Here is a 57,122-nt window from a genome sequence, read left to right as displayed (position 1 = left end):
TGACGGGCCACCAGCGCTTCGAAGGCGCCCTTCAGCGCGTTGGCATCCAGCCCCGCGCGCACGCGCACCGCGACGGGCACGTGGTAGGCGGCGCTCTCCGGCGCGAGCTGGTGCATGAACCACAGCGCCTGCTGTCCGCCGGACAGGGGCGCGTCACCCGTGGCGGACGAGGCGGCCACCGCGCTCGAGGCCTGCTGGGATGGGGGCGCCGACATCAGCGTCACCACGACCTCCGCCAGCTTCGACAGCGACACGCCCTGGAGCACGTCCGACAGCGGCAGGTCGATGCCCAGCCCCGCGTCCACCGCGCTCTTGAAGTCCACCGCCATCAGCGAGTCCACGCCGTAGGCGTGCAGCGGCTTCTGCACGTCCACCTGCGCGGTGGGCAGCCGCAGCACCTGCGCGGCCTGCTCCTGGAGGAACACCGCCACCATGGCCCGGCGCGCGGTGGGGTCTGTCACCACCGCCAGCATCTTCTGCAGCATGCTGGTGTCCGGGCCCACGGGCGCGGGCGCGGCGGCGGCTTCCGGGGCGGCGGTCTTCACGGCCTCGGGCGCGGTGGCGGGCGCGGCGGCGAGGACGCTCTTGTGCAGCGCCTCCAGCGTGTCCGCGACGTACTCCGCGCGGGTGGCGAAGCGCTGGATCTTGCCGCTGGACGTCTTCGGGATGGCGCCCGGACCCAGCAGCACCACGCCCTGGGCCTGCAGGTCGTGTCCGGCCGCGACGGCCTGCCGGATGCCCTGCGCCAGCGCGTCCAGGTCCACGCCGTCGCGCTCCACCGCGCGGCGGTCGACCTCCGTCACGACGATCAGGCGCTCCTCGTCGTCCTGCTCGATGGAGAACGCCGCCGTGCAGCCGGGACGGATGGCGGGGTGGGCGGACTCCACCGTGCGCTCGATGTCCTGCGGGTAGTGGTTGCGCCCGCGGATGATGATCAGGTCCTTCAGTCGGCCAGTGACGAACAGCTCGCCGTCCGAGAGGAAGCCCAGGTCGCCCGTGCGCAGGAACGGCGTCGGGTCCCCCGTGCCGGCCAGCGGCTGCTGGAAGGTGGTCCGCGTCTGCTCCTCGCGGCCCCAGTAGCCCTGCGCGATGCTGGGCCCGGCGACGCGAATCTCACCCACCTGGCCCGCCGGCAGCGGCGCGCCCGTCTCCGGATGCGCGATGACCAGGCGCTGATCCGTGAGGTTGCGGCCGGAGCCCACCAGCGTCTGGGCACCGGGGCTCGCCGCCTCCTTCGCCACCACGCGGTTGTCCTTCATCGCGCCCGCGTCCACGGTGCGCTGCACGGGCAGCTCGCGCTTGTCACCGCCGGAGGCGATGAGCGTGCCCTCCGCGAGCCCGTAGCAGGGATAGATGGCCTCCGAGCGGAACCCCTGCGGACCGAACGCCTCCGCGAAGCGCCGGAGCGTGTCCGGCATGATGGGTTCCGCGCCGTTGAAGGCCAGGTCCCAGTGGCTCAGGTCCAGCTTCGCGCGCTCCTCCGGCGTGGACTTGCGCACGCACAGGTCGAACGCGAAGTTGGGCCCGCCGCTCGTGGTGGCCTTGTAGCGGGAGATGGCCTCCAGCCAGCGCATGGGGCGCTTGAGGAAGTCCACCGGCGAGAACAGCGTCACCGGGAAGCCGCCGTACAGGGGCTGCAGGATGCCGCCGATGAGGCCCATGTCGTGGTACGGCGGCAGCCAGATGACGCCCTGGCTCTGCGTGGAGTGACCGAAGCACGAGTGGATCAGCTTCGAGTTGTGCAGCAGGTTGCCGTGCGTCAGCACAACGCCCTTGGGCGACGACGTGGAGCCGGACGTGTACTGGAGGAACACCCGCGTGTCCGTCGCCACGCCGGGGTCCTTCCACCCTTCGGCGACCTCCGCGTCCAGCGTGTCCGTGGCGATCCAGTGCAGCTCCCGCAGCTCCGGCGCCTGCTCGAAGAGCATCTCCCCCATGCCGTAGATGAAGTCGGTGGTGAGGGCGATGGTGGCCTGCGCGTCCTGGCTGATGGCCAGGAGGCGCGGCAGCGTGCGCGCCAGGCGCATGGGGTCCGGCGGATAGATGGGGACCGCGATCACGCCCGCGTACAGACAGCCGAAGAACCCGGCGATGTAGTCCAGCCCGGGCGGATACAGCAGCAGCGCCCGCTGGCCCTGGGCGCCGCGCGCCTGGAGCGCCGCCGCGATGGCGCGAGCCTTCTGATCCAGCTCCGCGTACGTCAGGTGCGCTTCATCCGTTTCCCCGTCCAGCAGGAACGTAAAGCCCCGACGGTCTCCCTGGGCGCTCGCGCGGACGCGAAGCAATTCAACCAGGGTGGAAAACGCAAGGTCAGAGACCGGGGAAGAACCGGGCGTGGTTCCAGTAGGCATGACGCGACTCCTGGGAGGCGGGGGTGTTCCGTGCACGGGGAGCACGGAGACGCGGATTCAGGGGCCGGGGCGCTGCTGTCTCCCGGCTAGACAGGAATTCAAAGGGTCAGTCGCAATCAGCACCCGCCGTGAAGGGGCGTTGTTTCGCGCATGTATCGCCTGACGCGCGTGCGAGCAATCCCCCCCACCCACATTGGCGCCATTCCGGCCCCCGGGCCCGGCGGGGAGTGCGTGAATCAGGGGCGGGGTGGGGTGCGAGTTTCATGAGAACGGAATTCGGAGGGCGTCTGGGCCGTGAGCCACTTCATCGCGCGAACGGAGGGACATTCAAATGACCCCCAAGGTCGGAAACCCGGGGACCTCCCTTGTTCACGGGATACTGCGCGGGGTGTCCGTGTAAACGTGACACATCGGATCATGCGACGGGAACACGCGGAGTGTATGGGTCCGCCTCCCCGCGAGCGTCTTGCCACGGCGGAATTGCCCCGGACCTGTCTGTGTCTTTGAATTGTCAGTGAAAATAGGATTCCTTGGATTCGTCTGTTGAGTGTTTGAGGAGGATACGGGGTGGGTCCGACACGTCCCTGCGCGTTCTTGCCGCACGGGGGGACACATGGCGTGCGTGGTAGACGCCGCTCGGGAGCATGAGCGCCATGCCGGGATGGAGTCGCGACGTGACGCGGTGGACGTGGAAGGCGCTGTTCTTGTGCGGAGCGCTGGGGTGTTCCGCGGAGCCGGGAATGGCGGTGGTGCTGGATCTGGACGCGGGTGCGGGCGTGGAGCCGGGGCCCGAGCCGACGACGTGCGCGAGCGGAAGCCTTTGGACCGAGGCGAGCGGCACCGGGGCCACCATGGCGCCTGGCTACGCCTGCCGGAACTGCCACCTGCGGCAGGCGCCCTCCGTGGCGTACTTCTTCATGGGCACGGTGTTCCCGGCGCTCCACGAGGCGGACGGGTGTGATGCCCGGCTGGTGGAGCCGTCGAACGTGAGGGTGGAGATTTTGGACCTGGAGGATCAGGTGCGGCTCACGCTGGTGCCGAACTCCGCGGGCAACTTCATGTCCACGACGCTCCAGCCGCCCTTCCCGATGCCGTACCGGGCGCGGCTGGTGGGGCCGGATGGCACGTCGCGGAGGATGGCCACGCCGCAGAGCAACGGGGACTGCAACAGCTGCCACACCGAGCAGGGCACCCAGAACGCTCCGGGACGCATCGCGCTGCCGTGAGGATGTCCGGTGCGGACGCTGCGACAAATGACCGCAGCGTTCACACCCCGGGGGGCTGCTATCCGGGATGCTCCTTTCTTCCCGGAGTCACCCGATGAAGTCTGCCCTGGGGCCGCTGTGTGTCGTCGCGGGTTCGCTGCTGTCCTCGTCCGCCTTCGCGCACGCCGCGGTGGCGGGGGCCACGCCTCCGTATGCCGGGGCGACCTTCGAAGCGGACATCACGGTGAGCCACGGCTGTGACGGCGCGGACACGTACAAGATGCGGGTCCAGATTCCGGAGGGCGTGACGAACGTGCGCCCGTTGGACTCCGTGTTCGGCACGGCCGAGGTGGAGAAGGACGCCTCCGGCAACGTGACGGCGGTGACGTGGACCCGGCCTCCGGGCAGCGTGAAGGCGGCGGACACGCACTTCTTCCACCTGGGGCTGCGCATGAAGCTGCCCTCGAAGCCGTTCACCCCGCTGTTCTTCCCCACGACGCAGACGTGCAGCACGCAGGGCGGCGCGCTGACGGTGGTGGAGTGGAGGAGCACGGCGGGCGGCGAGCACAGCCATGACGGGGATGCGGGCACGGGGGCTTCGGAGAACCCGGCGCCGTCGCTCTACCTGCTGCCATCGCGGTTGCCGGGCTGGAACCAGTACACGGTTGCGGAGCACGTGCACGACCTGACCGTGTTCAAGGACGCGCTCATCGTGTGGTCCGGGACGCAGGCGTACAGCTTCAACCCCGTCACGCAAGCGCTCATCGAGAGGGAGCCCGGCGTCACCGCGCTCACGCAGATCCATCCGGGCACGGTCATCTGGGTGAAGTACTAGGAGCGACCATGCGCCACTGGCTCTTCGTGTTGTGTATCGGTGTTCTTGCTGGTTGTTCGGACAAGCCCTCGCCGTCGCCCACGGGGCAGAGTGATGCGGGCACGGCCTCCGGTGTGGAGCGGCCGGGAGCGTTGGAGCGTCCGCCGCTGGAGCGGTTGCCGGACGACCTCAAGCCGCCGGTTCAGTAGCGGGCGTGGCGTTCCGCGACGCGGTAGAGCTGGGTGAGGGAGTGGTCCAGCAGCGCCTGGGTGGACCGCATGTAGCGGTGGGCGCGGGCGAAGGGCAGCCAGACGCGGTCACCGACGCGGACCTGGGCTTCCATCCATTGCTTGCGTGGAAGCCATTGTCCGCCCAGGTGTTTGACCAGCACTTCGCCCAGGTAGGCCCCGACAGCGGGGACCGCGATGGCATCGATGTTGTGCCGCTCGAAGATGTCCGGGAAGGTCTCCTTCCAGAAGTGGACGTCGATGTCCGTCAGGGATTCGGGGGACCCCTTGAAGACGGAGGGCACCGGCGTGTGGAGCAGCGCCACGAGGCGTTCCGCGAAGTACGCGTACTGATCGAGGGCTGCTTTCGGGTCGGCCACGTCTGAAGGCAGGGCTGCGTTCAGCGGGAGCCACTCGTCCGGCTCTGGTGGGACGTAGGCGTTGAGCTCCGCGATGCGCCGCTGGCGTTGGGCCAGGGATGCGTATTCGGGGAGACGTGAGAGCAGCGCGGCGATGTCCGGAGCGAAGCGGGGTTCGACGGGGGCGAGGGTCGCACTCCGTTCGCGGAGGGTGGCCATCACCGTGTCGAAGTCGAGGTCCGGCCGGAGGTGGACCCACGCGCGGGCCTGGGCGACGCGGGCGGCTTCTGTGGCGAAGTCCGCGGCGGTGGGCCAGGTGACGAGGAGGATGGAGCCGTCGGGAAGCTCTTCGACGCGGTGGGCGGGCGTGGTGCGCATGCGCTCGCGGCCGACGGTCTCCACGAGCTTCGCGCCGAAGACGTTGAGCCAGCAGACTTCGTAGATCTTGTCGAAGCCGTCCTGATAGGCCGTTTCCCGGTCGCGGCCGAAGAGAGGGAAGCCTGCCAGGTCCTTGTCCGCGAGGCTGTGGGCCGTTGCGTGAGTGACGGGGTAGTGGAGGGCCCAGATTCGGACCATCTCCACGAGTTCCTTGCAACTCGACTCCCGCGCGAAGAGGTCGAGCAGCCTCATGGTGAGAGATAGTCGCAGGCTGGGGCGTAGTGGTGGAAGCCTAAGATGGAGCGACATTTCCAGATCGGGGTTCGTCGTGCGGTAGAGCGCCACGGATGTCGTTCTTTCCTGGCGTGATTCAGTCAACCCCTTGGTGACGGCCTGGCGTGTGTACTTTCGGCGCCGCACGCCCTTGACGATGTCTGGCATCCACTCGCCAGCGCCTGATTCAAGTGCTTCAAGCAACGGCGCGAGTTCCATTTCGAGGACGCCCGGGGTGTTGCAGGCTCCATCAAACGAGAGGTACAGGTAGTCGTTCGCCATGAACCCGGCGGTCTCTTGCGCGGTCATTGAATTTGGATCTCCACACCTGGGACCGCGTCTTGGAGGTCCGCCAGGATTTCCTCCAGCATGGTCGTGTTCCAGTACTTGAGGGCGTCTCCCTCGTAGATGAGGCGCACCCGGCGGATTCGTGCCGGTCCTTCGAGCCCTGGTCTGCGGACGTTCGCGGTTTCGCCGTAATACCGAAGAGCCGCACGCGCGTCCGTTCTCATTTGGGACTTCAATGCATCTCCGTCGCGGTGACGCAGGTCGCGGCTCTTGAAGCTGATGGTCTCCATGCGCGGCGGTTGGCCTGACGGTGGCTTCGTTTCGATGACCAGCACGTCAGCGAAGCGCAGGTCCGATTTCGTCATGCCCACGTGCGTTTCGATGCGGGGCTGATCAAAATCCTTGAGCCACCGACGCTGCGCTCGGGGCAGGGCCGCATCCGCCCGGAGCCGGGCGACCATGTCTCGTTCGAACAGCAGCCCGCGGATGAACTGTCCGCGCAGGTCCAGGTAGCCCTCCCAGCGCAGGGGCCCCTTCGCGGGTATGCCTTGTTCCAGTTCCGCGAGCCGGTTCTCCCGGTACCTCACGTACTCAGTCCAGAGGGGGGGCCCTTCGGCTCCCGGCGGTGCATCCCGCTCGGGTGGATGTTCCTTCAGGAAGGACACATCGCGGGACAGGCGGGGACCCGTGGACTCCCACTCCACCTGCGCGAGCCGGGCTTCCAGGACCTCTGGTGGTACCCCCGCGAAGTCCTTCGACTGCATGCCACTGCCGGTACTCTTCTGTGCGGTACCCGGGCGTTCGCGGCTTGCCTCCGCCAGCAGTGCCTGGGCCTTCGCCGGGTTTCCTCGGGCCTCGTACAGCGCCAGCGCTCCGGCTTCTCCCCACTCGGCGGCGAGGAGTGCTCCTTCCCGGCTCGCTCGGAGCTGACGCAGCAGCTCCCGGGTGGCGTTCACTCCGAGCCGGTCCTCCAGCCGCTCCACCGCCGCCTTGAGCGCCTCCACGTCGAAGGCGGGCCGTTCTCCTCTCAAGGCCCGTGCGCCTTTGCCTCCCGCGTACAGCGCCACCATGAGCGCGGCGGGCGCCAGCTCTCGCGTGGCCTGTTCGTACCGGCCCTTCGCCAGGGACGACGCTCCCTGCGCCGTGCCCGCGAGCAGGTGGAAGAAGCCCATCGGGACACCGAACGTCAGGTGATCGAAGCCGCCTCGCACCACGTTGCCCGGTGAGAAGTGCCCCGCCATCAGGTCCCGCTCCACGGCGTCGAGCGCTTCCTGGTACGGCGGCGGCAATTGCGCACGCTTCGCGGAGAACTCCACGTAGCGGGCCCCCGCGCTCACGTCGGTGCTGGACAGCGCGTCCCGCCCCGCGCGGCCCAGGCCCCGCAGGACGTCACCGGCTCGCTCTTCCCGCTCCGGATACGCCGCGACCTTCAAGCCCCGGCGCAGCAACTCCTCGCGCACGGCGGGCATGCCGCCCAGGGTCTCCCCGAGCTGCTTGTCGCGGGCCAGGTGCTGGACCAGCTCGCGCAGTTCATCATCAAAGCTGGTGTGCAGGATGAAGAGGGCGAACACCTCCGCGCGTGGCAGGCCGTACTTCTCGACCGCGGTGACCAGGAAGGCCGCACGCTTGTGCTGAAGAACGCCGGAGGCCTTCGCATCCAACGGCCCCAACGCCCCCAGCCGGACGGCGTCCCAGTCATCGAGGGACTCCACCAGCCGGGGCATGTCCACGCCCCGCTGCATGGCAACGAAGGCCGCTGGCGAGGCACAGGCCAGGAAGGGCGCGAGGCGCTGCTCACCGCGCTCCAGGTCGGGCCAGCCTCGCGGCAGGGGGCGGCCGCCACATGCCCATCCCTTGTCCTCCGGGGACTCAGCCGCGGCCTTCCGGGACCCTCCAGCCCATGGCCGCCATGAGGACCGTGCCGCTGGCGTGCCGTAGCCCCAGGTGCCTCCATGGGGCGGTGACGAAGCACAGCCCGCGATGAGCAGGGCCATGCAGGCCAGCACCGCCCACCGTCGCATGAGGAATCGCCATGGCTGAATCACAGCCGATGACGATACCGGCTCACGGCACGGTGGCGGGATCCGCGAAGCGCGGGTCGGTCAGGAACGCCGTGTCCGTGAGCGACTCCAGGAACGCGATGACGTCCGCTTTCTCCTCGGGCGTCAGCTCGAAGCCTCGCACGAAGGCGCTCTGCAGGGGGCTCGGCTGTCCGCCATTCGCCGCCCTGGTCCGGCCTCCCGCCGCGTAGTGGTCCAACACGTCGGAGAGCGTCTCCACGCTGCCGTCGTGCATGTACGGTCCGGTGACGGCCACGTTGCGCAGCGACGGCGCTTTGAAGCGCCCCATGTCCTCTGGACGGAACGTGATTTCGAAGAGGCCTGTGTCCCCGGCGGGATACGCGCCCTGGCCGTCCTCGTTGTAGAGCCCCGTGTTGTGGTACGGCAGCACCGGCTCCGCCGTCGCCTCGTGCACGGTCGCGTCCTGGAAGTTGAAGCCGGAGTGGCAGTGGTCGCACTCCAGGCGCTCGGACAGGAACAGCTGCAAGCCCCGCTTCGCCGCGGGACTCAGCGCGTCCACCTGCTTGCCGTACAGATAGCGGTCATACGCCGACGTGCCGGAGATGATCGACCGCTCGAACGCGGACAGCGCCCGCGTGAGCGTGGCCAGCGACACCGGCGTGGACTCGTTCGGGAATGCCTCCGCGAAACGGGCCGGCAGGTCCGGATCCGCGCGCAGCCGCTCCAGCAGCACATCCTGTTGATCCGCGAAGCCCAGTTCCACCGGCTCCCGCCCGAACAGCGGCACCAGCGCCTGGGCCTCCAGCGTGGTGAGCGCGGAGTTGGCCCAGGTGAGGCTGGTCGCGTACGCCACGTTCGCCAGCCCCTGCCCGTTGCGGCGGTGCGCCTGTCCCGTGCTGCCCACCGCGTGCACGCGCCCGTCCGTGAAGGCCCGGGCCTGTTCGTGGCAGGAGCCGCAGGACTGCGTGCCGTTCAACGACAGGCGCTTGTCGTAGAAGAGGCGCCGGCCCAGTTGGACCTTCGCCTCCGACATGGGGTTGTCCGCCGGCACGCGCGGCTTGGGGAAGCCCGCAGGCAGCTTCCAGTCGTAGGGCGCGGGCTCCTCGGTGGGCCCCGAGGGATCCGCGCAGCCCGCGGCCAGCAACGCCACCGTCGCCAGGGCTTTCCACGCCTGTCCTTGTCGTCGTGCCACGTCGGACGTCCTTCCTGCTACTCGGCCCGGATGAAGGTCTGCGCGGTCGGGTTCGCCGCCTGGCCGCCGAAGGCCAGCCCCAGGCGCTCGAAGAAAGGCCCGCAGTCCGCGTCGGTGGGGGACGACATGCAGCCCGCGGCCGTGCTCGGCGTGTTCACGTCCAGGTTGGAGCCCGCGAAGAGCGTGCCCAGGTCCATCACCACCTTGTTCTTCGTCACGTCGAAGCCGTCCAACTGGAACTCCGGACGGTTGTTGTTCGCGCACCCGGCGGTGCCCTGCGTCTGGCCCTCGGGCGGCGGCGCGCAGGCCGTGCTGCCCAGGTGCATGACGTGCTGGGGAAGGCCCTGCGTGCGGCCCTCGATGCGCGTGAAGAGGAAGCCGCTCTGCCAGTTCCAGTGCAGGCCCGTGTCCTCCATCGGCTTGCCCAGCGTCGTCGGGTCGCCGTGGTTCAGGTCCTCCGGGATGCCCAGCGTGAAGCGCAGGCCCGTGTAGTCACCCTGGGGCGCCGTGCCCTTGATGGACGCGTTCATGCCCTCCGTTCCCTGCGTGCACAGCCCGTCCTTGTTCGCGAAGTCCAGCAGCACCACGCCCGAGTGCTGCCACGTGCCGTCCTCGGTCAGCGTCACGGGCACCTCCTGGCCTTCACGTGTCACCAGCCGCACGTCGTGCACGTACACGCGGAAGTCCATGGGCTCGTACGTCGTCCCCGTCGTCCCGACGTTCGTGTACGTCTTGCCGCACGCGAACGCCTCCGTGCCCACGCGGGCGACGACGGGGAGGTCCACCGTCAGGACTTCGGGTTCATCCTCTCCACAGCCGAGCGCGCCCACGAGGGCCAGCGGAAGGAGGAGGCGGGAGCGGAGCATGGAGCGCATGGGAATCATCCTTGGAAGGTGCTCCCGTCTAACGCACCGGCCGCGCGGCCATGCCGTGGCATGTTGCCGCACCCGCCGCCCGCCTCAGGCCACCTCGCGCGTTTCGTCCGGAACCGGAAGCCCCGCACCCCTCGCCTTGCGCCGCTGGATGGACAGGAAGAGGGCCTCGTGCGTGGCGGGCGAGGGCAGGTCCACGTCGCCGCCCGGCGCTCCGAAGGCGGCCACCGCGTCGCGCAGCGCCTCCCGCACGGACAGGGCCAGCATCAGCGGCGGCTCACCCACGGCCTTGCTGCCGTGGATGGTGCCCTTCTGCTCGGCCCGCTCCATCAAGGCCACGCGCAGGTCGATGGGCGCGTCGCTGAACGCGGGCACCGCGTAGGTGCTGGCGGAGTGCGTGAGCAGCCGCCCGTTCGCGTCCCACTTCAGCTCCTCGCCGGTGAGCCACCCCATGCCCTGCACGAAGGCGCCTTCCACCTGACCCCGGTCCAGGCCGGGGTTGAGCGAATCACCCACGTCCTCCAGCAGGTCCGAGCGCAGCACGCGCTTCATGCCCGTGTCGCCGTCCACCTCCACCTCGCTCACCGCCGCGCCGTAGGAGAAGTAGAGGAACGGCTTGCCCCGGCCCAGGGTCCGGTCGTAGCCGATGCCCGGCGTGCGGTAGTAGCCCGTGACGGACAGGCCCACGCGGTCGCGGTAGGCCTCCTCCACCACGGTCCCGAAGGGCAGCCCCTGGTCCGGCCGCGCCGCCGCCGCGATGCGCCCGTCCTCGAACACCAGCGCGTCCGGCGACACCGCCTGCCCGTGCCGCTGCACCAGCATGCGCGCGGCCACCGGGGCCAGCCGCTCGCGCACCTGGATGCAGGCCTCGCGCACCGCCGCGCCGTTGAGGTCCGAGCCACTGGAGGCCGCCGTCGCGGACGTGTTGGGCACCTTGTCCGTGGCCGTGTGCGCCACGCGCACCAGCTCCGCGGGCAGGCCCAGTTCGCGCATGGCCACGCCCTGAATCTTGGTGTGCAGTCCCTGGCCCATCTCCGTGCCGCCGTGCGACAGCAGCACGGAGCCGTCGCGGTACACGTGCACCAGCGCGCCCGCCTGGTTGAGGAAGGTGGCGGTGAAGGAGATGCCGAACTTCATCGGCGTGATGGCCAGTCCTCGCTTGATGCGGGGGCTGGACGCGTTGAAGGCCTCCACCTCCGCGCGGCGCTTCGCGAAGTCGGAAGACTCCATCAGGTCGTTCCACAGCTTCGGCAGCCGGTTGTCCTCCAGCTCCTGGCCGTAGTGCGTGGTGTTGGTCTCGCCCACGCCGTCGTAGAGGTTGCGCTGGCGCACGGACTCCGGGGCCAGGCCCAGGGTGCTCGCGATGCGCGCGAGGATGTCCTCCATCACCAGCATGCCCTGCGGTCCGCCGAAGCCTCGGAATGCCGTATTGGAGACCAGGTGCGTCTTCGCCACGCGGCCGGTGTAGCGCACCGACGGCACGTAGTAGCCGTTGTCCAGGTGGAAGAGGGCGCGGTCGGTGATGGACTCGGACAGGTCCAGGGACCAGCCGCCGTTGGACGTGAGGTCCGCCTTGAGCGCGAGCAGCCGGCCCGTGGCGTCGAAGCCCACCTCCCAGGCCGCGTGGAACGGATGGCGCTTGCCCGTGACGACCATGTCCACGTCGCGGTCCAGCATCCACTTCACCGGCCGGCCCGTGTGCACGGCCGCCAGCGCCACCAGCGCCGCGGGCGCGTTGCCTTGCGTCTCCTTGCCGCCGAAGCCGCCGCCCATGCGCGGCGCCTTCACCACCACGCGGCTGCGCGGCACGTGCAGCACGTGCGAGATGATGGCCTGCACCTCCGACGGGTGCTGCGTGGAGGACGTCACCGTGACGTCGCCTTCATCGCCCACCTCCGCGAAGGCCGCGTGCGTCTCCAGGTAGAAGTGCTCCTGGCCGCCCATCGTCAGCTCACCGGCCAGCCGGTTCGGGCTGGAGGCGAGCGCGCTGTCCACGTCGCCCCGGCGGATGACGTGCGGGTCGGTGTGGAAGCTCTCCTGCTTCAGTGCCTCGGCCAGCGTGAGCACCGCGGGCAGGGGCTCGTAGTCCACCACCACCTGACGGGCGCCCTCGCGGCAGGCCTCGGGCGTCTCGCCGACGACGAGCGCCACCACCTGCGCGTGGAAGAGCACCTCGTCCTTCGCGAGCAGCGGCTCGTCATGGCGGATGGGGCCCGTGTCGTTCATGCCCGGGATGTCCTCCGCGAGCAGCACCTTCACCACGCCGGGCACCTTCAGCGCGGCGCTGGCGTCGCGGCGGAGGATGCGCGCGTGCGCGTGCGGCGACAGCACCGGCCACACCGTCAGCATGGGCCGGCGCTGCGCGAGGTCGTCCACGTATTGCGCGCTGCCCGTCACGTGGCCCAGCGCGCTCTCATGGCGCAGCTCGCGGCCCGCGTCCGCGGTGGCGGAAGGAGCACCCGGGGCGAAGCGGGGCCGTCCGTCCAGCGCGGGGCTGCGCACGCCGGACGCGAACTTCTCCAGCAGCGACACCACCAGCCCGCGCCGGTACTCCGCGCTGCCGCGCAGGTCCGTGAGCGGCGTGAACTCGCGCTCCAGCGTGGCGCGCACGCGGGCCACGGCCTCCGCGTTCCACGGGTGTCCCACGAGCTGGGCCTCCGTCTGCTTCGCCCGCGCCGGAGTGGCCGCGACGCCGCCGTAGCCCAGCCGCGCGGTGCGCACGAGGCCCAGCGTGTCCGTCTCGATGCAGAAGCCCGCCGCGACGATGCTGATGTCCAGCTCGCGGCGCTTGGACACCTTGAAGCTGTCCGAGTGACGCGTGAGCCCGCTGTCCTTCGCCGGGGCGTGGGGGATGACGACGAAGCGGACCACCTCGTCCGGCTGGAGCGCCGTCTTGCGGTAGGCGAGGAAGAAGTCAGACAGCGCCACCGTCCGCTCGCCGCGCACGGACGCGAGCACCAGCCGGGCGTCCAGCGCGAGCAGCACCGGCGCCGTGTCCCCGATGGGCGAGGCCGTCACCAGGTTGCCCGCGAGCGTGGCGCGGTGGCGGATCTGCCGCGAGGCGAAGACGTTGAGCATCTTCGCCAGCTCCGGCACCTCGTGGCCCAGCGCGTCCTCCACGTCCACCAGCGACGCGGCGCCGCCCACGTACCAGCCGTCCTCCTCGCGGCGGATGGCGCGCAGGGCCTCCACGCCTTCCGTCGAGATGAGGAAGGGGTAGCGGCGGGACTTCTTGGTGATGTCCACGCCCAGCTCGGTGGCGCCGGCCACGAGCATCGCCTCCGGGTGCAGGGCGCGCAGCGCGAGCAGGTCCTCCCACGTGGTGGGGCGCAGGAACAGGCCGTCGCGGGCCTCGTAGCGCAGGGGCGGCGTGGGGGAGGGCGCACCCTCCAGCGAGACGCCGGGAAGCCCGGGGCCGCCACCCTTCGCGTCGCGGGTGGCGAGCGCGTCCATCATCGCGTCGCGGATGGGGCGGTAGCCCGTACAGCGGCAGATGTTGCCGCAGAGCTGATCCGCGATGGCCTCCGGCGAGCCCGCGTCCTTGCGACAGTACGCCTCCACCATGGAGACGACGAAGCCCGGCGTGCAGAAGCCGCACTGCGAGCCGTAGTGCTTCACCATGGCCTGCTGCACGGGGTGGGGCGCGGCGCGGCTGCCCACGCCCTCCACGGTGACGAGCTCGCGCCCGGCCACCATGGGCAACAGCGCGATGCAGCTGTTGAACGCGCGCAGCGTCTTCTGGCCGCTCACGTCCCGGTCCACCATGGCCACGGTGCAGGCGCCGCAGTCGCCCTCGGCGCAGCCCTGCTTCGTGCCCGTCAGGCCGCGCGCGCGCAGGTAATCCAGCAGGGTGGTGTTGGGCGACGCGTCGTCAACCTGGACCGTCTGTCCGTTGAGCCGGAACTCGAAGGGGGTGCTCATTCCCCCGAGGATAGCAGGGGCGCGGGCGCTGGCTGAGCGCCTGCTTCCTGGGCCAGCCCGTGATGGAGCTGGAGCAGCCCGGCCGCGATGCTCACGGCCACCTCTTGCGGTGACTTTCCCCCGGTGGGCAGCCCCATGGGGCACTGGACGCGGCCCACCTGCCGGGCGGGCACCCCCTTCGCATCCAGCCGCTGCCGGAAGCGGGCCCACTTCGTGTCACTGCCGATGAGCCCGATGTAGCGGGCCGGCTTCTGGATGGCGAAGGCGATGATGTCCTGATCCACGTCGTGCCGGTGCGTCATCACCGCCACGTAGGTGCGCTGCTCGTCCCAGACCGCGCGCGACGCGAAGTCGTCCCACGCCTCCTCGTGACGCACCACGCCCGCGGGCACCAACGGGGACTGGACCCACTCGGCGCGCTCGTCCACCAGGTGCACGCGAAAGGGGGTGCCCTCCAGGATGCGGCACAGCGCCTGTCCCACGTGGCCGGCGCCGAAGAGGTACAGCTGGGGCCCGTGGTTGACGGGCTCGACGAAGACGTCCACGACTCCTCCACAGCACTGACCCAGCTTCGCGCCCAGCGGATAGCGGAACGTGCGCGCCTCACCCCGGGCCAGACACGCGCGGGCGTCCTGAAGCACGAGCTGCTCCAGGTGGCCGCCGCCGATGGTTCCGTGGAAGGTGCCGTCCGCGCGCACCAGCAGCTTCGCGCCAGGGGGCGCGGGCGTGCTGCCCTTGCACTCCGTCACCGTCACGACGGCGAACGGCGTGTCCTCTCGTGCCCACTCCGCGAGCTGGTGAACCCAGTTCCACATGCCGCCGGTGAGTCTGCCACGGCTGCCGTCCCAGCGGCGCTTCTCCGGACGCCTGCCGTGGGAGCGGGGAAGCAAGCCCCCGTTGCCGGGCCGGGAAGGCACACCACCTTTTGCGCCAGACGATTTCGACCCATCCGAATCAAGGAGATGACGTCATGGCCAATGCCGCCGCTGAACTCGAGACGCTGAACTCCTTCCTGCGGGGTGAGATCTCCGCAGTGGAGACCTACCGGCTCGCCTCGAAGCACATCGAGACCGAGGTCGCGAAGACGGAGGTGGAGGCCTGCCTCCACGACCACGAGAAGCGCGTCGAGGCCCTCAAGGAGCGCATCGAGAAGCTGGGCGGAAAGCCCGCGGATGGCTCCGGTCCCTGGGGCATCTTCGCCAAGGTCGTCCAGGCCGGCGCGGACCTGCTGGGGGAGAAGCGCGCCATCGACGCGCTGGAGGAGGGCGAGGACCACGGCCTGAAGGACTACAGCCGGGACGTGGACAAGCTGCACGGCGAGGCGCGCACCTTCGTCCGTCAGCAGCTGCTGCCCTCGCAGAAGCAGACGCACGCGCGACTCAGTGCACTGAAGAAGAACCCGACCCTGCACTGAGCGTAGGGGTTGCGCGGTGCCGGACATCCCAAGGTGCCCATCCGGGTTGAGGGGATGGGCGCCTTGTGGTGCATCGCACGTCCCCGCATCCAGGCCTGGAGGCTTTCAGGGAGCGTGCGATAGTCGGAAGGAGGGGACTTCCACCGGCGAACGAGGGCGAAGAAGCACATGGGGCGCGAGCACACGGTGCCGGGGCCGCGCGAGCCCGGGACCGTCACCGACAGCGAGGACGCGGGGGCACCGGCTTCCCGCCCGCCCGACGTGCGCGCCGAAGACGGTGGACCTGCGTCCGTTCCCTCCCCGACGACCGCCGACACCAGCTACGCCGCGGGCGCCCTGGGCACCGGCCTGGAGGTGCTCTTCACCACCTCCGAGCGCGCTCTGCAGTGGGCCTGGCGCGTGCTCCAGCTCGCGCGCGGCGTGGTGGAGGCCACCCCCCGGGGTGACGCGTTCATCCGTGAATCCCGCGCTTCCGTGGTGGACTTCCTGGACCACATCCCGCCGCACGTGCGCCGCAGCGTCGAGGAGGTGCTCGTCTTCTGCAACCTGTGGCAGGCCGTGGGCGTGCGCCTGCGCCGCCGGGGCGGCTTCCCCGCCGGGGACGACGCGGCCTGGCGCCAGCTCTGCGAGGACGTGGAGCTGCTCCAGCGCGCCGCCCAGGCCCGGCTGGGCACCGCCGCGGCCTTGGAGCAGGGACTGCTCAAGGACCTGGGCCACCTGCGCGCGCTGGCCCTGTCCTGCGGCGACAGCGCCAACGAAGTCACCGTGGGCATGGAGGTGTTCACCCGCTGCATCGCGGAGCTGATGGCCGTGGCCAGCGCCGTGCGCCGCGCGTGGGAGGCCGCCGCCCATGAGCTGGCCGAGTCCGCCGCGTGGCTGCGCGCGGGCGACCCGGCCTTCAGCGCGTGGCTGGCGGAGCACCTGGTCGCCGCCGAGCCCGCGTGGGAGCGCACCCAGAAGATCGCCCGCTGGCTGCGCGACGTGGGCGCCTTCGCGGGCCAGCCCTGAGGCGCGGCCCTCTCAGGGCTCGATGAGGATGCGGTGCCGGTGCAGCTCCAGGAGGATGTCCGGATCCAGGTCCGCCTGCTTGTGGTCTCGCAGGTGCTGGCGGACGGCCTCCACGGACTTCTGGCCGGTGAACTCCACCAGGAGCGAGTAGGCCTCACCCGGCAGCGCCACCGCGTCGTATTCGCTGTACGAGCCCAGCGCGACGCTGCCGTCCGGCAGCCACTTCACCGTCGCGTCCGGGTTGAAGCGCAGCACGCGCGGCAGCGTGGGCGCGGTGGCCTGGGTGTACAGCTTCTCCAGCACCTTCTGTTCGATGGTGCCGTCCAGGCCCAGCATCCGCTCCAGCCCGTCCCGGGACACGGCGCGCACGGCGTCGTAGCAGGCGCGGTAGAAGTCCCTCTCCATCCCGGCGTAGCCCTTCCAGAGCGCGGCGTACACCTTGGCCGGGGGCGCCGCGTCGTCCAGGTCCTCCACGGACAGCGGGCCGGTGGCCACCTCCGCCTTGTCGCGGCCGTCCATGAGGAACTCCGGCATCAGCTGGAGCAGCGCGTGGCGCGACAGCTGGAACTCCGCCAGCGTCAGGTACGTCTTGAGCGACATCCAGAAGCGCTGACCGTCGCGGCCCGCCACGTACTTGCAGAAGAACGTGGAGCAGACGGACTCGCGGTACGCCCAGATGGTGCAGCCGCCGGACTCCAGCGCGTAGTACGGGCAGCGCAGCGACGACGCGCGGCCGAAGAACTGGTGCGCGTTCTTGTACAGGTGGTTGAACTTCGCGGGCGGCTTCACCCACTGCGGGCTCACGCCGATGCGGCTGTCGATTTTGGCTTCGATGCGCCGGCGCCCCTCCGCCATCTGCGGCGAGTCATCCGACAGGAGCGCGCCCACGAGGTAGTTGGGCAGCCGCGGCTGGTACGTGCAGCACTTGGTGTCCGGCCGGAACAGGTGCTCCGCCCCGTCCACCGACTCCACCGTGGCCTGCGCGGAGGCGCGGCTCATGGCGCAGTTGGAGCAGGTGGCCTTCTCTTCCGTCGGGGCGTCCTTGCGGAAGAAGGCCGGCAGGAGGTCCTGGTAGAGGGCGGGCAGCGTCGAGAGGATGGAAGACATGAAGGCAGGGGGTCAGGAGGACCGGTCGGCCCACTCCAGGTGATAGGTGGCGGAATCGGGCGAGTGGCGGGTGCGGTGCAGGGTGAAGCCCTGGACTCCCACGCGCAACATCCCTTCCTCCAGCACTCCGTCCACGAAGCCCTCCAGGGCCTCCGGTTCGTTGAACCAGAGGTCCGCCTGGGTGGGGCCCAGCACGGTGAGCCGCGTCTCCGTGTAGTTGTTGCCGCTGCGGAAGTTGTGCTGCATCCGCTCCAGCGAGCGCATGGGGCCCACCACGCGCGCCAGCGTGAGGACCGCGCCGCCCACCAGCGTCTGCGCGTAGCCCTCCACCATCCGCCGGCCCATCCGGCGCCGGCCCTGCTCCACCGGCTGGTCGGGGTGGAGCGTGCGGGCCGTGTCGGCCAGGCAGTCCACCCAGACGGCCAGCGGGTACGCGGCGAGCAGCGGGGCGTGCAGGTTCATCCCCCGCGCGCGCAGCCGGTCCACCAGCTCGGGCGTCAGGGAGGGGGCCAGCACCTTGCGGTACAGGCTGTCCACGCTGCTGCTGAAGATGACGCGCTCGTCCCTCATGGCCCTCCGTCCTTGCCGGGACCTGAACAGGCCCCGGGCGCGCATTCTTCGCCCAGGGCCCGGGAGGAGGCCAGCCCCCCCGCGCCCACCCTCACCGCCGGTGCGCGGTGAGGGGAAGCGCCAGGTGCGTCACCAGGCCACGGAGAGGCTCACGCCGCTGTAGGCGGTGAAGCCCCGGAGCAGGAGGTACTGCCGGCCGGCGATGGGCTGCCCCACCAGGTTGCACGTCTCGTTGTTGCCCGTCAGGTAGGGACGGCAGTCGAATATCTGCGTCGTGGGCGCGAAGTCGAAGCGCGTGTAGAGGTCCGCGTCCCCGGTGCCGCCGGAGATGCTCACCGTGGCGGGCGTGTTCGCCGGCACGTCGAAGCAGTAGTACTTCTGCGACGAGGCGTTGCCGGTGATGAGCGACACCGTGGTGTTGTTGGGCAGCGGAGTACACGAGGGCGACGTCGTGACGCCCACGCCCACCGCGAGCCACGCTGCATCCACCGCGTCCTGGACGGCGGTGTTGTAGCCCAGGCTCTGCGCCGCCACCCGCGTCGCCAACCTGGCCGCGTAGAGGTTGGTGGTGCGGGTGAAGAGGTTCATGTTGGCGTACCAGAAGATGTGGGCCGCGGCCTCCACGCCGATGGCCGGCACGTTCACCAGCGTCTTGCCTCGCGGGTGCACGCCGCCGGTGGCCATCAGCTTGAACGCCAGGTTGGCCACGCCGGCGCCGGAGTGCACGTCCGTGCCGCTGTTCAGGTCCGGGGCGTAGTCCACGGAGTAGCCATCCGCCGCGGGGTCGTTCATGTAGCGCAGGGCATCCCCGGACGTGCCGGGGGTCCAGGCCGTCTCGGCGATGTGCCACACGGACGTCGCGGTGCTCCAGGTGCCCGAGGCCCAGCTGTCGCAGGTGGCGGCGTAGATGTCCGACAGCGACTCGGTGAGCGCGCCGGACTCGCCGCTGTAGATGAGGTCGGACGTGGTCTCGGTGACGCCGTGCATGAACTCGTGCACGACGATGTCCGGGTCCTCGCACGGCTGCCCCAGCTGGGGCAGGCTGCCGTCACCGCAGACCAGCTTCGTGCCGTCGAAGTACGCGTTCGCGTAGCTGGTGCCGTAGTGCACCTGCGCCAGCAACTGGCCGCCCCAGCCGTTCCACGAATCGCGGCCGAAGTTCTGCTGGAAGCAGTCGTAGAAGAGGCCCAGGTTGTCATACGTCTTGTCGATGGCCGTGTCGCCGGTGTCCGCCTGGCCTTCAACCCGGCACGTGCCGTTGTTGCTGCCGCCCACCGAGCACACGTTGCGGTAGCGCGCGGCGTGGATCTCCGGCGCGCGCAGCACCTCCTGTCCATCCGCCGCGCTCACGTAGACGCGGTCGCGCAGGGCCATGCCGTCCGCGTCCTGTCCGGACACCACCACCTCGAAGGCGCGGACCAGGGGCGCCTCCGGGGTCGGCCGGACGAAGACCTCCCGGGGCGCTCCCGCGCTGCTGCCCGCCGGGGACGCCGCCAGCGCCGCCTCGCTCGCGGCCTCCGGAGCGATGCGAGCGGGGGCCGGCAGGGGCTCGCCGTCACGCGCGGTGCCGTTCACCGCGTACACCTGACCCCGCGCGTCCAGGTGGACGAGGAGCTCCTCGTTCACCACCGGGAGCCCGCCCTTGGTCTGCGTGTAGCGCAGGTGCGTATTGCCCAGCTCGTCCCGGTGGATGCGCTTGGGCACCAGGTCCTTCGTCGTCAGCCGGAAGGCGGGCAGCACGCGCAGCAGGGTGGGCTCCAGGAGCGCGTGCGCCTGCCAGGCGCTGGCACCGGAGACGGGCCGGCCCGTCGTGCCCAGTGCGCCCAGGATGAACTGGGGCACGCCGTCCGCGTGCACCCCCCGCACCTCCGCGCCGGGCAATGCTCCCAGCGCTGACTTCATGTCTCCCAGGCGGGCTTCGGAAGGAGCGGAGGGTGCCTCGGCGCCAGGACCTCCCGCTCCACATGCGGACAGCGTGAACGTCAGGCCGGCGAGGAGCCAGCGGTTCTTTCGCGTCATGACATGCCCCCAGTGTGACGAAACGAGTCTGTAAAGCCTCGCGAGCAAAGCATGGAGCCCTGACTGTCAGATGAATTCAGGGAGGACTGGGAGTGTTGGAAATAAGGCTGAGTCCGGAGGCGCGCCCACGTCGGCGGTGGTTCACCCACCTGGGTGCTGTGCGGGCGTCCTGGCACGAACTCCGGACGTTGTGACGCGAGGCGCGGTGATAAGGACGGCCCCGCTGTTACCTCCCGTCACCCGTTCGCAAGGACCTTCATGCTCACGCTGCGCGGGGCTCCGGCCCTCTCCGAATTCAGGCTCGCCAAGCTGCTCGCCCGCTGCCGGGAGCGGGTGCCGACGGTGGCCACCCTCTACTCGGAGTTCGTGCACTTCGTGGACGCGTCCGCGCCGCTGACGCAGGACGAGTCGGAGCGGCTGGGGCGCCTTCTGGAGTACGGCCCCCACACGGCGAAGCGCGAGCGCACGGGCACGCTGCTGTTGGTCGTGCCGCGTCCGGGCACGGTGTCGCCCTGGGCCTCCAAGGCGACGGACATCGCGCACCACTGTGGCCTCACGCAGGTGCGCCGCATGGAGCGCGGCATCGCGTTCTTCCTCACCGGCCCGGGCGGCCGTGAGTTGGACGCGAACGAGGCGGAGGGCGTGCATGCGGTGCTCCACGACCGGATGACGCAGGCGGTGCTGCCCCGGCTGGAGGACGCGGAGGTGCTGTTCCGCACGGACTCGCCCCGGCCGCTCACGCGCGTGGACGTGCTGGGCGGAGGCCGCGCGGCGCTGGCGAAGGCCAACGGCGAGCTGGGCCTGGCGCTGGCGGAGGACGAAATCGACTACCTGGTGGCGCGCTTCACGGAGCTCAAGCGCAACCCCACCGACGTGGAGTTGATGATGTTCGCGCAGGCGAACAGCGAGCACTGCCGCCACAAAATCTTCAACGCGTCGTGGACGGTGGATGGCCAGCCGCGAGAGCGCTCGCTGTTCCAGGCCATCAAGAACACCCATGCCCAGAGCCCGGGCGGAGTGCTGTCCGCGTACAAGGACAACGCCGCCGTCATCGAGGGCTTCGAGGTGGAGCGCTTCTTCCCGCAGGGCGAGGGGCGCGAGTGGGGCACCGTGCGCGAGCCGGCCCACATCATGATGAAGGTGGAGACGCACAACCATCCCACCGCCATCTCGCCGTACCCGGGCGCGGCCACGGGCGCGGGCGGTGAAATCCGCGACGAGGGCGCCACCGGGCGCGGCGCGAAGCCCAAGGCGGGGCTCACCGGCTTCTCCGTCAGCCACCTGCGCCTGCCGGACTACGCGCGGCCGTGGGAGGCGCCCTATGGCAAGCCGGACCGCATCGTGTCCGCGCTGGACATCATGGTGGACGGCCCGCTGGGCGGCGCCGCGTTCAACAACGAGTTCGGCCGGCCCAACCTCACCGGCTACTTCCGCAGCTTCGAGCAGCAGGTGCCCACGCCCGAGGGTGTGGAGGTGCGCGGCTACCACAAGCCCATCATGCTGGCGGGCGGCCTGGGCAACATCCGCGCGGGCCACGTGAAGAAGGCCCCGCTGCGCGCGGGCGACAAGCTCATCGTGCTGGGCGGCCCGGCGATGCTCATTGGCCTGGGCGGTGGCGCGGCGTCCTCCATGGCGCAGGGCGCGAGCGCGGCGGACTTGGACTTCGCCTCCGTGCAGCGGGACAACGCGGAGATGGAGCGCCGCTGCCAGGAGGTCATCGACCAGTGCTGGATGCAGGGCGATGCGAACCCCGTGCGCTCCATCCACGACGTGGGCGCGGGCGGCCTGTCCAACGCGCTGCCGGAGCTGGCGCACGACAACGAGCTGGGCGGCCGGCTGGAGCTGCGGGAGGTGCCCAACGACGAGCCGGGCATGTCCCCGGTGGAAATCTGGTGCAACGAGGCGCAGGAGCGCTACGTGCTGGGCGTGGCGCCAGAGGACCTGGCGCGCTTCGCCGCGCTGTGCGAGCGCGAGCGCGCCCCCTTCGCCGTGCTGGGCGAGGCCACGGCGGAGCAGGTGCTCACGCTCACGGACCGCGAGCTGGGGGACACGCCCATCGCGCTGCCCATGGACGTCCTCTTCGGCAAGGCGCCGCGCATGCACCGCGAGTTCGCGTCGCGCCCGCTGAAGCACGCGCCGCTGAGCATCTCGTCCGACTTGAAGGCCGCGGCACACGCGGTGCTGTCGCACCCGACGGTGGCGGACAAGTCGTTCCTCATCACCATTGGCGACCGCTCCGTGGGCGGCCACACCGCGCGTGACCAGATGGTGGGGCCGTGGCAGGTGCCGGTGGCGGACTGCGCGGTGACGCTGGCGTCGCTGATGTCCGACACGGGCGAGGCGATGGCGCTCGGCGAGCGCACGCCGGTGGCGCTGGTGGACGCGGCGGCCTCCGCGCGCATGGCGGTGGGCGAGGCGCTCACCAACCTGGCGGCGGCGCGCATCGGGAAGCTGTCGGACGTGAAGCTGTCCGCGAACTGGATGGCGGCGGCGGGCAGCCCCGGCGAGGACGCGAACCTCTACGCCGCCGTGCACGCGGTGGGCATGGAGCTGTGCCCCGCGCTGGGCATCGCCATCCCGGTGGGCAAGGACTCCATGTCCATGCGCACGCAGTGGCAGGAGGACGGCCAGAAGAAGGCGGTGACGTCGCCCCTGTCGCTCATCATCACCGCGTTCGCGCCGGTGCTGGACGCGCGCGTCACGCTGACGCCGCAGCCGGTGGACGTGGCGGGGGACACGCGCCTCTTGCTGCTGGACGTGGCGAAGGGCCGGCAGCGGCTGGGCGCGTCCGTGCTGGCGCAGGTGCACCAGCAGGTGGGCCCGGAGTGCCCGGACGTGGATGACGCGGCGGCGCTGAAGGGCTTCTTCGCGGCGGTGCAGGAGCTGCACGCGGCAGGCGTGCTGCTCGCGTACCACGACCGCTCCGATGGCGGCCTCTGGGCCACGCTCGCGGAGATGGCCTTCGCGGGCCACTGCGGTCTGGACGTGGAGCTGGCCCCGCTGGGCGGCGACGCGGTGGCGGCCCTCTTCAACGAGGAGCTGGGCGCGGTGGTGCAGGTGCGCGCGTCCGACGTGGCTCGCGTGCGTGATGCCTTCACCCGCCACGGCCTGGGGGCGCACGTCCACGAGCTGGGACGGCCCACGTCCCAGCAAGTGGTGCGCGTGCGGCACGGCGGCCGGGAGCTGCTCGCGGAGGAGACGGTGGCGCTCAAGCGCACCTGGTCCCGCGTGAGCTACGAAATCCAGAAGCTGCGCGACAACCCCACCTGCGCGGAGGAGGAGTACTCCGCGAAGTGCGACGCGCAGGACCCGGGCCTGTCGCCCGTGCTCACGTTCGATCCGAAGGTGGACGTGGCGGCGCCGTACATCGCCAAGGGGGCCCGGCCGCGCGTGGCGGTGCTGCGTGAGCAGGGCGTCAACAGCCAGCAGGAGATGGCGGCGGCGTTCACCCGCGCGGGCTTCGCCGCGGTGGACGTGCACATGAGCGACCTGTTGTCGGGCCGCGTGTCGCTGAAGGACTTCCACGGCGTGATGGCGTGCGGCGGCTTCAGCTACGGCGACGTGCTGGGCGCGGGCGGCGGGTGGGCGAAGTCCATCCTCTTCAACCCGCGCACGCGGGACGCCTTCTCGGAGTTCTTCGCGCGGCCGGACAGCTTCGGCCTGGGTGCGTGCAACGGCTGCCAGATGTTCGCGCAGCTGCGCGAGCTCATCCCCGGCGCGGAAGGCTGGCCGCGCTTCGTGCGCAACGCGTCCGAGCAGTTCGAGGCCCGCCTGGGCACGGTCGAAATCGCGCCGTCGCCGTCGCTCTTCTACAAGGGCATGGAGGGCAGCCGGATGCTCATCGTCGTGTCGCACGGCGAGGGGCGGGCGGAGTTCGCCAACGCGGATGCCGCCGCGCGCTTCAACGCCGCCGGACTGGTGACGACGCGCTGGGTGGACAACCGGGGCCAGGTGGCGGCGAAGTACCCGGCCAACCCCAACGGCTCGCCGCACGGCATCGCGGGCGTCACCACGAAGGACGGGCGCTTCACCATCACCATGCCGCACCCGGAGCGTGTGCACCGCACCGTGCAGCACTCCTGGCACCCGGCGGAGTGGGGCGAGGACGGCCCCTGGATGCGCATGTTCCGCAACGCCCGCGTCACCCTGGGCTGACGCGTCCGCGGGACGGGGCCTTCCTCGCCGCTACGGGAGGAAGGCCGCCTTCACCGCGTCCAGCAGCGGGTTGGCGCCGGTCTCCGCGTCCGTGCACCCCTGGTTGATCGTCCAGATGATGGTGCCGCCGTAGCCCTCCTGCTTCACGAAGGCGCCCTTGGCGGAGATGGCCTGCGGGCTGTCGTAGGAGATCCACGTCACCGTGCCGTCCTCCACGAGCTTGTCCTTGGCGAACGTCAGGTAGCTGGCCTGGGCCTTCTCGTCCCACTGGTACTTCCCCTGCTTCGAATAGCGGAGGATCTTCTTGTAGGTGAACGAGTTGTCCCCGCCCACGTAGTCGGACCAGTTCGTGAAGGGCTGGTAGGGCCCGGTGATGTGGCGCCACGCAAGGCCATAGAAGGGGATGCCGATGCCCAGCTTCGCCTTGGGGATGCCGGCCTTCACCCACAGGTCCAGGCTGGACGCGATGGACGTGGGATGCAGCCCCTGTTCGCCCTTCAGCGCGGACGTGTGCCAGGACTTCCAGCCGTCCCACGCGCCAATCATCTCGTAGGACATCAGGTTCATCTGGTCGAAGTGTGTCGCCAGCTCCGCGAACCAGGGGTCGGCGTCGGTGGGGAAGTTGGTGTTGATCCAGTGGAGGGGGAAGGTGAGGAGCATCTTCGGCCGCGCCTCGCGGAGGGCCTTCACCAGGGCCAGCAGCTGCGGCCGGTCCTCCTTCTCCACGGGCTCCCAGTCCAGGTCCAGGCCGTCGTAGCCGAAGTCGTCCATCGCCTTCAGCAGCGAGCGGACGAACTTCGCGCGGTTCGCGTCGGACGCGGCGCCCACCCATCCGTCGTGCTCACCGGAGCCGCCCACCATGATGAGCGCCTTGCGGCCCGCCGCATGCGCGCGCTTTGACAGCGTGCGGGCGATTTCCGGCCCCCGGTCATTGTCGAACTTCGTGCTCAGCGTGCCGTCCGCCTTCGGCGTGACGCGGCCCACGAGGATGTGCGTGAGCGCGCTGAAGTCCACCTTCTCCGGCGGATAGTCGTCCGCGTTCCAGCCCGTGTAGTAGCCAGACACCCACTTGCCTCCCTGGCCTGGAGGACCCTTCACGGCCGGGGATGCACTCACCACCACGCTGGCCTGGGCCACCTGGCTCGGGTCCGCCTTGCTCCGTGCCATCACCCGGTACGTGCCCGGCTTGCGGGGCGCGGTGTAGACCCCAGCGGGGCTGATGGTGCCCCGCTCGTTTCCGGGCTCCACGCTCCAGGCCACGTCCGTGTCCGTGCTGTTCGTCACGGTGGCGCGGAAGGCGTGCGTGGCGCCCGGAGCCAGGAAGACGGCGGGCGTCTCCAGCGTGAGGGTCACCGGCCGGGGGCCCTGCTCGATGCCGATGTCATCGAAGGAGAGGGGCGGCAGAGTCCTGCCGCTGTCCTCCTGGAGCCACAGGCCGGTGATGCGCGTGCGGCCTTCGGGCAGCAGCTTCGCCAGTGGCACGCGGCAGGTCGTCCACTTCCGGGCCGGGATGGCGCCGCCCTCGCAGGTGGGGCCCAGGGGCACGCCCACGGGCTGTTCGGAGCCGATGACGACGCGAGCGCGCACCGCCGCGTTCGCACCGTCCTTCCCACCGTTCACCTTCAGCACCAGCGTGTCATCCGGTGACACGTCGAAGCCCGGGTGGCCGAAGTACAGCGCCTCCCAGGGCCCCAGCGTCACGGAGATGGCGTGACTGCCCGAGGACCCTGACACGGTAGCGCTCATCGCGTGCGCCCCGGCCCACGTCAGGTCCTCCCAGGGCGGGGCCAACCGGTCCTGATAGATCCACGTCACCTGGGGCTGCGTGGGAGGCGCTGCTTTCGGAGGGGGCGCTCCCTGGGAAGCGCCGCCCAGCAAGAGCGCGGTCAGCAGCACCCGGAGTCCAGCCAGAGGTCGTCGCATGGTCGCCCATCCTCGCAGAGGGAGGGGAGGCCCGTCCTGCATCGAGGCACCAGGTAGGCCGCCAGGAGTTCGTCAAAGAGTCCCACGACCGGAAATCTTCCGTGAGATCTCGAGCCCAACGGAGCGCCGCGCGGGGCCGCGACGTCATGAGTACGCGGACGCCAAGGTGGAGCACGGACACAGAGGCCCCTGCCCGAGGCCGGCCCGCTCAAAACCTGTCCGACAGTCGGACAGGTTCGCACCGCATGAATCCGAGGACGCGAGCCTCGCGGAGCACCGAGGCGGGCCACGACGTCGTGCGTGCGCGGACGCGAAGGTGGGGGCACGGCCAGCGGCGCCTACCCGGGCCCGGTTCCCTCAAAACCTGTCCGACAGTCGGACAGGTTTCCGCCCCTGAGGCCCGGGGCTGCCAGCCCGCAGGTGCGCGACGCCATGCACGCGCGGACGCCACGTCGGGGGCTCGGCCAGCGGTCCCCACCCGGGCCCGGCTCCCTCCAAACCTGTCCGACTGTCGGACAGGTTCTCGCAGCATGCGGCCCGAGGACGCGCCTGTCCCGGTAGGTGATCGACGTCGTGCATGCGCAAACGTCAACGAGGGACACGCACAGAGGTGCCTCCTGGGCCAGGTTCTCTCAAAACCTGTCCGACAGTCGGACAGGTTTCCACCGCATGAGGCACCAGCCCGAGCCGGCCCGGCCGGTGACGAGGACGGTTTGCTTGTCGGACAGACGGACAAGTTTCCGCCGCATGAGCCCCGAGGCCGCACCGGTCCGGCAGGGGCGCGAGTCATGCGTGCGCAAACGCCAAGGTGGGGCACGGATAGGGTCGCCCGCCCGGGGGCGGTTGCCTCAAAACCTGTCCGACTGTCGGACAGGTTTTCGCCCCATGCGGCCCGGGAGCGCGCTCGCCCGACAATCGACGCGGAGGGTGGGCCCGCACGTCCATGTCAGACCCCTGTGGTTGGATGGCGATGCTGGGACGAGGAGGGGGAATGGGGATGGGACGAGGCGGACTCGTGGCTTATGTGGAGGCGCAAATCGAGCGCGATATCGCGCTGGGGCGGCTGCACCCGAGTGGGCAATTCGGCTCCGAAGCGAAGCTGGCGCGCCGCTATGACGTGTGCCGGGGCACCCTCCGTGAGGCGCTGCGGCGGCTGGCCGCACGGGGGCTGGTGGTTCAGTGCCCCGGACGAAGGACTCTCGCGGTGGCGCTGGATGAGTCGCTGACGCTGGAGAACCTGGGCCTGGCGCTGCATGACGCGAGCAACCCGGATGCCCGGTGGCTTCTGGAGGGCTACTTCAGCCTCAAGCGGCAGGTGCTGGTGGAACTGCTGGCCGACTGCTGCGCGAGGGCCTCGGACCTCGACCTGGACCGGCTGGGGAGCACGTGCTTCCAGCTCCAGGACGCGGCGCGCTGGGAGTCGGGGGCAACCTGCGCCCAGGTGGAATTCGAGTTGCTGCGGCATGCAGCGCGGGTGGCGGCGCGTCCCGGGCACGTGCTCCTCGTTCAGTCCCTGCAGCGGGCATTCCTGGGAGGCGCAGCCCAACTGCTGCCGCTCATGGGCGGAGAGGCGCTGCGCGAGTGGGCCCTCCGCGTGACGGCGATCCTGCACGAGCGCGACGTGCAGGCACTTCAGAACGAGCTGCCGGCACTGCTGAAGGCTCGCGATGAGCTCGTGCTGAACGCATTCGCACCTGCTCCCCAGGAACCTGCGTCCCCCGAGGCCCACTTCACCCAAGAGGGCCCCCTCGGGGCCTCCGCATCAGTCACTCACCAGAACGATGTTTTGGGGACACACCTCGGCATCGAAGAGGGTGACGTCGGTCGCCGTACGCCAGCCACCGCACAGGACGAGATTCTGGAGGCACGCCCCGGCATCGAGGAGGGGCACGCCGGCCGCCCTGCGTCAGCCGCGCATGACGAGATGCTGGAGGCACGCCCCGGCATCGAGGAGGGGCCCGCCGGCTGCCCTACGGCAGCCTCCGAGCGAGACGAGGCGCCGGAGGCACGTCCCTCCTTCGAGGCGCGTGGACCTGGCCGCCTGGCGTCATCCGTTGAGCAGGAGAATGCACTTGGGGCACGTCTCCTCGTGGATGCGCGTGGCCCCGGTTGCTGCGTCGCTCCATGCACCGGGGCTTCTGGGGTCGCACCTCGCCCCGATGGAGCGTCCTTTCCCTTGGAGCCGGACAGTGGGGCGCTGTTGCCTCCAGCCGCCCCAGCGTTCGTGCCCTGTGCTCCGGGTGGAGAGTGCGTCGGAAGGAATGTGACGGACGCGGTCTTGGGAAACCTGCCCGACTGTCGGACAGGTTTGGGCGCCTCGTCTCAGGAAGGGGCTCCCAGCAATGCGAGGCTCCACCCACCGGCTTCCTCGGACCCATCCGCGTGGCGGTTCGTAAGGTGGGCGAGCCGCTTCGTGGACTCCAGGGCTCTTTGGGGCCGGTGGGCCGCTCGCCTCTGGGGCTCCATTGTTCATTCACGGGGCCCCGTTGCTTCGTGAGCGACGACCGCTCTTCGCGTTCGCTGTCTCCCGAAACTTCCGCATCGTCTCCCCCAAGATGGAGCGCATGCGCCGGGGACCCCGGATGCCTCCGGCCGAGCCGCGCTTCCGTGACCGGAGGTGCCAACGCACTTCTGGCGACCTGATCAGGCCCGGACCAGCTCGATGGGGTTGCCTTCGGGGACGTGCTTCATCGCCACGGAGTTCATGCAGTAGCGCAGCCCCGTGGGCGGCGGGCCGTCCGGGAACACGTGGCCCAGGTGGCCGTCGCAGCGCGCGCAGCGGACCTCGGTGCGAACCATCCCGTGCGACACGTCGCGGATCTCCGTGACGGAGTCCTCCGACAGCGTCTGGGTGAAGGACGGCCATCCGGTGCCGGACTCGAACTTCGTCCCGGCCTTGAACAGCGGGTTGTTGCAGCCCGCGCACACGTAGGTGCCCGGAGTCTTGGTGCCGAGGAAACAGCCCGTCCCCGGGTACTCGGTGCCGTGCTGACGCAGCACCTGGAACTCCTCGGGGGTGAGGCGCTTGCGCCACTCGTCGTTGGAAAGAATGAGCTTGTCCGCCATGGGTCCTCCTCCACGTTTCGGGCCTTGGGCCCGGAGCACGGCCTTGGATGCACCGCAGCCCTTCGCGTCGCACCCTATACCAGGCGGGCAGGCAGGGGGCCGGCGCCCTGGTTCTGTTCCTCACGGAGCGGCGGGCCTTCAGGACAATGGGTTGGATGTCCGTGCGCCGGTTGTACTGCTCCGAGACGCGGGGCGCGCGTCGCCAGGAGGTTCTGCCCATGCGGATTTCGGAGCTGATGCAGAGGGACGTGAAGACCATCGACGCGGATGAATGCCTGCGCTCCGCCGCCGAGCGGCTGGATACCGCCTGCCTGGGGGCGCTGCCCGTCACGGAGCACGGCCGGGTGGTGGGACTGCTCACTGACTCCGAGCTCTCCCTGTGCTCCACGGTCCACGGACATGACCCCGACGTCACCACCGTGCGCGAGGCGATGACAGCCCCGCTCGTCACCTGCCCGGAGGACGCGCCACTGGAGGCCGGCGAGCGCCTGATGGAGCAGCACCACCTGGACCGCCTGGTGGTCGTGGACGCGGAACACCACGCGGTGGGACTCCTCCGCCTGGACGACGTCGCCTCCGAGTCCCTCACTCTGCTGCGGCCCGGCGAGCCGCTGGAATACCTGAGCCTCTACTCCTGAACCCACGGAAGGCCCGGCGCCCCCTTCGCATACGGGAAGGGAGCACCGGGCCGGTGCCTCACGTGCTGACGCTCAGCCCGCCACGGCTGGCTGACACGCGGCGGACAGCCACGCCACGGCGTCATCCCAGGGCAGGTCGCGCTGGGAACCATCGCGCTGGCGCAGGCGGACGCCCTTCGACTCCACCTCGCGGCCACCCACCACCGCGAGGAACGGCACGCCGTCCTCGTGCGAGCCCAGGACCTTCTTCGACAGGGACTCGTCCCGCACGTCCGCCCGCGCGCGGCAGCCGGCCCGCCGCAGCCGCGCCGCCAGTTCTTGCGCGTACGCGGCGGCCCCCGCTCCCACGGAGGCCACCACCACCTGCTCGGGCGCGAGCCACGCCGGTAGCGCGCCCCCGTGGTGCTCCAGCAGCACGCCGATGAAGCGCTCCAGGCTGCCGAACAGCGCGCGGTGAAGCATCACCGGACGCAGGCGCTCTCCGGACGCGCCGACGTAGTGCAGGTCGAAGCGCTCCGGCTGCACCAGGTCCAGTTGGATCGTGCCGCACTGCCACGCACGGCCCAACCGGTCCTTCAGCACGAACTCCAGCTTGGGCCCGTAGAAGGCGCCCTCGCCGGGCTGGTCCTCGTACTGGAGGCCCGCCTGCTTCGCCGCGGACTGGAGCCACGCCTCCGCCTGGTCCCACAGCGCGTCACCGCCGGCGCGCATCGCCGGACGGCTGGAGAAGGCCACCTGCACGTCGTCGAAGCCGAAGCCCGCGTAGAACGCCTTGAGCGAGCGCACGAAGCGGATCACCTCCGCCTCCACCTGCTCCGCCGCGCAGAAGATGTGGCCGTCGTCCTGCGTGAACTGGCGCAGGCGGAACAGCCCATGCAACGCGCCGCTGGGCTCGCTGCGGTGCACCAGCCCGAACTCCCCCAGACGCAGGGGCAGGTCGCGGTGGCTGGGCGCCATGCGCTGCACCAGTTGGATGTGGCCGGGGCAGCTCACCGGCTTCAACGCCAGGTGCCGGTCGCCCTCCGGCAGGCAGAACATGTTCTGGCGGAAGTTCTCCCAGTGGCCGCTCTGCTCCCAGAGCGGCTGGGAGCACAGCTGCGGCGTACGGACTTCGCGGTAGCCCTCCTCGAGCATGCGCTGGCGGACGTGGTCCTCCAGCAACCGGTACAGCATCAGTCCGCGCGGGTGCCAGAACACCATGCCCGCGGCCTCCTCCTGCAGGTGGAAGAGGTCCAGGCGCTGGCCCAGCGCGCGGTGGTCGTGTTCATCAAGCATTGTCGTCTCCGTGTGTCGGTCGGGATGAAGCAGCCGGGGCCGGACACGGGGCGTGTGAGGTTGCACGGTCGCCCCGGCCGGACTTCGGCGGGGCGGGAAACCGTGCGCTCGTCAGGACACCGACACGCGCACCGCACCCACGCCCGCCGAAGCGGTGGTGGTCGTGGTCGCGGTGGTGTTGATGACGAGGTTCACGGGACAAGAAGTGCTCCCGGATGCACGGAAAGTCAAGCCGTGCTCCGGGACAGGACGCGTCAGCCCAAGAGGGCCAGCAGGCCGGCGAGGCCCACGAAGAGGTAGAAGAGCGACTCGCCCGCGATGAGGCCGCCGCCCACCAGCGACATGGTGCTCATGTCCTCCGGCAGCACCGCCTCGCCGGGCGCGGGCTCCTTCCGGAAGCGCTTGGACACGGTGTTGAAGAGGGATGTGAGGATGCCGCCCACGCCGAACCAGATGGCCGCGGGCAGCGCGATGAAGCCGCCGAACGCGAGCGCGTAGGGGCTGGCCAGCACCAGCGAATCCATCCCCCAGCCCACGCCGAACCCCGTGCGCGACCCCTGCACGTAGCTCAGGTACGCGGGGCGGCGGCGCACCACCTTGCGGATGACCTCCAGCGTGAAGCCGATGGACAGGCCCACGAGCAGCGCCGTCACCTTGTGCGCCGACAGCGTGCCCAGGTCGCGGATGGCGCCCACGAACTTGTACGTCATCGCGGAGCTCCACTGGGCCACCTTCACGTCCGGGTGGTCCAACTGGTTGACGGACAGCACCGGGTACGCGCCCATGAACACCCGCGCGAGCACCACGCACAGCACCGCGCCCATGAAGATGCCCAGCACCTGGTAGCGGAACTGCACCACGCGGTTGGTGCCCAGGCGCCACCCGGTGGAGCGGTCCTGCTGCATGTCGCAGCCCACCGACGTGGAGATGAGCAGGATGGAGGACGCCATCAGCCCCACCAGCGGATCCTTCAGGCCCAGCAGCGACATCAGCAGCACCGACATCACGAAGGCGCTGGAGATGGGGTTGTTGTCGCTGATGCCGTAGGCGATGCCGTTGATGAGCACGAACAGGAGCGACAGCGCGAGCCCGAAGATGATGAAGCCCGCGGGCTGGTGCAGCACCTGCGTGGCCACCACGACGACCGCCGCGCCCCAGCCCACCACCCAGGCGATGAGCCGGGGCACGTTGACCTTCTTCCACGCGGGCTCGGTGTCCGCGGGAGCCTGCGCGCGGCCCCGGATGCGGTCCACCGCCTGCACCGCGAGCAGCGCCAGGTCCACCAGCGCCGCGCCGCAGATCATCGCCAGCGAGATGAGGAAGCCAATCTTCCGGTACGGATCATTCGGCCCCAGCCACCCGATGCCTTGCAGATAGGGTGTGATGGCGTAGCCGGTGAGGCCCATGAGCATGGCGGGCACGGTGATGCGGCTGCCCACCACCATGCCGGCGCCCACCGTGGAGCTGCTCACGCTCAGCGCGGCGATGGCGGCGAACTTCTCCGTGAGCCACGCGGCCAGGATGCCCAGGCCGGTGCCGCCGCCCAGCTTCGCGATGGAGGCCTTGAGCAGGCGCTTGTCCGTGAGCGCTCGCAGGATGTTGGCCACCGCGTAGCCGGACGGGTAGTCCAACTGGAGCCGGTCCACGAGCAGCGGCGTGTAGAGCATGCCCACGCCCACGCCGAACATGCCCACGCACCCCACGAAGAGCATCAGTTGCCACGCGGGCGGCTGGGGCATGCCCAGCCACACCATGGCTTGGATCAGCACGGACATGGCGCACAGCGAGGCCACCGACGCGGCCATCGTCTGCATGTAGTTGGCGCCGTGCTTGCCCTCCGCGCCGTAGCCGTAGGTGACGACGCTGCCGAGGATGCCGGACAGCACCTGGCTGGCGACGAAGAAGCCCAGGCTGAAGTTCATGTACGACGCGGCCACGCCGCCCAGCGGGCCCAGGAAGAGGATGGCCACCGACGCGAGCAGCAGGTGGTACTTCCACGTGCCCACCGCGGGCAGGAAGCGGAAGCGCGGCGCGACGACGTCGGGCACGGAGGACAGGGGGGCGGAAGGCTCCGGCGGGAGCGGCTCGGCGGGGTGGGCCATGGGTGCGGGGGAGGGTACCGGCCCCATGGGGCGCCCACAACCCGCGAGGTCGCGGGCAGCCCGGCGGCCGGTCGCAAGCGCAAGCCCTTGCGAAGGGCAGGGCGCCATGCGACGTCGCACGCATGCGACTCACCCTGCACCGCGGCGTCAGCCTGGCCGTCCTCGCCTCCGCCCGCACGGAGGCCGACCATCACGAGGACCTGGGGTGCAGCATCCAGGGGCCCACCGCGCGCCCCGTGCGCCGCGCGCAGGTGCCGCTGAAGCGCCACATCGCCGCGCTGGGCCGCGAGGGTGCCCTGCGCGAAGCGGACGCGCTCATCCGCTGGCTGGAGGACACGCCTCGCTACGCCGCGCTCTGCCAGGGCACGAAGCGGCGCATGGGCCGGCGAGTGCTCCGCGAGGACGTCCTCTTCCCGGATCCGCTGCGCCACCGCCCGCGCGTGCTGCACCTGCGCCAGGACTCACTGGGGCTGGACGTGCCGGTGCGCGCGAAGGACTGGCCCGTGGTGGCGGACCTGTTCGCGTCGCTCGCTCGTGGCGCGACCCGGGAGGAGCTGCGCGCGCTGGCCACCGTGCCCGTCGTGGGCGAGCTGCTCGGCGACCTGTCGCAGGCCGGCTGGCTCGTGCGCCACATGGGGCCGGTGGACGTGCCGGGACCAGGGGCCCTCTTCGTGGGGCACAACACGGTGCTGGTGTCGGGCAGGGAAGGGCGCGTGCTGGTGGATCCGTACTTCCGCCCCACGGGCGAAGCGGACCTGCCCGGCTATGGCGCGTTGCAGGCGTCGGACCTGGGCCGGGTGGACGCGGTGGTCATCACCCATTCGCACGGGGACCACTTCCACCTGGGCTCGCTGCTGCCCCTGCCTCGCGACACGCGCATCTTCGTGCCCGCGGTGGCGCGCGAAAGCCTCTTCTCCACGGACTGCGCGCTGCGGCTGAAGCAGCTGGGCTTCACGCACGTGGAGCCCCTTCGCTGGGGCGAGACGCGGCAGGTGGGCGACGTGACGGTGCACGCGCTGCCCTTCCACGGCGAGCAGCCCACCGACGGCGAGGGGCCCCACCCGGACCTCTACAACGAGGGCAACACGTGGCTCGTGCGCTCGAAGGACTTCTCCGCCGCCTTCTTCGCGGACGCGGGCCATGACGTGCGCGGGGACATGGCCGCGGTGTGCCGCCGCGTGCGCAAGCAGCAGGGCCCGGTGGACGTGCTCTTCTGCGGCGTGCGCGGCTTCCGGTTGCCGCCCATCTTCTTCGGCTTCACCACGCTGGATGCGTTCCTCGTCAACGTGCCGCGCGACGCGCTCACCACGCCGCAGCGCCTGATGGCGGGCCCGGAGGAGGCGCTGCGCTACGGCGCGCTCCTGGGCGCCCGCTACGTGGTGCCCTGCGCGGACGGCGGCGCCCCCTGGTACTGGCGCGAGGGCATGGGGCCTCGCTACGACGGCTATCCGGGCGAGCCCGTCGAGGGCGCGAGCAACATGGACGAGAACCCGGACGCGGACCCGTATCCGGAGCGGCTGGCCGAGGTGCGCAAGGCTCGGGGCGAGGGGCCCGAGGCGCTCCTCCTGCGGCCCGGCGAGGCCCTGCGCTGGCGGGGCGCGCGGAAGCCGGAGGTGCTGAGCACGCCGGGCTTCGAGTGGCCGTTCGGCAACTGGCGCGAGGCCGCGCCTCAGCCGCGCAGCACGTCGCGGACACGCCAGAGGGAGACGAGGTAGAGCGCGGCCAGCACGGCGAGGCACGCGAGGCCCACGTTCACGTTCCAGTGGATGGCGCGGCTGACGTTCCATCCGTACACGTCCACCAGGGCGCTGGGGTCGCTGAGGCCCGCGCCTTCGACGCGGCCGAAGGGGATGCGGTCCACGTTCGTGCGGGCCGACCACCACGTCTCGAAGCTGTCCATGAGCGCCGCCGCGCCGATGACGACGAAGCCCCAGCGCAGTTGATGCCGGTGGAGGTAGTGGCCCGGCGGCACGAAGAACGTGGTTATCAGCAGGGTGCCCAGCACCATCCGGCCCGCGTCGCCGCCGAAGTAGATGAGGGCGCGAGCCTGGGTAGGGGTGAGACCGAACCTGCCCGCCCCGAGCGCCGCGAGCAGCACCACGCCCACGCCCATCCACGCCCACCGGCGGCGCTTCCAGCCCTGCCACACGAGCGCGCCCAGCAGGCCCGACAGCAGGATGACCATGGACGTCGAGCGCTCCTGCGACACGTGGGTCACCCAGAACGTGGGCGTGGCGGTGTAGCCGCAGAACCAGGCGGTGACGGCGTGCCCCAGCTCATGCACCGGCATGGTGAGGAAGGTGCGCATCAGGAAGTGGAAGAAGGGCGACTGGACCGCGAACCACGCTCCGACGAGCGCCACGGGAAGCACCGCCAGCCGCAGCCGCGCCTCCAGGGCACCGTCGCTCAGCCCCTCGTCCGGGTGGAAGGTGATGCCCTCCGTGGCCGCCTCCGGCGTGGGCTGCGCCGCCACCAGGGGCGAGACGAACGTGGGGACGGTGTGGGCTTCCAGCGCCTCGCGCAGGGCGGCCCGCTGGTCCTCGGCTTCCCGCTGGGCCGCCTCGCGGGCCTCGCGGTCACGGGCCTCGGCCTGACGGGTGGCGGCGCGTACTTCGGCTCGCAGGTAGATGACGCCGCACGCCGGGCACTCGGGCCCCGTCACGCGGGGGGCGCCACAGCGGGGACAGGACGCGGACGAGGGGCTCACAAGCCCTGCACTCTAGGTGCGCCGCGGATGGGACGAAAATCGCACCGCCGGGAACCCACGAGGCTCCCGGCGGCGGAGCGCGGGACTAGAAGCCGTAGTAGCTGCTGTAGTCCGTGCCGAACAGGTCGATGACCGTGACGCCCCACGAGTGCACGATGACGACGATGATCGTCTTGCGGAAGCGCGTGAGGTTCCAGTCGTTGATGGTCTGCTGCTGGATGCCCACGCTCATCGGCGAGCCGTAGCGCGCGGACTTCACCGCGGAGGGGAAGGTCTCGATGACCGTCGCGCGCTGCGCGACCTCCTTGCCGTCCTTGTCGATGAGGGTGGCGATGGCCTTGTACTTGCCCACCTGGATGTCTTCCGGCCTGGCGCGGACGTTCACCCGGTAGTGGCCCGCCGGGATGCCCGCCTCCTCGGCGTCGATGTAGACGAAGGCCGCGTCCACGCCCTTCTCGTACTCCGTGGCGGGGACCTTCTCGTAGCCCGCGATGCTCGTCGCCACGACGGTGGCCTTGTCCGTCGTGAGGGTGCCGATCTCCTCCTCGTTGAGCGCGACGCCCTGCTCCTTCGCGCCCTGCACCAACTCGGTCTTGAGCTCGGTGCAGGCGGCCGCGGCGGCCGACGCGTACCGGGACTCGCCCGCGAAGGCGGAGCCGGAGAGGAGGAGGGCGGCAACGAGGGAGGAGCGCATGAAACGGGAAGTAATCATGGGGGACGGGGAACCAATCTCTTGGAGGGGACTGCGGTCACGGATGTCACGGACTCCGACACCGGCGGCTCCCTTGTGCAGTAGCGATGCCAATCCCTTTCATAGCCGCGTCCCATCCGGCTCCAGAGGGGAAACCCCCGGCTGTAACAATGTTTGAGACAATGGCTGTGACATGACGTGTTACGGCGCGGGCCCGACAATGACGTCCCGCGCTACAACCGGCGAGGAGTCCTTGACGTCCCCTGCCCGGAGCGCCGAAGTCGTGCCCATGGCTCAGGAGCTGGATACCCGCACCCGGGGGAGGACCGCGCGGGGGCGTCTGCGCGCACTGGACGCGTACCTGTGCCAGTTCGAGGCCCCGTTGCTCACGCGTGACGATGGCCCCTGGGTCCGCGCCGCCTTCGTGGACGTGGGCTTCGGTGAGCACCCGTGGACCACGCTGGAGAGCGCCGCCGCCTTCCGCGCGTTGAACCCGGAGCTGCCCGTGGTGGGCGTGGAGCTGGACCCCGAGCGCGCCACGGCCGCCGCGCGAAACCACGCGGATGCGCGCACGCACTTCCGCGAGGGCGGCTTCGCGCTCCCGCTGTCACCGGACGAACCCGCCCGCATGGTGCGCGCCATGAACCTCCTGCGCCAGGGAGCGCCGGAGCGCATCCCGGAGGCCCACCGCGCGATGTCGCGGCACCTGCTGCCCGGCGGGCTCCTGGTGGAAGGCTCCTCCGACACGGACGGCGCGGTGCTGGTGGCCCACCTGCTGCGCCGGACGCCGGAAACGGAAGCCCCCGCGCGCGAGGGCCTCCTCTTCCACACCGACTTCTCCCGGGGCTTCGCGCCGCTGCTCCTGCGCGACTGGCTGCCCCGCGACTTGCGCCGCCGCGTCCGCCCTGGCGACCCCATGCACGCCTTCTTCCAGGCGTGGGAGGCGGCATGGAAGGCCGTGCGCGCGCAAGGACACACCTCGCCCCCGGACGCCTTCTCAGAGTCCGCCGTGCGCCTCGCGAGAACGACCCCAGGGGTCGCCACCGACGCGTGGCTCTTGACCCAAGGATTCCTGCGCTGGAGCCCGCCCGGTGGCACTCCGGCCTGAGCCCGCTCACTCCTTGGGGGTGCAATCATGCGGGTGCCGGTCCCAAGCGCCGCTGGAAAAGGTATTCTGTCGGGAATTCAGCTTCCGGCGGCCCCCCGATTCGCCAGAGGCAGACGGCTCGACATGAACAGGCACCTTCTGACGCTTCTCGCCGCGGGGCTGATGGCAAGCACCTCGTCCGCCGCCGGCCCGTCGACCTCCGAGCTTGGAGGGGGTCGTCTCGCGCAGCGTCCCCACCGCCAATCCCGTCGTTCCTCCGCGCGCGCGCGCCGCGAGGCCGACCCCGCGAAACTGGAGCAAGAGATGGAAGAGGCCGCCTACTCCGATGAGGCCCCCGCGGCCGTCATCGCGGCCCGGCCCCCCGCGTTGCTGTTCTCCGCCAACTTCTACGGCACCCTGGCCGCCGCCCGCTGTCTGGGCCGCCACGGCGTGGACGTGACGGTGGCGGACACCGGCCGTTTGGGGCCGGCCAGCTACTCGCGCTTCGTCAGCCGCCGCGTGCAGTGCCCGCCGGAGTCCCAGCCGGAGGCCTTCCTCCAGTGGCTGGTGGACTTCGGCCTGCGCGAGCCCGTCAAGCACGTGCTCTACCCGACGAGCGACGAGCTGGCGTGGCTCATCTCCGCGCACCGCTCCAAGCTGGAGGACCTCTTCCACCTCTACGACCCGGGCGTGGACGCGGTGTACGGCCTGCTCAACAAGCGCCGCCTCTACGAAGTGGGCACGGAGGTGGGCCTGCACCTGCCGCGCACCTGGTTCCCCCAGTCGGAAGAGGACCTGGAGCAGGTGCGCCGCGAGGCGAACTTCCCGGTGCTGCTCAAGCCCACCACGCAGATCCTCCACGCCACGCACCGCAAGGGCCAGCCGGTGTCCTCGCCGGACGACCTGGCGCGCGAGTACCGCGAGTTCGCGCGGGACACCTACGCGCCCATGCTCGTGAAGTTCGACCCGGCCGTGGTGAACCCCATGGTGCAGGAGTTCCACCCGGAGGCCGCTGAGGGCATCTACAGCCTCTCCGGCTTCGTGGATGAGTCCGGCGAGCTCTTCGAGGCCCGCGCCGCGATGAAGGTCCTCCAGCGTCCGCGCCGCCTGGGCGTGGGTGTCTGCTTCGAGTCCTCGCCGCTGCGCCCGGACCTGGTCGCGGGCCTCACCCGGCTGTGCAAGAAGCTGGGCTACCACGGCGTCTTCGAGGTGGAGTTCATCCAGACGAAGGACTCGTACCTCCTCATCGACTTCAACCCGCGCTTCTACGGGCAGATGGGCTTCGACATCGCGCGGGGGCTGCCCCTGCCGCTGCTCGCGTACCACGCGGCCACCGGGGACCGGGACGCGCTCAAGCGCGCGGTGGAGGACGCGCGCGACGCCAGCGCCGCGCACGAGGACGCGGTGTTCTGCAACCGCATCGCGCTGGAGATGCTGCTCAACCTCCAGCGGCTGTCCGGCGCGCTGCCGGCGGACGAGGCCCGGCAGTGGCGGCAGTGGTTCAACACCCACAAGGCGACGGCGGTGGATCCGCTCATCGACCGGGACGACATGATGCCCGCGGCGGTGGAGCTGGCCACCATCTCCTACGGGGCCGCGCGCCACCCCCGCGCCTTCCTGCGGATGATGGTCTTCAACCGCTAAAAGGGCCGTCAGCCCGCGGCGCGAGGGGCCGCGGGGACCGGATCATCGAAGGTGATCAGGTCCTCGTGCGTCTCCGCCCGGCGCAGGCGCCGCACCTTCCCGCCCTCCACGCCCACGATGGCCGGCTGCGGGAAGGAGAAGGACGTGCCGAAGGGCACGAAGTACGCGCCCGCGTCCATGATGGCCAGCGTGTCGCCCACCTTCAGCTCCGGCAGCCGCACCGCGTGGTACAGCGTGTCCGCCGGGGTGCAGATGGGGCCCACCACCGTGTACGCCCGGTGCGCGGGCGCGGCCGGCTGCTCCACGTGGAAGAGCTGGTGGTACTCGTTGCGCACGCATTCGGCGTGGTTGATGCCCATGTCGAGCACCGCCCACGTCCGCTCGCCGCCATCCTTGAGCGCATGCACGCGGCCCAGCAGGAGCTGCGTGTTGCCCGTCATCGCGCGGCCCGGCTCCAGGAAGATGCGCGGGCGCTTGCGGCCCTTCTTGGCGTAGTGCGCCTCCACCTGGGCCACCACCTTCGCCACGTACCGCTCGATGGAGAGCGCCGCCGCGAAGTCCGGCGCGGGCAGGTCGCGCTGGAAGGTGAGGTTGAGCCGCCAGTCCCGCTGCTCGATGTGCTCCACCGTCGGCGTGCAGAGGCTGCCGCCCAGGTCCAGCACCTCCAGGTCCAACCCCAGCTCGCGGTGCAGCTCGTCCGCGAAGTCCAGCACCGCGCCGACGAAGCCCTCCAGCTCCGCCTCCGTGCGGATCAGCTCGCCCCGGTGCGCGTGCAGGCCCACCACGTCCAGGTTCCCGGAGGCCATCGCCTGCCGGTACGCCGCCATCGCCTGGCCTCCCGCGATGGGCGTGCCGAACTGCGACGTCCAGCCCGACATCGTCGTCACCCGCACGGCCACGCGCGGGCGCTTGCCCAGCTCCGCCGCGTGGCGTGAGAAGACGTCCAGCTCCTCGCGGTGGTTCGCGGCCAGCAGGCCGATGCCCCGGGTGATGGACTCGCGGATGGACGCGTCCGACTTCACCGGGCCGTTGTAGACGATGCGCTCCGGCGCCACGCCCAGCTTGAGCGCGAGCCAGAGCTCATAGGCGGAAATCACCTCCGCGCCCACGCCGCGCGCGTGCAGCGCGGACAGCACGCCCGGCACGGGGTTGGTCTTGTACGAGTAATACACCTCGCAGCCGCCCGCCGCGCCCGGGGGCACCGCCTGGAACGCGTCCGCGTTGCGGTGCAGCGCCGCCAGGTGCACCACGTGCAGCGGCGAGCCGTACTCATGGGCCAGCTGGGACAGCGACACGCCCTCCAGGAAGAGGCCCTGGCCGCCGCGGGACTCCAGGCCCCACGTCTCCGGGGGGAGGAAGGCGCGCGCGGGGGCCATCGCGCGCTGCACGACGGGCCCCAGGGTCTGCTTCAACTGGCGCTTGGCGGTTCCAACGAGGCGACGACGCAGGCTCACGGGGAGAGGCCCTTTCAGGAATCGCTTACGGCAGCTTGAGGGGGAGGTAGCGCGTGAGGCCGAAGCGGCCCTTGAGCGCGCGCGTGGCCATCTGCAGGAGCCGGTACTCCAGCTCTCCGTGCTCGCGCCGGTACTTGTTGTGGATGATGGCGTTGGACTCCGCCACGGACTTCTCCACCTTCGCGCCTGTCTTGCCCAGGTCGTTCATCAGCGACGGCTTGCCCACCCGGTAGTTGAGGATGGGCCGGTTCACGTAGACGTGGCCGTAGCGGCGGATGCCGCGCATGTAGAAGTCCACGTCCTCGTAGACGGGGATGTTCGGATCGAACCCGCCCAGGGGCTGGAAGTATTCGCGGCGCACCATGCACGCGGAGTTCACGTACAGCGTGCCCAGGAACAGGATGTGCGCCACCGTCCACGCGCTGTTGGGCGTGGTGGCCCCCACCTGCGCCACCCGCTCGAAGTAGGTGCTCTTGTCCTCCAGCCACTCCGGATCCTCGCTGAAGGGCACCACCCAGCCCACCGCGACACCCGCGTCCGGCCGCGCGTCCAGCGCCGACACCATGGCCTTGAGCGCCCCTTCGGCGAGCATGTCGTCGTCGTCCAGGAAGTGCAGGTAGCGGCCCTTCGCCAGCGTGGCGCCGTGGTTGCGCACCAGCGCGGGGCGCCCCTTGGACGGCACCTCCTGCTTGAAGTAACGCACGCGGGCATCACCAATGCCCTGCACCGCGTCCCGGGCCGTGCCCTCCGCGGAGTCATCCAGGACGATCACCTCCACCTGGACGCCTTCTTGACGCAGCGCGGAGTGGATGGCCTCCACCACGTCCTTCTCGCGCTTGTACGTGGGCATCACCACTGAGACGTCGACGGATGACATAGGCCCCGGTTTATACCGGTGGGGCCCCACGACTGAGAAGCCAGCCGGGCCCTCCGCGCGTGGGGCATTGCGCCCCGGCCCCTGTGTCGGGTGTTACCCGCCCGCTGTCCGGGGAAGCGAACGCGGGAGGCCGTCTCCCGGTTTCTCGGAAGTTTCTACGGCCCCGGCAGGGGGCGGACCGGAAAAAATCACGGTCGGATCGCGACAGGGCTGCCACACCGTGGCTCCCTGGCCACGGGTTTTTCAGTAGCTGGCGACGGCGAAATCGAACGCGTCCAGGTCGTCCACGACGTCGGCTCCGGCGGCGGAGTGGAAGGCGTCATCCTCCTCGAAGAAGGCGTCGCCCGAGAGGGGGCCGTCCGCCTCGTCGGGGTCCAGCGGCAGCCATCCGGGATGCAGTTCCTCGCGGGCCATGTGCGTTCGTCCTCTTCCGCAAGTGGTACGGCTTCAGTCGGTGACTTGCAGCCGTTGTGCCACTTCCTGGATACGGAACGGCCCGCACCGGCGGGTCGTTTCCGACGAAAGGTGGGTCGCCGGACGGGCAGGCATGGCTTGACGCCGGAGCCTGGGGCCGACAGGAAGGGAACACCGATGGCCGTTCTGCTGGCACACGAAATCGAAGATCCGCGCCCGTGCAGCTATCTGCCGGGGCGGGAGGCGTCCCTGGAGACGCTGCTGATGCGCAACGTGACGGCGCAGGAGTACGAGCACCTGCTGGTGCGCGGATGGCGCCGCTTCGGCCCGCAGTACTTCCGGCCCGCCTGCGCGTCGTGCCACGAGTGCGTGTCCCTGCGCGTGCCGGTGGCGGGCTTCACGCCCAACCGCAGCCAGCGCCGGGCCCGCGCCGCGTGCGCGCACCTGCGCGTGGAGGTAGGCCCGCCGCGCGTGGACGAGGAGCGCCTGACGCTGTACCGCGCGTGGCACGCGGATCGCGAGTCGTCCCGGGACTGGGAGTCCTCCGAGCTGGGGGCGCGCGAGTATTCGCTCCAGTTCGCCTTCCCGCACCCGTCCGCGCGCGAGGTGGCCTGGTACGACGACAGCGACCCGGCGGGCCCGAAGCTGGTGGGGCTGGGCCTGTGCGACGAGACGCCGCACGCGTGGAGCGCGGTGTACTTCTTCTACGACCCGGCCTACGCGCGGCTGTCCCTGGGCAAGGCGAGCGTGCTGTTCCAGGTGGAGCTGGCGCGCGAGCGGGGCATCCCCTACGTGTACCTGGGCTACCGCGTCCTGGCGTGCGACTCACTGCGCTACAAGGCCGGCTTCCGCCCGCATGAGCTGCTGGAGGGCCGCCCCGCGCTGGACGCGCCGCCCGAGTGGCGTGTCGCGGCGGCTGACGCACCAGCAACCGCGGCTGACGCGCCGGAGCTGGTGGGCCCCTCGGATGTGGTGGTCAGGAGCCGCTGAGCAGCGCCGCGTCGAAGAAGTCGCGCAGGTGGTGCGCGTACTCCTCCGGGGCCTTCTTCGCGTACTCGCCGTGGTGCGCGCCGGGCACCACCCAGTAGGACTTGGGTTCGCACGCGGCCTGGAAGAGCGCGTCCTGGAGGAACGCGGGTGCGTACTCGTCGACGTCGCCGTTGATCAGCAGCAGCGGCCGGCCCTTCAAATCACACAGGCGCTTCATGGGGTCCACCGCGTCCACGTCCACGCCGGACAGTCGCAGGGTCCAGAGCGCGGGCTGGGCGCTCAGCGGCCCCCACCTGCCGTAGCTGTAGCGCGTGTCCGCCTCCAGCGAAGGGTACGCGCCCGCGGCGGCCACCGCCTTGAGGCGTTCGTCCTCGAGGGCCGCCAGCATCGCGGTGGTGCCGCCCATGGAGAAGCCCAGCACGCCCAGGCGGGACGGATCCACGTCGTCGCGGCGCGAGACGAAGTCCACCGCCGCGCGCAGGTCCTCGCGCTCGCGGTCGCCCCAGGTCACCAGGTCGCCCTCGCTCTCGCCGTGGCCGCGCGAGTCGAAGAGCAGCACGCCATAGCCCGCGCGTGAGAGCACCTCCGCCTCGAAGAGCATCTGCGTGCGGTTCTCCGCGAAGCCGTGCATCACCACCACCGCCGCGCGGTTGTGCGATGGCAGGTACCAGCCGCGCAGCGTCAGGCCGTCCCGCGTGTGCAGCACCACGTCCGTGCGCTCCGCGAGCACGCCTCCCGCCACTGGCTTCAAAGGCTGGCGCGCGGGGTGCAAGACAGCGCGTGCGGCGCGGACATTGCGGTACGCGATGAAGGCCGCCACCGCGAGCACGCCCAGAAGGGCGAGCGCGATGAAACGGGCGGGACGGGGGTGGATGGGGTTTTTCACGAGGATGGATTGTGAGCCTATACCCGGAATCCAGTTCCTGGCAGTCGGCCCCCGGACTCGTTGAGTCCCCAAGCAATGAACCGCACCCGCTGACGCGCCAAGCGCCTCTTGACGCGTCAATGCTGGAGCTTGCCCGGCAGGACGCGGTGCGGCTGTTTCAACGATGTATCAGTGGGCCGGTGAAGGCCGCTGTTTCGAAATGGCGTTGGCGCCCCCGGGAGATCCACCGGCAGGACGGCGTGCAACTGTCTCCTGGGTGGCGGCGGCGGGTGACCTTCGCTACCTATCGCACGGTGCGTGGGATATTGATCAGCGACCAACTCCAGGGGTGGGCTCGCCGGACACTCGTACGCCGGGCGGGAGAGCAAAAAATCGCTTCTTACCGGGAATCCCAGACATTGGAACTGCAGGCGCGGCAAGAGATCGCGGTCCCGGCCCCAGGGCGGCGGCGGCGCGTGTTGTTCACGCTCGTCTTCATGGGGACGGGGGGCATCGAGCGCTCCGTGTGCAACGTGTTGGCGGGCCTGGACCGGGAGCGGTTCGACCCTTCGTTGTTCTTCCACCACGGGCCGCCGCCGCCGGACACACGCGGGCGCATCCCCGCGGACGTGCCCATCTCCTGGGGCGTGGGCGTGGAGGCCTACCGGCGCCGGGAGCTGCCGCGGATGCTCTGGCGGCTTTTCCAGGAAGCGCGCAAGGCGGACATCATCGTCTCCGGGCAGGAGGGCAGGGCGGCCCTGCTGGCGCGGATGGCGGGAGCCCTGCTGGGCAAGCCGGTGTTGGGGATGGTGCACTTCGACTGGGGGGCGTTCCACCGGGAGCAGCCGAAGCGCCAGCTCTGGGGCCTGAAGGTGCTCTACCCGGGCATGGACCGCATCGTGGCGTGCGGCTACGACTCCGCGAAGGCGTTCGCGGAGCTGGTGAACGTGGACCGCGACCGGCTGGAGGTCATCCCCAACTTCGTCGACGCGGACCGCGTTCGCGCCGCGGCGGACGCTCCCCTGCCCGCGTGGGCGGTGCCGGTGTTCAAGAAGCCGGTGATCATCGCGGTGGGGCGGCTGGAGCCGCAGAAGTCCTTCGACATGCTCCTCCGCGCGCACGCCCGGATGCGGGCGGACGGGACGGACACGAACCTGCTCATCCTGGGAGTGGGCTCGCTGGAGGCGGAGCTCAAGGCGCTGGTCGCGGAACTGGGCGTGGAGTCTTCCGTGTTCATGCCGGGCTACGCGGAGAACCCGCACGCGCTGATGCGGCGGGCCACGGCGTTCGCCCTGTCCTCGCGCTTCGAGGGCCTGCCCATGGTGATGCTGGAGGCGCTCGCGCTGGGCTGCCCCATCGTCAGCACGGACTGCCCCTCCGGCCCCGCGGAGGCCCTGGACGGGGGGCGGGCGGGGGTGCTGGTGCCCATGGGGGACGACGCCGCCATGGCCCAGGCGCTGGGGCGGGTGGTGACGGACGCGAAGTGGCGCGAAGGGCTTCGCCAGCGGGCCCTGGACCGGGCGGACGAATTGTCGGCCGAACGGGCGCTCAAGGCCTGGGAGTCGCTGCTGGCCGAGGTCTGAGCGGGCTGGCTCCCGGAGCGTGGGGGGGACGGGTCAGGAAAACCTTGCTCCCCTTGTCCCGCTTCCAAGAGGATTCGCACCATCATGACGACGACGAACGAGACGCAGGGCCTCAACTTCCTCCAGGAAGTCGTTGAGGAGGACCGGCGGACGGGAAAGCACGGCGGACGCGTGCACACCCGCTTCCCGCCCGAGCCCAATGGCTACCTCCACATCGGCCACGCCAAGGCCATCGCGCTGAACTTCGGGCTGGCGCAGCAGTATGGCGGCAAGTGCAACCTGCGCCTCGACGACACCAACCCGCTCACCGAGGACACGGACTACGTGGAGTCCATCCAGCGCGACGTGCGCTGGCTCGGGTTCGACTGGGACGACCGGCGCTTCTTCGCGTCCGACTACTTCGACCGGCTCTACGCCTTCGCGGAGCAGCTGATCTCGCAGGGCCAGGCCTACGTGTGCAGCCTGTCGCCGGAGGAGATTTCCCAGTACCGCGGCAACTTCACCACGCCGGGCAAGGACAGCCCGTACCGCACGCGCACGGTGGAGGAGAACCTGGACCTGTTCCGCCGGATGAAGGCGGGCGAGTTCCCGGACGGCAAGCACACGCTGCGCGCCAAAATCGACATGACGTCGTCGAACCCCGTGCTGCGCGACCCGCCCATCTACCGCATCCGGCACGCGCACCACCACCGCACGGGCGACAAGTGGTGCATCTACCCGCTCTACGACTTCGCGCACTGTCTGTCGGACGCCATCGAGGGCATCACGCACTCCGTCTGTACGCTGGAGTTCGAGAACCGGCGCGTGCTGTACGACTGGATCGTCGACGCGCTGATCAAAGGCGACCGGCCCAACCAGTACGAGTTCGCGCGGCTGAACCTCACCTACGCGGTGATGAGCAAGCGCAAGCTGCTCCAGATGGTGCAGGAGAAGCGCGTCTCCGGCTGGGATGATCCGCGCATGCTGACCATCAGCGGCCTGCGCCGCCGGGGCTACACGCCCGCGTCGCTGCGCGACTTCGCGAAGCGCATCGGCGTGAGCAAGTCCGACAGCCTCATCGACATGGGCGTGCTGGAGCTGTCCATCCGGGACGACCTCAACGAGACGGCGCCGCGCGCCATGGCCGTCCTGCGTCCGCTCAAGGTGGTGCTGGAGAACTACCCGGAGGGCCAGACGGAGGAACTGGAGACGGCGAACCACCCGAAGCGCGAGGACATGGGCACGCGCAAGGTGCCGTTCATGCGCGAGCTCTACATCGAGGCGGACGACTTCCAGGAGGTGCCGGAGAAGGGCTTCTTCCGCCTGGCGCCGGGCAAGGAGGTGCGCCTGCGCTCCGCGTACTTCATCAAGTGCGAGAAGGTCATCAAGGACGCGGCGGGCAACATCACGGAGCTGCGCTGCACCTACGATCCGGCCACGCGCGGTGGCGACTCGCCGGACGGCCGCAAGGTGAAGGGCACGCTGCACTGGGTGCCGGGCAACGCGCCCGTGGCGCAGGTGCGGCTGTTCGACCGGCTCTTCTCGGTGGAGTCGCCGGACAAGGACGAGACCAAGGACTTCAAGGAGTTCCTCAACCCGAACAGCCTGGAGACCCTCACCGGCGCGCGCGTGGAGCCGATGCTCGCGGACGCGAAGCCGGGCGACCGCTTCCAGTTCGAGCGCCTGGGCTACTTCTGCGCGGACGCGGTGGACTCCAAGCCGGGCGCGCCCGTCTTCAACCGCACGGTGACGCTGAAGGACTCGTGGGTGAAGGAGCAGAAGAAGTAGGGCGCTCCTTCCCGCGCTGCTGAAGCTTCAGGGAGCCCCGGGTGGAAACACCCGGGGCTTCGTCGTTTCGAACCCTCCCTGGTGGGTGATGGCGGGCCGTGGAGCGGGTGCTCCAGGCTGGAAGGGGCAGTTCCGCCTCTTTCCGCCGGAGCGCGTCCCGCCATGATGCTCCAACCGTTGCCTCGCCCTCATCCTCCGCCGACGCAAGCCGAGGTGGTGGCCATTGGCCGCATGCAGGACGCGCCCCTGCGCAACCTGCACATCACCCACACGTACCACGTGCTGAAGGTGTGCTTCGCGGGCGTGCTGGGGGAGGTGGATCAGTCGTGGTGCGGCTTCTCCACCTGGGCGTCGAAGACGGCGGGGACCTTCATCCGCAAGGAGATGGTGGCCGTGCTGGAGCGGGACATGCTCTCCCGCGCGGAGGCCGTGATGCGCGGGCTTGGCGTGACGCAGGCCCGGCTGCTGGGGTCGTGGGGCCTGCCGTCGGGCGTGGCCACCGTGCTGTCGCGCGCCATGGACCCGGTGATGAGCGTGGTGTCGAAGCACATCGCGCAAGGCAACCTGCTGGTGTTCCAGGAGCTGGGACCGCTCTACACGGCGATGCTGGAGCACTTCACCGGGCCTGGAGCGAAGAGCCCCGCCGCGCTGGAGCGCGTGGTGGCCGTGCTGAAGCCGGGGCCGCTGGAGTCCGGGGGGCAGGAGTTGCTCATCCGCGCGGTGCGCGCGTACCACGAAGCCCTGGGCCTCACGCGCACCAAGGACCGGGCGGAGCGCGTGCTCCTGGCCAACGCGTTGGTGGGCTACCACGAGCAGGTGCGCCTGCAGGAGCCCATCGTCGGGGCGCTGGGGGCGCCGCTGAAGGAGCTGTTCCTGGACCACCTGCGGGAGCTGCTGCGGGCGCGCGGGCACGGGATGCCGGAGCCCTGGCGGGTCGCGCTCTTCACGCCGCTGGCGGACCGGCTGGAGCGCTGCTGGCGCGAGCTGATGACGCGCGAGTTGATGACCATGGAGCTGCCGGACCGGACGCTGCGGCTGGGCGAGGACATCCCGGCGCTCTCCGCCGCGGCGGACTTCCCGCCGGACCTGATGCGGCTGGAGCACCCGGAGCTGTGCGCCCTGCTGAAGCAGTTGGACCGGACGCCGGACGACACGGCGGGCAGCGCGGCGCGGGACTGGGGCTCGGTGAAGGACCGGATGAACCTCATCGTGGACCTGTTCCGTTCACGCCAGCAGGATCGCGGACTCTACGAGCCGCCCTTCACGCCCGCGCAGGTGGAGGCCTTCCAGCAGGGCCGGATGCCTGGCGGAAAGCTATGAGCGGGGCGGCGTCTCGCGGGTCATCTCCACCATGGTGGGACGCCAGCCCAACCGTGCGAACAGGCGTTGCGCGGCTTCGTTCTTCGCGGCGGTGTGGAGCACGACGCGCGGCGCTCCCATCTCCGTGAGCCGCCGCACCATGGCCTCCGCGAGCAGCTGGCCGGTGCCGGTGCCGCGCGCCTTCTCCTCCACCCAGATGTCGTGCAGGGCGCCGCACTTGTCGAGGAGCATGTTCCAGTCCACGCCCTCCAGCCGGCCGTAGCAGTAGCCGACCACTTCGCCGTCCAGCTCGGCCACGAGCACCACGGCCTCCTGCGGACGGCGCGCCTCCTTGCCCAGCCACCAGCGGTAGCCGGACTCCACGTCGTCCGGGACCATGAAGCGCTGCGGGTCGAAGCCGTGGTGCTGGCGCGCGAGCGCCGCGCCCATGCGGCCCAGCGCGGGTGCGTCCGGGTCCTTCGCGGGTCGGATGGTGACGGGCATGCGTTCTCCAGGGAGCGGGTGTCCGCTCCAGGTTGCGCATCGCGGGCCGCGTCTGTCGAAGCCTTCTGGAGGAAAATGCTCAGCCGGCCACGCGGAGGGGCGGCACTGCGTCATCTAGCGGGCCTTCGCGCGCATCCGCGGTGCGGCGTCCCTGGCGTCGCGCAGGCTGGAGCGGGCCAGCTCCACCAGGCCCCAGGCGGCCACGAGGGCGAACACCGCGCCCCCCAGCGCCACCAGGTAGTTCACGAGGCCCGTGTCGCCGCACTGAAGGCACGCCACGGACGGGTCCTCCGGCTCGTAGTGCAGCGTCACCGGGGCGCCGGCCGCGTAGTGGTGCGACACCGCCTGCGCCTCCGCGAGCCCGCCTGCGCCGTGGCCGTCGAAGGCCACCGTGTCGGAGGTGTACGGGACGCCCTTCACCTCGTAGCGGTAGCTCACGTCCGGGCGGAAGCTCACCGCGCGCTTGCTGCGCAGCGTCTCCACGCGGGAGCTCACCACGGTGCCCTGCACGGTGGGCCAGTCCTTGCTCACCTTCGAGCGGTACACCATCCGGCCGCCCGCGAACGCCAGCGCCACGCCGATGCCCAGCAGGGCCAGCCCCATCAGCCACTTCATCATCGTTCGAGTCCTTGCTTGCCTCCCGCCGCGCTGCCCGGGGCGAGGAAGGCGAATCCACCTGGGAAGTGCAGCCCCCGGGCCAAGGCTTCCGCCCCGGAGGGATGGGGCCGGGATGCGGGGCAGATTTCCCCACGGGGGCAATTCGCCCCGGTAGACTCAGGGGTCTCCATGCCCGCACTCGCCCAAGAGCTCGAAGTGGCCCGGCGCATCGCCCGCCAGGCTGGTGACATCCTCCTGCAGGTCTACGCCACGGACTTCTCCGTCACGGACAAGGCCGGAGGCGCCGGGCCCGTCACGGTGGCGGACGAGCGCGCCAACGCCTTCATCGTGGGCGAGCTGCGCAAGGCCTTCCCGGCGGACGGCGTGGTGGCGGAGGAGAACGAGGACGCCTCCGACGCCAAGCGCTTCAGCCGCTGCTGGTTCGTGGATCCGCTCGACGGCACGCAGGAGTTCGTGAACCGCAACGGCGAGTTCGCCATCCACATCGGCCTCGCCGTGGAGGGCCGGGCGGCGCTGGGCGTCGTCTACCGCGCGGTGGGGGACGTCCTGTACTCCGGCATCGTCGGCGAGCAGGGCTACGTGGAGGACCCGCAGGGCCGCCGCGCGCTGCGCGTGTCGGACGTGGCGGACCCGGCGCAGCTGCGGCTTGTCGTGTCGCGCTCGCACCGCTCGAAGACGACGGACGCGGTGGTGCAGCGGCTGGGCATCACGAAGGAGACGGAGTCCGGTTCGGTGGGGCTCAAGTGCGGCCTGCTGGCGGAGGCCCGCTGCGACCTCTACGTGCACGTGAGCGACAAGAGCTACCGCTGGGACAACTGCGCGCCGGAGGCCGTCATCCGCTCCGCGGGCGGCGTGCTCACGGACCTGGCGGGCAACGCGTACCTGTACGACGGCTCCGAGCTCCAGAACCGCCGGGGCCTGCTCGCGTGCAACGCCGCCGCCTTCGACAAGGTGTTGCCCGTGGCTTCCCAGGTGGCCCACGAGGCCGGCCTGCTGAAGTAGTCAGCGCGGCTCGACCGCGCGGCGCAGCTCGCCGTACAGCCGCGCGAGGTCCGGGAGCTGGTAGCTGGCGTTGAGCCCGCTGGGATTGGGCAGCACCCACAGCCGCGCTTCGCCCAGCGTCTCCTCCTGCGGTCCGAACCTCGCCTTCGGCCGCGAGAAGGCGGTGCGGTACGCGCCCAGCCCCAGCACCGCGAGGTACTTCGGACGGTAGCGCTCCACCTTGCGCGCCAGCGACTTCGCGCCTTCCGCGTACTCGTCCGCGCCCAACTGGTCCGCGCTCGCCGTGGCCCGGTCCACCACGTTGGTGATGCCCAGGCCCAGCGTCAGCAGCTCCGCCTGTTCCGCTGGCTTCAGGAGTCGCGGGGTGAAGCCCGCTGCGTGCAGTGACGGCCAGAAGCGGTTGCCCGGCCGAGCGAAGTGCACGCCCACCACCGCGGAGTAGAGGCTGGGGTTGATGCCGCAGAAGAGCACCCGCAGGTCCGGGGCCAGCAGGTCCGGCATGGTGCGGCCGGTGGCGGCGAACAGCTCGTCCTTCGTGGGGCGGTGGAGCTTCATGGGGTGGGCAATCCAGGCCGGAACCTAGCGGGTCGGGTGCCGCCTCGCACGTCCATGCGCCTGGGCGTGGCCCGGGCAGGGAAGGGGACGGACGCCTTTCCCAGCGACAGCGCCCGGTCCGCGCAGGCAGAGTGACACTCCGTGTCCGCATCGACATCGTCCGAGCCCTCGCGGCTGACGCCCAGGCATTGGCTAGCGCTCGCGGTGGCCGTGTTGCCGCTCGCGCTCTACGCCTTCTCCTCGCGCCAGGGCGACCTGCCGCTGTACTTCCGGACGGCCCGCGCGTTCCTGGACGGCGCGGTCCCCAACCGCGACTTCCGCTTCGAATACCCGCCCTACGCGCTCCTGTGGTTCGTGCCCGCGACGTGGGCAGGCGGCGACCTGCGCGGTTTCATCCTCGCGTTCGGCCTCCAGCTCACGCTCATCGACGCGTTCATCAAATGGCTGCTGCTGTCCGAAGGCGTGCGCCGGTGGGGCACGGCCTGGCGCGCGTGGGTGCCGTTCGCGGCGTACTCCGTCGTCAGCTGGCTCCAGAGCGTGCACTACCTCAAGCGCTACGACCTCATCCCCGCCGCGCTCGCGCTGGCCGCGGTGGTGGCCCTGATGCGCCGGCGCGAAGGCTGGGCAGGTGCGTTGCTCGCGGTGGGCACCGTCACCAAGCTGTACCCGGCCGTGCTCGTGCCGCTGGCCCTGGCCGTGTGCTGGCGCCGGGGCGCGAAGCCGACGCGGGCCCTCATCACCGGCCTCGTCGCGGGCGTACTGCCGCTGGTGCCGCTGAGCTTCGTGTGGCCGTGGTGGCGGTTCGCGGCCTTCCACGTCGAGCGGGGCCTCCAGGTGGAGGCCCTCAGCGCGGGCCTGCTCTGGGCCGCGCACCTGATGGGCTTCGCCCAGGTCCAGTGGGTCCACGCTCCCGCCGCCTATGAGCTGCACGGCGCGGCCGCCGAAACAGTCCGGGCTGTCACCCGCCAGGTGTGGGTCGCGGGCCTGCTGCTGGCCGTGGCGGTGTCCGTGCTCGCCGCGTGGCGCAGGCCTCCGGTGCACATCGAGGACGGGGCCCGGCTGACGCTGGTGCCGCTCGTGGCCTTCGTCATCCTCAACCCGGTGCTGAGCCCGCAGTACCTCATCTGGCTCACCGGGGCCGCCGCGCTCGCGCTGCTCTCCGGAAGAGTGTGGCCGTCCGCCGTGCTGCTGGTGGCCGCCGCCATCACGCGCGGGCTCTTCGCGGGCAGCACCTACAACACGGGCTGGCAGCCGTCATTCACGCTGCTGCTCCTCGCGCGCAACGCGATGGTGCTCTTCGCGGGGCTCGCCTGGGCCCGCGAGGCGTGGCGGTGGGGTCGCCCTGGTGCCACGGTGCTTCCGGAGGTGAAGGACGCACCCGCGCCGACACCGCCTCCCTGAGGCCCGGTTGCCCGCCCGGCATGGACCGGAGCGCCGATGCGAGGGCCGGGGCTCGTGGTTACAAGGAAGGCATGGCCCGTCCGGTGAACGTCAACGCCCTGCTGCCCATCGAGGCGGAGTTCCAGCGCGAGCGCGCCTCCGGGTTGCGCCGCTCCGGAGACAAGCTGGAGGACGCCCTCGCCTTGGTGGCCAAGGCGGAGAAGGAGCTGCGCGCCCTGCATGGCGTGGCGCGGGTGGAGCGCTACGCGGCGTACCGCGCGCTCTGGAAGGAAGCGGAGCGGCTGCGCTGGAACCTCACCGTGCAGCGCGAGGCCTGTGGCCTGCGTAACCACCGCGACCTGGACCTCATCTACCCGCTGCCGCCCCTGCTGCGGGAGTGACGCGGGCTGTCCGCCGCTTCACGGTGAGGTGCGCCACGCGGCCACGGCGAAGAGCGCCCAGCCCACGAGGAAGCCCAGGCCGCCCAGCGGCGTGATGGCGCCCAGCACACGCACGCCGGAGAGGGCCAGCGCGTACAGGCTGCCGGAGAAGAGGACGATGCCCGCGAGCATCGCCCAGCCCGCGGACTCCAGGAGCGCGGAGGGGCGCACCGTGCCCAGCAGCCCCACCGCCACCAGCGCGAGCGCGTGGTACATGTGGTAGCGCGCCCCGGTTTCGAAGATGACCAGCAGGTCCTGGGGAAGCCGGGCCTTCAGCGCATGCGCCCCGAAGGCGCCCGCCGCCACGGACAGGAAAGCGTTCACCGCGCCCACCACGATCCACCACCGCATCATCGAGTGCCTTTCTTCGCGCGCTTGACTGCGGCACGCTACACCGCGCCTCACGGCAGCGTCCTGGTTGAACACGCACCCGCCCCAGCCGCGCCCATCCCAGATGATGACTTCCCCTTCCTTCCAGCCGACCCCGTCGATTCCCTTCGAGCTGCGCCAGTCCCCCATCCAGGGCACGGGCGCCTTCGCCACCCGCCGCATCCGCAAGGGCGCGCGCATCATCGAGTACATCGGTGAGCGCATCACCCAGGCCGAGGCGGACGCCCGCTACGACGACGAGTCGATGGAGCGCCACCACACGTTCCTCTTCAACCTGGACGACGACACGGTGCTGGACGCGGGGACCCTCCACAACGAGTCGCGCTACATCAACCACTCGTGCGAGCCCAACTGCCAGTCGCTCATCGACAAGGGCCACATCCACATCTACGCGCTGCGCGCCATCGAACCGGGGGAGGAGCTGACGTACGACTACGCGTACGAGCGCAGCCCGGAGATGGACGCCGAAGCCGAGTCGCTCTACGTCTGCCGCTGTGGCACGCCCTCCTGCCGGGGCACCATCCTCGCCCCGGAGAAGAAGGCCCCCGCGCGGCGCAAGAAGGCCGCCTCCAAGTCCAAGGCGACCTCCAAGTCCAAGGCCGCGTCGAAGTCCAAGGCGACCTCCAAGTCCAAGGCCGCCAAGAAGTCGAAGGCCTCGCCGCCAGCCGCCGCGAAGAAGAAGCGGGGCACCCAGCGCGCGAAGTCTCCGGGCCGTGGCCGCCGCGCCGCGGGCTGAAGCCCCCAAACGGAAGCGCGCGCGCTCCGGAGCCGGGCATTAGAGTGGAGGCGTGAAAGACGTCCTGCGCTTCCTGCTCACCGAGGCCCCTGACTTTCCCGCGCTGGACTCGGTGGAGGCCTGGTGGCGCCGGCACCTCGCGGTGCTGCCGCGCTTCCAGGTGCCCGCGGACCTGGCGCTCGCCAGCGGCTTCCGGATGGACCGGATGGGGTTCGCGTTCTCCTCCGGCTACCAGGCCGCGCTGCGCTCGCTCTTCCCCCAGCTCCCGGCGGACCGGCGCGCCGCGCTCTGCGCCACGGAGACGGGCGGCGGGCACCCGAGCGCCATCGAAACGAAGCTCACGCCGAAGGGCGCGGGCTGGACGCTCGATGGCGTGAAGACCTACGTCACGCTGGGCACGCACGCGGAGGTGCTGCTGGTGGTCGCCTCCGAGGGCCGGGATGCCCAGGAGCGCAACCGCCTGCGCATGGTGCGGCTGGACGCGCGCACGTCCGGGGTGACCGTGGAGCCGCTGCCGCCACTGGGCTTCGTGCCGGAGGTGCCGCACGCGGCGCTGCGGTTGGACGGCGTGGAGGTGGACCCGGAGGACGTGCTGCCCGGGGATGGCTACACCCGCTACCTCAAGCCGTTCCGCACGGTGGAGGACTGCCACGTCAACCTGGCGGTGCTGGGCTGGCTGGTGAAGGTGGCCCGCCGGTGCGGCTGGCCGGTGGCGCTGCGCGAGGAGCTGGTCGCCGTCGCGGTGATGATCCACGCGCTCGCGTTGGAGGACCCCAGCGACCCGGCCGTGCACGTGGCGCTGGGCGGAGCGCTCGCGCAGATGCACCGCGCGCTGGAGCGCTGCGAGGTGGCCTGGGAGGGCGTGGACGTGGAGATGCGCGAGCGGTGGCAGCGCGACCGGCGCCTGCTCGACCTGGCGTCCAAGGTCCGCGCGAAGCGGCTGGAGGTCGCGCGGCAGCGGCTGGCCGGCGGCGCGGGCGAGGACTGACGCCCGGGCAAAGCGAAGCCCGCGAGGGGAGGGGGCTCAAGGCCTCCTCCACCGCGCGGGCTTGGGGGGCTACGGGTGACTTCAGTACCGGCCGCCGCCCAGCGCGGAGACGGCGGCGGACAGGATGCGGTTCTCCACGCCCCAGACGGCCTTGTTCATGCCCTTCACGCCCGCGCCGCGCATGTAGTCCGTGAAGTCGTGCAGGGCGGTGGAGCGCTGCATGCGCTCCGTCTTGGCGGCGTAGAGCAGCGGCGTGTTCGGCGCGCCCGTGAGGCCCAGGTCCGGACAGGCCTCCGACAGCGCCGCGCGGTCGATGCCCGTCACCGCGGACAGCATCGCCACGGTGAAGTGGTGCACGGGCAGCTCGCGCGCGTTGGGCACGCGCTCCAGCACCTTCGCGCGCGACTTCGGATCCGTGGCCAGCTGGGGCAGCGTCACCCGGGACATCTCCAAAATCTGCTCGTTGGTGACGTGCTTGTTGTCCAGGATGGCCCGGTCGAACAGGCTCTGCGGCGTGTCACCCTTGATGGTGATGTTCACGTCGGACAGGCGCTGGCGCATGGTCTGGATGGCGCGCCCCACCTCCGTGTTCGCGCCCCCGCGCCACGAACCCGGCGTCGCCTGCACCGGCGCCATCGTCGCGCGGGTCCGCGCCAGCTCCGCGCGGTTGAGCACGTCCGCGCGTGACGCCTCCGTGACCTGGTTGGCCCGGGCGGGCTGAGCGGCCGGGGCCTGCGTGCGGGCCGGAGCGACGGAGGGGGCGGCGGGACGGTTGCGGATCTGCGTCATGGAGGCACCTTCTACCCTGGATGTCGGAGTACCGGATTATCGCCGGGAGAGCAGGGGAGTTGCCTTGCCGTGCCCTCCCCAGCGCGTGCGTTCCGCCCGGGGCCCGGTATGGTGCGCGCCATGTCCCCGCGCCTGCCCACCCAGTTCGCCGACCTGCTCACCCCGAAGGGCCGCCGCATTCTCGAAGGCCGAGACTCCGAGACGTGCGGCGCGTTGCTGGACCCCACGCGGCCCTTCATCGCGCTGCAGGGCGTCATCGACGTGAAGAAGGCGGCCGAGGCCCGCGACATCCTGGACGCCGCGCTGCGTGACACGCTCGTCACCATGGAGGACCCCATCCCGGAGGACTCCATCTCCGGCATGGTGGAGAACTACACGGAGGCGCTGCCCAAGACGGTGCGCGTGCGCACCGCGCTCCTGGAGAGCCGGCGCTCGCGCTCATGGCGCGCGGCGGAGGCGGTGGGGCTGAGGGCGCTCCTGCGCTCGGACACGTTCGCGGCCTTCGCGGCGACGGTGAGCGGCCGGCCGCTCAAGCGGGGCTGGGGCATCCAGGTGCTCTGCTACGGCCCGGGCGACTACACCGGCCCGCACAACGACCACCACCCGGAAGAAGCGGACGCGCGCGACGGCTACGTGGACATGCACGTGAGCCTCACGCAGCCCGCCGTGGACCACCAGTACCTCGTGTACGCGAAGGACGGGCACTTCTCCGAGCTCACCAAGGTCAGCACCGTGGGCGGCGTCACCGTGTACCGGCTGCCCTTCTGGCACTACACGACCCCGCTCGCCGCGAAGCCGGGAAAGGAGGACGCGGCGCGCCGCTGGGTGCTCCTGGGCACCTTCCTGGACGCTGGGCCCGGGACGCGTCCTTCCTCCACCATCCTGCCGGCGGGCGCCCCTCCGCCTGTCCGGGCCGTGACAGTCGGACGTGGCACCGGGGCCGGACGGCGTTAGCGTGCCGGGCCCATGAGCCCGACTGACATCGACACGCAGGCCAACGACCTCCTCCAGTACATCGACGCGTCGCCCACGCCGTACCACGCCGTGCGCGAGACGGCGCGCCGCCTCACCGCCGCGGGCTTCCGTGAACTGGACGAGCGCGAGTCCTGGTCGCTGAAGCCCGGTGACAAGGTCTTCGTCATCCGCGGCGACACGAGCATCGCG

At 70.6% G+C, this 57,122-nt stretch carries 47 protein-coding genes (2 of these 47 running past the window's edge); 22 read left to right on the top strand and 25 right to left on the bottom strand.

Features of this window, described 5'->3' with window-relative positions:
• Positions 1-2,285, bottom strand: partial view of a non-ribosomal peptide synthetase gene (locus D7X30_RS14470; RefSeq protein WP_158619264.1) — the 5' end (the start) only. It extends 3,091 nt beyond the left edge of the window; the window shows 2,285 of its 5,376 coding nt (coding positions 1-2,285); it begins with the start codon at positions 2,283-2,285; its stop codon lies off the left edge, out of view.
• A gap of 740 nt (positions 2,286-3,025) precedes the next feature.
• On the opposite strand from D7X30_RS14470, the gene D7X30_RS14465 reads away from it, so the two are divergent.
• From D7X30_RS14465 to D7X30_RS41640, 3 genes are all read left to right on the top strand, one after another.
• Positions 3,026-3,577 (top strand): hypothetical protein, encoded by a 552-nt coding sequence (locus D7X30_RS14465; protein ID WP_120563498.1) that lies wholly within the window; start codon positions 3,026-3,028, stop codon positions 3,575-3,577.
• Positions 3,578-3,671: 94 nt separating this feature from the next.
• Positions 3,672-4,391, top strand: a complete 720-nt coding sequence (locus D7X30_RS14460) for a DUF1775 domain-containing protein (RefSeq protein WP_120563497.1) — start codon at positions 3,672-3,674, stop codon at positions 4,389-4,391.
• An 8-nt stretch (positions 4,392-4,399) separates the two neighbouring features.
• Positions 4,400-4,579 carry a hypothetical protein gene (locus D7X30_RS41640; protein ID WP_147443187.1) on the top strand — a complete coding sequence of 60 codons (180 nt, stop codon included), beginning with the start codon at positions 4,400-4,402 and terminating at the stop codon, positions 4,577-4,579.
• On the opposite strand, the gene D7X30_RS14455 is transcribed toward D7X30_RS41640, so the two are convergent.
• The 6 genes from D7X30_RS14455 to xdhC all read right to left on the bottom strand — a co-directional run bounded on the left by D7X30_RS14455 (position 4,573) and on the right by xdhC (position 14,791).
• The gene (locus D7X30_RS14455) at positions 4,573-5,889 is read right to left on the bottom strand and encodes a hypothetical protein (RefSeq protein WP_233591554.1); all 1,317 of its coding nucleotides are present in this window, start codon (positions 5,887-5,889) and stop codon (positions 4,573-4,575) included. The genes D7X30_RS41640 and D7X30_RS14455 overlap by 7 nt on opposite strands.
• Positions 5,890-5,912: 23 nt before the next feature.
• Positions 5,913-7,916: a hypothetical protein gene (locus D7X30_RS14450; protein WP_370051384.1), complete on the bottom strand. Its 2,004-nt coding sequence runs from the start codon at positions 7,914-7,916 to the stop codon at positions 5,913-5,915.
• 43 nt (positions 7,917-7,959) lie between these two features.
• Positions 7,960-9,108 (bottom strand): methanobactin export MATE transporter MbnM, encoded by a 1,149-nt coding sequence (locus D7X30_RS14445; RefSeq protein WP_120563495.1) that lies wholly within the window; start codon positions 9,106-9,108, stop codon positions 7,960-7,962.
• A gap of 17 nt (positions 9,109-9,125) precedes the next feature.
• Positions 9,126-9,983, bottom strand: coding sequence for an MbnP family copper-binding protein (locus D7X30_RS14440; protein WP_120563494.1), 858 nt, complete (start codon positions 9,981-9,983; stop codon positions 9,126-9,128).
• An 84-nt stretch (positions 9,984-10,067) separates the two neighbouring features.
• On the bottom strand, positions 10,068-13,901 hold the full coding sequence (xdhB, locus tag D7X30_RS14435) for a xanthine dehydrogenase molybdopterin binding subunit (protein ID WP_120563493.1): 3,834 nt from the start codon (positions 13,899-13,901) through the stop codon (positions 10,068-10,070).
• Positions 13,898-14,791, bottom strand: coding sequence for a xanthine dehydrogenase accessory protein XdhC (gene xdhC / locus D7X30_RS14430; protein WP_233591553.1), 894 nt, complete (start codon positions 14,789-14,791; stop codon positions 13,898-13,900). Before xdhC ends, xdhB begins: the two co-directional genes overlap by 4 nt.
• An 80-nt stretch (positions 14,792-14,871) precedes the next feature.
• Here xdhC and D7X30_RS14425 point away from each other — a divergent pair, with 80 nt between their 5' ends.
• On the top strand, positions 14,872-15,315 hold the full coding sequence (locus tag D7X30_RS14425; RefSeq protein ID WP_120563491.1) for a DUF2383 domain-containing protein: 444 nt from the start codon (positions 14,872-14,874) through the stop codon (positions 15,313-15,315).
• Positions 15,316-15,483: 168 nt separating this feature from the next.
• A complete protein-coding gene (locus D7X30_RS14420; protein ID WP_120563490.1) occupies positions 15,484-16,323 on the top strand; it encodes a hypothetical protein in 840 nt (279 codons plus the stop codon).
• A 12-nt stretch (positions 16,324-16,335) separates the two neighbouring features.
• Here the strand turns inward: D7X30_RS14420 and D7X30_RS14415 are convergent, their stop codons facing one another.
• The 3 genes from D7X30_RS14415 to D7X30_RS14405 form a co-directional block, all read right to left on the bottom strand.
• Positions 16,336-17,430: a hypothetical protein gene (locus D7X30_RS14415; RefSeq protein WP_120563489.1), complete on the bottom strand. Its 1,095-nt coding sequence runs from the start codon at positions 17,428-17,430 to the stop codon at positions 16,336-16,338.
• Positions 17,431-17,442: 12 nt separating this feature from the next.
• A complete protein-coding gene (locus D7X30_RS14410; RefSeq protein WP_120563488.1) occupies positions 17,443-18,000 on the bottom strand; it encodes a DUF2378 family protein in 558 nt (185 codons plus the stop codon).
• Positions 18,001-18,129: 129 nt separating this feature from the next.
• Positions 18,130-20,019 carry a M4 family metallopeptidase gene (locus D7X30_RS14405; protein ID WP_120563487.1) on the bottom strand — a complete coding sequence of 630 codons (1,890 nt, stop codon included), beginning with the start codon at positions 20,017-20,019 and terminating at the stop codon, positions 18,130-18,132.
• 258 nt (positions 20,020-20,277) lie between these two features.
• Here D7X30_RS14405 and purL point away from each other — a divergent pair, with 258 nt between their 5' ends.
• Positions 20,278-24,174, top strand: coding sequence for a phosphoribosylformylglycinamidine synthase (gene purL / locus D7X30_RS14400; protein ID WP_120563486.1), 3,897 nt, complete (start codon positions 20,278-20,280; stop codon positions 24,172-24,174).
• A gap of 30 nt (positions 24,175-24,204) precedes the next feature.
• Here purL and D7X30_RS14395 read toward each other — a convergent pair whose 3' ends face one another.
• Entirely contained in the window at positions 24,205-26,097 is a 1,893-nt protein-coding gene (locus tag D7X30_RS14395; RefSeq protein WP_120563485.1) for a glycoside hydrolase family 18 protein, read from the bottom strand.
• Positions 26,098-27,094: 997 nt separating this feature from the next.
• On the opposite strand from D7X30_RS14395, the gene D7X30_RS43810 reads away from it, so the two are divergent.
• Entirely contained in the window at positions 27,095-28,594 is a 1,500-nt protein-coding gene (locus tag D7X30_RS43810; protein WP_370051383.1) for a GntR family transcriptional regulator, read from the top strand.
• A gap of 146 nt (positions 28,595-28,740) precedes the next feature.
• On the opposite strand, the gene msrB is transcribed toward D7X30_RS43810, so the two are convergent.
• A complete protein-coding gene (gene msrB / locus D7X30_RS14385; RefSeq protein WP_120563483.1) occupies positions 28,741-29,163 on the bottom strand; it encodes a peptide-methionine (R)-S-oxide reductase MsrB in 423 nt (140 codons plus the stop codon).
• A 218-nt stretch (positions 29,164-29,381) separates the two neighbouring features.
• Here msrB and D7X30_RS14380 point away from each other — a divergent pair, with 218 nt between their 5' ends.
• The gene (locus tag D7X30_RS14380) at positions 29,382-29,801 is read left to right on the top strand and encodes a CBS domain-containing protein (RefSeq protein WP_120563748.1); all 420 of its coding nucleotides are present in this window, start codon (positions 29,382-29,384) and stop codon (positions 29,799-29,801) included.
• 72 nt (positions 29,802-29,873) lie between these two features.
• Here D7X30_RS14380 and thrS read toward each other — a convergent pair whose 3' ends face one another.
• Together thrS and D7X30_RS14370 are read right to left on the bottom strand one after the other, a co-directional pair.
• Complete coding sequence (gene thrS, locus D7X30_RS14375) at positions 29,874-31,076, bottom strand: threonine--tRNA ligase (RefSeq protein ID WP_120563482.1); 1,203 nt, start codon at positions 31,074-31,076, stop codon at positions 29,874-29,876.
• 254 nt (positions 31,077-31,330) lie between these two features.
• Positions 31,331-33,178, bottom strand: a complete 1,848-nt coding sequence (locus tag D7X30_RS14370; protein ID WP_120563481.1) for an OPT/YSL family transporter — start codon at positions 33,176-33,178, stop codon at positions 31,331-31,333.
• Between the two features lie 122 nt (positions 33,179-33,300).
• On the opposite strand from D7X30_RS14370, the gene D7X30_RS14365 reads away from it, so the two are divergent.
• Positions 33,301-34,893, top strand: a complete 1,593-nt coding sequence (locus D7X30_RS14365; RefSeq protein ID WP_120563480.1) for an MBL fold metallo-hydrolase — start codon at positions 33,301-33,303, stop codon at positions 34,891-34,893.
• On the opposite strand, the gene D7X30_RS14360 is transcribed toward D7X30_RS14365, so the two are convergent.
• Both D7X30_RS14360 and D7X30_RS14355 read right to left on the bottom strand, forming a co-directional pair.
• Positions 34,848-35,840 (bottom strand): hypothetical protein, encoded by a 993-nt coding sequence (locus D7X30_RS14360; protein WP_120563479.1) that lies wholly within the window; start codon positions 35,838-35,840, stop codon positions 34,848-34,850. The two genes, D7X30_RS14365 and D7X30_RS14360, sit on opposite strands and share 46 nt — an antisense overlap.
• 130 nt (positions 35,841-35,970) lie before the next feature.
• Positions 35,971-36,579, bottom strand: a complete 609-nt coding sequence (locus D7X30_RS14355) for a hypothetical protein (RefSeq protein ID WP_120563478.1) — start codon at positions 36,577-36,579, stop codon at positions 35,971-35,973.
• A gap of 286 nt (positions 36,580-36,865) precedes the next feature.
• On the opposite strand from D7X30_RS14355, the gene D7X30_RS14350 reads away from it, so the two are divergent.
• Both D7X30_RS14350 and D7X30_RS14345 read left to right on the top strand, forming a co-directional pair.
• On the top strand, positions 36,866-37,684 hold the full coding sequence (locus D7X30_RS14350) for a class I SAM-dependent methyltransferase (RefSeq protein ID WP_120563477.1): 819 nt from the start codon (positions 36,866-36,868) through the stop codon (positions 37,682-37,684).
• Between the two features lie 303 nt (positions 37,685-37,987).
• Entirely contained in the window at positions 37,988-39,307 is a 1,320-nt protein-coding gene (locus tag D7X30_RS14345) for a carbamoyl-phosphate synthase (RefSeq protein ID WP_199724305.1), read from the top strand.
• A gap of 8 nt (positions 39,308-39,315) precedes the next feature.
• Here the strand turns inward: D7X30_RS14345 and D7X30_RS14340 are convergent, their stop codons facing one another.
• The 3 genes from D7X30_RS14340 to D7X30_RS41950 all read right to left on the bottom strand — a co-directional run bounded on the left by D7X30_RS14340 (position 39,316) and on the right by D7X30_RS41950 (position 42,052).
• Entirely contained in the window at positions 39,316-40,761 is a 1,446-nt protein-coding gene (locus D7X30_RS14340; RefSeq protein WP_120563476.1) for a pyridoxal-dependent decarboxylase, read from the bottom strand.
• A gap of 25 nt (positions 40,762-40,786) precedes the next feature.
• Positions 40,787-41,638 carry a glycosyltransferase family 2 protein gene (locus D7X30_RS14335; RefSeq protein ID WP_120563475.1) on the bottom strand — a complete coding sequence of 284 codons (852 nt, stop codon included), beginning with the start codon at positions 41,636-41,638 and terminating at the stop codon, positions 40,787-40,789.
• Between the two features lie 243 nt (positions 41,639-41,881).
• Complete coding sequence (locus tag D7X30_RS41950; protein WP_158619263.1) at positions 41,882-42,052, bottom strand: hypothetical protein; 171 nt, start codon at positions 42,050-42,052, stop codon at positions 41,882-41,884.
• A 177-nt stretch (positions 42,053-42,229) separates the two neighbouring features.
• On the opposite strand from D7X30_RS41950, the gene D7X30_RS14325 reads away from it, so the two are divergent.
• Positions 42,230-43,042 (top strand): arginyltransferase, encoded by an 813-nt coding sequence (locus D7X30_RS14325; protein WP_120563474.1) that lies wholly within the window; start codon positions 42,230-42,232, stop codon positions 43,040-43,042.
• Here D7X30_RS14325 and D7X30_RS14320 read toward each other — a convergent pair.
• Entirely contained in the window at positions 43,029-43,928 is a 900-nt protein-coding gene (locus D7X30_RS14320) for an alpha/beta hydrolase (RefSeq protein WP_120563473.1), read from the bottom strand. The two genes, D7X30_RS14325 and D7X30_RS14320, sit on opposite strands and share 14 nt — an antisense overlap.
• 455 nt (positions 43,929-44,383) lie before the next feature.
• On the opposite strand from D7X30_RS14320, the gene D7X30_RS14315 reads away from it, so the two are divergent.
• The 3 genes from D7X30_RS14315 (at position 44,384) to D7X30_RS14305 (ending at position 48,577) form a co-directional block, all read left to right on the top strand.
• On the top strand, positions 44,384-45,490 hold the full coding sequence (locus tag D7X30_RS14315; RefSeq protein WP_120563472.1) for a glycosyltransferase: 1,107 nt from the start codon (positions 44,384-44,386) through the stop codon (positions 45,488-45,490).
• Between the two features lie 84 nt (positions 45,491-45,574).
• A complete protein-coding gene (locus D7X30_RS14310) occupies positions 45,575-47,257 on the top strand; it encodes a glutamine--tRNA ligase/YqeY domain fusion protein (protein WP_120563471.1) in 1,683 nt (560 codons plus the stop codon).
• 162 nt (positions 47,258-47,419) lie between these two features.
• The gene (locus D7X30_RS14305; RefSeq protein WP_147443186.1) at positions 47,420-48,577 is read left to right on the top strand and encodes a hypothetical protein; all 1,158 of its coding nucleotides are present in this window, start codon (positions 47,420-47,422) and stop codon (positions 48,575-48,577) included.
• Here the strand turns inward: D7X30_RS14305 and D7X30_RS14300 are convergent.
• Both D7X30_RS14300 and D7X30_RS14295 read right to left on the bottom strand, forming a co-directional pair.
• On the bottom strand, positions 48,572-49,060 hold the full coding sequence (locus D7X30_RS14300) for a GNAT family N-acetyltransferase (RefSeq protein ID WP_120563469.1): 489 nt from the start codon (positions 49,058-49,060) through the stop codon (positions 48,572-48,574). The genes D7X30_RS14305 and D7X30_RS14300 overlap by 6 nt on opposite strands.
• A gap of 114 nt (positions 49,061-49,174) precedes the next feature.
• Positions 49,175-49,678, bottom strand: coding sequence for a DUF3592 domain-containing protein (locus D7X30_RS14295; RefSeq protein WP_120563468.1), 504 nt, complete (start codon positions 49,676-49,678; stop codon positions 49,175-49,177).
• Positions 49,679-49,846: 168 nt separating this feature from the next.
• Here D7X30_RS14295 and D7X30_RS14290 point away from each other — a divergent pair, with 168 nt between their 5' ends.
• Positions 49,847-50,680 (top strand): 3'(2'),5'-bisphosphate nucleotidase CysQ, encoded by an 834-nt coding sequence (locus D7X30_RS14290; RefSeq protein ID WP_120563467.1) that lies wholly within the window; start codon positions 49,847-49,849, stop codon positions 50,678-50,680.
• Here the strand turns inward: D7X30_RS14290 and mug are convergent, their stop codons facing one another.
• A complete protein-coding gene (gene mug, locus D7X30_RS14285; protein WP_304984695.1) occupies positions 50,681-51,235 on the bottom strand; it encodes a G/U mismatch-specific DNA glycosylase in 555 nt (184 codons plus the stop codon).
• Between the two features lie 141 nt (positions 51,236-51,376).
• Here mug and D7X30_RS14280 point away from each other — a divergent pair, with 141 nt between their 5' ends.
• The gene (locus tag D7X30_RS14280; protein ID WP_120563466.1) at positions 51,377-52,636 is read left to right on the top strand and encodes a glycosyltransferase 87 family protein; all 1,260 of its coding nucleotides are present in this window, start codon (positions 51,377-51,379) and stop codon (positions 52,634-52,636) included.
• 71 nt (positions 52,637-52,707) lie between these two features.
• Positions 52,708-53,016, top strand: a complete 309-nt coding sequence (locus D7X30_RS14275; RefSeq protein WP_120563465.1) for a hypothetical protein — start codon at positions 52,708-52,710, stop codon at positions 53,014-53,016.
• A gap of 18 nt (positions 53,017-53,034) precedes the next feature.
• Here D7X30_RS14275 and D7X30_RS14270 read toward each other — a convergent pair whose 3' ends face one another.
• Positions 53,035-53,409 (bottom strand): DUF423 domain-containing protein, encoded by a 375-nt coding sequence (locus tag D7X30_RS14270; RefSeq protein WP_120563464.1) that lies wholly within the window; start codon positions 53,407-53,409, stop codon positions 53,035-53,037.
• Between the two features lie 103 nt (positions 53,410-53,512).
• Between D7X30_RS14270 and D7X30_RS14265 the strand changes: the two genes are divergently transcribed.
• The gene (locus D7X30_RS14265) at positions 53,513-54,181 is read left to right on the top strand and encodes an SET domain-containing protein (protein WP_120563745.1); all 669 of its coding nucleotides are present in this window, start codon (positions 53,513-53,515) and stop codon (positions 54,179-54,181) included.
• A 52-nt stretch (positions 54,182-54,233) separates the two neighbouring features.
• Positions 54,234-55,169, top strand: a complete 936-nt coding sequence (locus D7X30_RS14260) for an acyl-CoA dehydrogenase family protein (RefSeq protein ID WP_120563463.1) — start codon at positions 54,234-54,236, stop codon at positions 55,167-55,169.
• A gap of 81 nt (positions 55,170-55,250) precedes the next feature.
• On the opposite strand, the gene D7X30_RS14255 is transcribed toward D7X30_RS14260, so the two are convergent.
• Complete coding sequence (locus D7X30_RS14255) at positions 55,251-55,958, bottom strand: hypothetical protein (RefSeq protein WP_120563462.1); 708 nt, start codon at positions 55,956-55,958, stop codon at positions 55,251-55,253.
• Between the two features lie 120 nt (positions 55,959-56,078).
• Between D7X30_RS14255 and D7X30_RS14250 the strand changes: the two genes are divergently transcribed.
• Both D7X30_RS14250 and D7X30_RS14245 read left to right on the top strand, forming a co-directional pair.
• Positions 56,079-56,912: a hypothetical protein gene (locus D7X30_RS14250; protein ID WP_233591552.1), complete on the top strand. Its 834-nt coding sequence runs from the start codon at positions 56,079-56,081 to the stop codon at positions 56,910-56,912.
• 12 nt (positions 56,913-56,924) lie between these two features.
• On the top strand, positions 56,925-57,122 hold the 5' portion of the coding sequence (locus D7X30_RS14245) for a M18 family aminopeptidase (RefSeq protein WP_120563460.1). 1,113 nt of this gene lie beyond the right edge of the window; only the first 198 of its 1,311 coding nucleotides appear in the window; the start codon lies at positions 56,925-56,927; its stop codon lies beyond the right edge, outside the window.

It is taken from the genome of Corallococcus sp. AB011P (genome assembly GCF_003611605.1).
Taxonomy (GTDB): Bacteria; Myxococcota; Myxococcia; order Myxococcales; family Myxococcaceae; genus Corallococcus; species Corallococcus coralloides.
The sequence above is the reverse complement of the archived record's forward strand: the minus strand, read 5'-3'. Positions and strand labels throughout refer to the sequence as shown.

Coding starts and splice junctions, on each gene's coding strand:
- D7X30_RS14460 (WP_120563497.1), top strand. CDS start 3,672: ATGAAGTCTGCCCTGGGGCCGCTGTGTGTCGTCGCGGGTTCGCTGCTG.
- D7X30_RS41640 (WP_147443187.1), top strand. CDS start 4,400: ATGCGCCACTGGCTCTTCGTGTTGTGTATCGGTGTTCTTGCTGGTTGT.
- D7X30_RS14455 (WP_233591554.1), bottom strand. CDS start 5,889: ATGGCGAACGACTACCTGTACCTCTCGTTTGATGGAGCCTGCAACACC.
- D7X30_RS14450 (WP_370051384.1), bottom strand. CDS start 7,916: ATGCGACGGTGGGCGGTGCTGGCCTGCATGGCCCTGCTCATCGCGGGC.
- D7X30_RS14440 (WP_120563494.1), bottom strand. CDS start 9,983: ATGCGCTCCATGCTCCGCTCCCGCCTCCTCCTTCCGCTGGCCCTCGTG.
- xdhB (WP_120563493.1), bottom strand. CDS start 13,901: ATGAGCACCCCCTTCGAGTTCCGGCTCAACGGACAGACGGTCCAGGTT.
- D7X30_RS14425 (WP_120563491.1), top strand. CDS start 14,872: ATGGCCAATGCCGCCGCTGAACTCGAGACGCTGAACTCCTTCCTGCGG.
- D7X30_RS14420 (WP_120563490.1), top strand. CDS start 15,484: ATGGGGCGCGAGCACACGGTGCCGGGGCCGCGCGAGCCCGGGACCGTC.
- D7X30_RS14415 (WP_120563489.1), bottom strand. CDS start 17,430: ATGTCTTCCATCCTCTCGACGCTGCCCGCCCTCTACCAGGACCTCCTG.
- D7X30_RS14410 (WP_120563488.1), bottom strand. CDS start 18,000: ATGAGGGACGAGCGCGTCATCTTCAGCAGCAGCGTGGACAGCCTGTAC.
- D7X30_RS14405 (WP_120563487.1), bottom strand. CDS start 20,019: ATGACGCGAAAGAACCGCTGGCTCCTCGCCGGCCTGACGTTCACGCTG.
- purL (WP_120563486.1), top strand. CDS start 20,278: ATGCTCACGCTGCGCGGGGCTCCGGCCCTCTCCGAATTCAGGCTCGCC.
- D7X30_RS14395 (WP_120563485.1), bottom strand. CDS start 26,097: ATGCGACGACCTCTGGCTGGACTCCGGGTGCTGCTGACCGCGCTCTTG.
- D7X30_RS43810 (WP_370051383.1), top strand. CDS start 27,095: ATGGGACGAGGCGGACTCGTGGCTTATGTGGAGGCGCAAATCGAGCGC.
- msrB (WP_120563483.1), bottom strand. CDS start 29,163: ATGGCGGACAAGCTCATTCTTTCCAACGACGAGTGGCGCAAGCGCCTC.
- D7X30_RS14380 (WP_120563748.1), top strand. CDS start 29,382: ATGCGGATTTCGGAGCTGATGCAGAGGGACGTGAAGACCATCGACGCG.
- thrS (WP_120563482.1), bottom strand. CDS start 31,076: ATGCTTGATGAACACGACCACCGCGCGCTGGGCCAGCGCCTGGACCTC.
- D7X30_RS14370 (WP_120563481.1), bottom strand. CDS start 33,178: ATGGCCCACCCCGCCGAGCCGCTCCCGCCGGAGCCTTCCGCCCCCCTG.
- D7X30_RS14365 (WP_120563480.1), top strand. CDS start 33,301: ATGCGACTCACCCTGCACCGCGGCGTCAGCCTGGCCGTCCTCGCCTCC.
- D7X30_RS14355 (WP_120563478.1), bottom strand. CDS start 36,579: ATGCGCTCCTCCCTCGTTGCCGCCCTCCTCCTCTCCGGCTCCGCCTTC.
- D7X30_RS14350 (WP_120563477.1), top strand. CDS start 36,866: ATGGCTCAGGAGCTGGATACCCGCACCCGGGGGAGGACCGCGCGGGGG.
- D7X30_RS14345 (WP_199724305.1), top strand. CDS start 37,988: ATGGAAGAGGCCGCCTACTCCGATGAGGCCCCCGCGGCCGTCATCGCG.
- D7X30_RS14335 (WP_120563475.1), bottom strand. CDS start 41,638: ATGTCATCCGTCGACGTCTCAGTGGTGATGCCCACGTACAAGCGCGAG.
- D7X30_RS41950 (WP_158619263.1), bottom strand. CDS start 42,052: ATGGCCCGCGAGGAACTGCATCCCGGATGGCTGCCGCTGGACCCCGAC.
- D7X30_RS14325 (WP_120563474.1), top strand. CDS start 42,230: ATGGCCGTTCTGCTGGCACACGAAATCGAAGATCCGCGCCCGTGCAGC.
- D7X30_RS14310 (WP_120563471.1), top strand. CDS start 45,575: ATGACGACGACGAACGAGACGCAGGGCCTCAACTTCCTCCAGGAAGTC.
- D7X30_RS14305 (WP_147443186.1), top strand. CDS start 47,420: ATGATGCTCCAACCGTTGCCTCGCCCTCATCCTCCGCCGACGCAAGCC.
- D7X30_RS14300 (WP_120563469.1), bottom strand. CDS start 49,060: ATGCCCGTCACCATCCGACCCGCGAAGGACCCGGACGCACCCGCGCTG.
- D7X30_RS14295 (WP_120563468.1), bottom strand. CDS start 49,678: ATGATGAAGTGGCTGATGGGGCTGGCCCTGCTGGGCATCGGCGTGGCG.
- D7X30_RS14290 (WP_120563467.1), top strand. CDS start 49,847: ATGCCCGCACTCGCCCAAGAGCTCGAAGTGGCCCGGCGCATCGCCCGC.
- mug (WP_304984695.1), bottom strand. CDS start 51,235: ATGAAGCTCCACCGCCCCACGAAGGACGAGCTGTTCGCCGCCACCGGC.
- D7X30_RS14275 (WP_120563465.1), top strand. CDS start 52,708: ATGGCCCGTCCGGTGAACGTCAACGCCCTGCTGCCCATCGAGGCGGAG.
- D7X30_RS14270 (WP_120563464.1), bottom strand. CDS start 53,409: ATGATGCGGTGGTGGATCGTGGTGGGCGCGGTGAACGCTTTCCTGTCC.
- D7X30_RS14265 (WP_120563745.1), top strand. CDS start 53,513: ATGACTTCCCCTTCCTTCCAGCCGACCCCGTCGATTCCCTTCGAGCTG.
- D7X30_RS14255 (WP_120563462.1), bottom strand. CDS start 55,958: ATGACGCAGATCCGCAACCGTCCCGCCGCCCCCTCCGTCGCTCCGGCC.
- D7X30_RS14250 (WP_233591552.1), top strand. CDS start 56,079: ATGTCCCCGCGCCTGCCCACCCAGTTCGCCGACCTGCTCACCCCGAAG.